This window comes from Psychroserpens sp. BH13MA-6 (assembly GCF_052983595.1).
The window spans coordinates 1-57,671 of sequence record NZ_JBRJGE010000008.1; the positions used below are offsets into that span (position 1 = coordinate 1).

Here is a 57,671-nt window from a genome sequence, read left to right on the forward strand (position 1 = left end):
TTCCCATTTTTAGTAGATGTTGTAGTGACTGTGAGCAATGACCAAGATGTGAATTGTGTGATTAATAGTAGCCCGATACAACTATTGGCTTGTCCACCTGAAAATGACAATCCGTGTAATGCAACTGTAGCAGGTGTCAATGCCGATGATAGTTGTACAATTACAACGCCAGGTACATTATTGGAAGCTACGGATTCTGGTGTTCCTAGTGGAACTTGCGCAGGAAATCCGGATGATGATATCTGGTATGAATTTACAGCGTTGGATGAATTTGAAATTATTCAATTAACTAATATTTCGGCAGGAGCCTTTAATATCAACCATGCGGTTTATGAAGGTGCTTGTGATGCACTTGTGGAATTGTATTGTTCTGATGCTACGGCAAGTATTACACCTTCATTAACAGTAGGTAACACCTATTATATCAGAGTATTTTCTGAAGGAAGTAATCCGGAAAATTATACATTTGATTTATGTATAAGACCAGGAACAGGTAATGTTTCTGTAGATCAAACAACTTATACGATAGAAGAATTAGTGGTGGATGTCTTAATTGATAGCCCTTGTGCACAGATTACTAATATCGAGTTCTCAACTGGAACTAATTTTGGTGATGTCAATGGTATCGGCTATTTCTCAGCAGACGCGAATAGCTTCCCATTTGATGAAGGTATTTTACTAACATCTGGTGACGCGAGTCTTGCATCTGGTCCAAACTTTAACGCCATGAGTGATGGTGGATTTGGTTGGCCTGGAGATGCTGAATTAGATGCTGCCGTTGGAATTACCTCCAATAACGCATCCATCATTGAGTTTGATTTTGTGCCATTATCGGATGAAATCAGTTTTGATTTCTTAATGGCTTCCGAAGAATATAATGGAAGTACTGGAGGTACTTTTGAGTGTACGTTCTCAGATGCCTTTGCGTTCTTATTAACAGATGAGAATGGCGTAACAACCAATTTGGCCGTTTTACCTGGAACAACAACACCAATTCTTGTCACTAATATACACCCAGAAAACCCTGGATGTCCAGCGATTAATGAGGAATACTTTGGTGGTTATACACCACAGGACCTTCCTCCAATCTCTTTTGATGGTAGAACAACCGTATTTACCGCTTTTTCAAACGTAAATATTGGAGAAACTTATCATATTAAATTGGTTATAGCAGACGCAAGTGATACTGCTTTGGATTCAGGGGTATTCTTGAAAGCAGGTAGTTTTGACATTGGTGAAGTAGAATTAGGTGAAGATATTACTATTGAGGCTGGTACAGCTGCTTGTATAGGAGAGCAAATTGTGTTGTCAACACAAGCGCCTTCAGTCGACCACGTGTGGTTTAAAGATGGATTTGCAATTCCTGGAGAAACTACAAATTCGTTGGTTGTAACTGAAGCAGGTACCTATACGACGCAAATTATTTTCTCGCCATCATGTATCATTTCTGATGAAATTGTGGTTGAGTTTTTACCTTTGCCAAATATTGCGGCCACACCTCCTGATTTAGTAGGTTGTTCCATAGGTAATCAGACTGCTGTATTTGAATTGACAGATAATGATCTTCCAATTTTAGCGGATGTTGATGATGTGTCAAATTATACAGTGACTTATCATTTAACACAAGCCGATGCAGATAATGGCGATAACCCATTATCTAGTCCATACACCAGTATTTCAGATCCACAAACGGTGTATGCGTTGGTAGTTGATAACACCACTGGTTGCTCAGACACAACAAGTTTCCAATTGGTACTTGGTATCGAACCTGAAACCACGTTTACGACCGATTTTGAATATGAAGTTTGTCCGAATGCAACGGTGCCAATTATTATTGAAGCGACACCAGTGAATTATAATACTTCTGAGGTATCCATTAATTGGTACTTGGATGGTGTCTTAATCTCTGGTGAGAACGGATTAACATTACCAGTGTTATTAGCAGGTGATTATGAAATAGAAGTAATTTTCAACGATACTGGTTGTTCAAGTATTACAACGCAGACCGTTATTGAACTTGAAACTTGTGTGATACCTCAAGGTATTTCGCCAAATGGTGATGGTATGAACGATACTTTTGATTTAAGTAGTTACAATGTGAGTAAATTGGAAATATTCAATAGACTAGGAACATTAGTATATTCTAAAAGAAATTATACGGATGAATGGCATGGTCAATCCAACGATGGAGATGAATTACCGGTAGGAACTTATTTCTACACTATGGAATATGAGGATGGCAAGCAGAGAAGTGCTTGGGTATACATCCAAAGATTGCAATAATTAATCAACCATAAATGTAAAAAGCCTCTAACAACTGTTGTTAGAGGCTTTTTTTGTATTTATAGTATCAGTAAATATTCTGTTTATAATCGTATTAAAATGCCAATAGTAAAATGATTGATAGAACAATACAGCTTACTAGCAAGCTCCAAAGTAACCAAATATTGTAGAACGCAGGTTTTACTTTACTATTTCGGGTGGCATTAAGTACCTTTCGTTTCTTACCGCTATATTGGATCCAATTCTTAAAGCAAATAAAAAGAGCTGCTATAATGAAAAGGGCCCAAGCCTTTTCCGAGGACATGGTTACAGAGTTCATTTCATTGAGAAATAAAGCGACCACTATTCCTGAGAGCAATAAAAGACTGCACTGAAGTCCTGAAATATAGAATAAGGCTATATTATTGGCTTTCTTTTTATAGATAGGCTTGTAATACTGAAATACGTTAAAAAATAGCAAATCAAATGTGGTCATAACATGGTGTTTAGAGATAAAAAAACCACATCGTTAAAGATGTGGTTTTTTTATTTTTATTTCAGAAGATTATTGAACAGTAACAAAGACATTATCGACATGAATTGTCGTGTTTAAATTACTGTTATCACTACCTGTATATACAAAAGCGATATAACCTGTACCTGAGTATGATGATAAGTCAATAGCACCAGAATCTGCCCAAGTAAACCACTCTTCAAAATCAACTTCTAAACTCGATGTGAAATCTAATTCCTCCCAAGTAGCATTACCTACGTTAGCTTCAGTTCCATCAAAATCAGTAGAGATATATACCTTTAATGCATCATGACCAGCATCTGGATAAGCGTGTTCAGTTTGGAATGATAACACCTCACCATCTTCAGCATCTAAATCCATTGGAGGTGAAATTAACCAACCAATATTACTAGATTCATTAGTTCCGAAAGCAGAGAATTCAGCGTATCCATTTCCTTGGTATACTTGTTCTGTCCAAAATTCAGAACCTGCTTGTGCAATATTCAACCAACCGTCTACGTCAAAATTTGTATTATCCGTCACATCGTTGAAATTCGCCGAGATTAATGGCTCTGGACATGGGTCTGGGTTATCAAAGTTGATAGCCTCTGGAGTATTTAAATAAATGGTATAAAAGTCATCAAAGAAATCACGAGTCAAAATACCATCAACACTACCTCTATTATCAGGTAATGTAAGCGCTTTAAAGTCGGAGAATGTACTCGTACTTAAAATCACACTAGATCCTAAACAGTTTTCTAAGACACGCTCACCATCAAAGCTATCACCACTTTCTGATGCGAACGTCATACCAACTTGATCTTCTCTGAATTGCATATTAGTAAGTCTGATATATTGACTTTCCAAGGCATTTGAGAATTCACCAATACTCACTTCTTTAGGAACAATGGTTGCAATTTCCTCAGATCTTAAGACATGCTCAGGAACCAAAGAACTCGCAATTCTGTTTAACTCATCACCATCTAAACGACCTAATTGAACAACACCGTTATCTTCAGCTACAGAAAGTCCGTTTAATTTGATAAATACTTTACGTCCAAATTCAAAGCGTGTAAATACAGGGTTGATATCAATCTGTACTACGATAGCCGCTGTTGGATTTTCAGGAGCATCTTGTAACACTAATTGTTTATAGAAGTTACCACCTTCGTCACTAGAAACGACATAGCCCTCCATGTATCTGTCAGAATTGTATTCTAATGTCATTGGTTCACCTTCTTGATAATAAGCTCCTAAAACGGAACTGATACTTACTTTTTGTTCTTCAGGAAAGTCAACAACTGTTGCATTTACTGTATTTGGTGTTTCAAAATCATCATCTTGAACACAAGCACTAAATACTACTAAACTCACCGCAAGTAGCATGATTTTGTTAAATTTAATTGTTTTCATTTTTTCTTTTTTTTGTGACCTTTTAACTTAGGTCGAAATTGTAAAATTTATTTTTTAGCTTTTTTTTAAAACCTAAGATACACATTTAAATAGTAAGTTGTACCATAGCCGAAGAAGTATCTGGAACCAAATACTTCACCATTCGCTCTTGATTTGTCTTCTAAAACTCTATCATAAGTTGCTAATCTTGATTGCTCAAAACCACCAGTTCTGTAAGTTTCATTAAAGACATTATTAATTGTAGCGAAGAAACCGATGAAATAATCGTTAATTTTCCATGATTTTCCACCTACAACATTTACTAACATATAACTGTCAAATTGTTCTTGTTGCAATAATTCTCTAGCAACGGTTTCGTCGTAGTCAGTAATAGGTTGACCATCAAAAGCTGTCGTGAAATTTGAAGAACGTCTTAAACCACTTGCATCAACATAAGCGTTAGAGAAGAAGTTAGATGTAATTCCAATATTCCAATAATCAGGGTCACGATATTCAAAGCCTACTTGATAAGCACGCTCAGGTCCTCCAGCAACATGCAAGTCTTTTAAGTTAGTTGTACCGTCTCCAAATGTCAACTCTCCATCAAAATCATCACTTGTTAAGTACAAATTAGGATTGTTATTAAACGTATACTGACCAACAGACGCAGCGGCTTTCAATTTAATTGTTGGTGTTACTTGTGCTTCGATACCCAATTCTGCTCCAATATGACGTTTTTCAATATTCGTCATGACTTCTTGAACAAAAGCATCACCTGTATCTAACCCTAGACCTGCTAAATCTTCTGTAAAATAAAATCCGATGTCCGTTCCGTTTTCAAACCCTGCATAAAAACCTGTTAATCTAGCTTTGACAATCGGTGATCTAAAAATATAGCTCACATCTACTGATTGGATTTGCTCACTTTCAAGGCCTGTTACAATGTTATTGTTTTGTCTTGCATTGCTAAACGAATTTCTAATGGTAGGCGCTTTAGTAAAGTAACTACCGTTAATGTCAACTAAGTGTCTTCCAGTTATTTTGTAGGTCGCACCAGCTTTAACACCATAATTTGAGAAATCCAATTTTTCACTTTTCCCGAACGATTGCGAACCTAAGAAATTTCCATTTTCATAAAGACCATTTCTTTGATACGTTGTTTGAGAGAGGTTGGCTCCTAAGTAGAAATCGACTTTGTTATAGTTAAACTGAGCTTGAGCGAATCCAGAGATGACGTTCGCATCAATTATATAATTGTATTTATAACGATCACCTTCTTGAACAATTCGGTTAGGATTATTGACATCACTTTGTGCGATGGCTTCTAGTCCAATCGTAGAATCAGGATCTGTTTCTTCTGCAAAGAAGTCAACATCTAGGAAACCTGTACCTCCTAAAAGATCTTTAAGTTCTGCGAAGTTTTCACTTTTTAAATTTCTATAACTTAATGAAGCATTTAATTTAATACGTTCAGTTAATTCGGTATCAAAAATGGTATTCACAGTGATCTGTGTATCATCATTTCTGTCTTCTTGTATCGCATAAATTGAATTACCTCCTTGCGCTCTCACTATGGCGTTACCTAAGTATAGAGCATCCCAGTCTAACTGCCCGTCATTTCTGAAGTTTTGCTCAGCTAAATAAGCTTGCTCATAGTTAAAGGCCGTTGGGTTATCAAATCTTAGTTGGTAACTAGGTAAGTTTTGGTAGTAAGCTGGATCAGGGTTTCTAGCACCACCAATATAGGCTGCACTTCCATTAAAATTAACTAAGCGCGTTCCACCATTATCTATTCTCGTGTTTCCAATTTTACCAAATTGATAAGCCACATTCGTATTTAATCTTGTTTTGGTTGAGATGTCCCAAAAATGGTTTAACATTAAGATAGGTTCTTCTATATCTCTTGTTCTAGAGTTTCTGATTTCACCGTTCTGCTCTCCCCAAAATGGGTTGTATTCTCGTCCTTTAAGTTCAAAAACTTCTTGTGTGATTGCTGTTGAACGACCACGTCGGTTCTGTGCGTATATAGAGGTAAAGTTAATACTGTGCTTTTCGTTGATTTGTTTTTCAACGGCAGCAAAAAATGAATTAGAATCATAGAGTGTTCCATCTACAAAACCTTCATCACCATAACGACGTGAAGCAAGCACAGAATAAGACCAGCCTCCTTTTAATAATCCTGAGTTATAACTTCCCATGATTCTACCAGTGTAGCTTCTGTTGGCGCTCGCGTAAGATACACGGCCTCCTTTTCTATATTTAGAAGCTCTCATGATGATATTATTGGTACCTGCTAAATCACCAAAGGTGTAGTCATTAGCAGACATACCCATTGTAAATTCTTGATTACGCTGTACATCATTTAATCCACCCCAGTTTCCCCATTGTGGTCTTCCATTAAATTGTTTGTTCATTTCTACACCATTGATAAGCACCTTACCATTGGCGTTGTCTAAACCACGAGGTCTAAAAAACGTGCTACTAAAATCAAAAGCAGCAGCATTTAAAAATACATCTCTTGACGATTGCAATAAACCAGATACGTTATCTGTGAGTCCATCGTCTTCACTGTTCAAATTGTCATCAGAGATTGAGATGATAAAGAGATCTTTTTTATCACTAGAGTCATAATCGAGGGTCATTCCGCTGATATCCACAGTTTGACCTTCATTTACAACAATAGGATAACGTTTGGTAACATAACCTACTTTTTCAATTTTTAAGACTTGTTCGCCTAATGGGACAATCGTCTTAAATTGAAACTCACCATTTGCATCCGTCGAGGTGGTCTGCAAGGTTTCTTCAATAGTGATAGTTACATCAGGAATTGGCTCACCCGTAGTGCCATCAAGCACACTACCTTTTACTATGGTCTCTTGAGCATAGCCAGTAAACGCAGAGAAAATTCCGAATAAAATAATCAGTAAACTTTTTTTCATGCCTATTCTTACTTGTTAATAATTGTTCTGCATTAAATAATAGTTATTTAAGGCGTGCAAATTTACATTATTTATAATAAATACATACTTTTGGCTCGACATTTGTAAACATAATAACGATAACATAATATACATACTATGAAACCATTACATTTTTCTTTAGTTGTTGCTTGTTTCTTGTTGACAATCAGTGGATTTTCTCAAGATAGTGAAAAGGAAAAACGCTTTAAAGTCCACACAGTGGCATTCTACAACTTAGAAAATTTATTTGACCCAGTAGATGATACTACTAAGTTTGATGAAAGAAGTCCTATCATGGAGATGCAAGGCGGTCGCGAAGAAGTTTATGCAAAAAAAGTACACAATATGGCACGAGTTATTGCTGATATTGGTACCGATGTCACAGGCAATTCTCCGGCAGTTATTGGTGTTTGCGAGGTAGAAAATAGAGAGGTGCTTGTCGATGTTGTCAATGATCCATTATTGTTGGCTAGAAACTATGGAATTATTCATTATGAGTCTCCAGATGTAAGGGGTATTGACGTAGCTTTACTCTATCAAAAGGAGTTGTTTAGACCCATCAGCCATAGTTCACATGAGGTAAAAATTTATGATGATAACACTAGAAAGCGACAACACACGAGAGATCAGCTTCTAGTGTCTGGTGAGTTAGATGGTGAATTAATTCATTTAATAGTTAATCACTGGCCGTCTAGAAGCGGTGGAGAGGCACGTAGCAGACCTAAACGTGTTGCAGCCGCCAAAGTGAATAAGCAATTAATTGATTCACTACAATCAAAAGACCCGTATGCGAAGATCTTAGTCATGGGAGATTTAAATGATGATCCTACGAATGACAGTGTTAAGGAGGTTTTAAAAGCAAAGGCTGATAAGGAAGATGTAGAATTGAAAGGTATTTATAACCCTTATGAAGATATGTTTGTAAAGAAAGGTTATGGAACTACCGCCTATCGTGATGCATGGAGTTTATTTGATCAAATTATGGTCACACAACCACTGATAGAGAAAGACGATTACTCCTCATTTAGGTTTTATAAAGCTGGAATCTATAACAAGGTGTATTTAACAACGCCAAGAGGTCGATGGAAAGGTTATCCTTTTAGAAGTTTTTCCGCTGGATTTACTGGTGGATTTAGTGATCACTTCCCAGTGTATGTTTACCTTATTAGAGAGGTAGAATAGTCATTTAAAAACTGAAGAATATAAAAAAAGCGTCATTCATTGAATGACGCTTTTTTAGTTTTGTTTTTTTACAACCAATTACTCCAGGGAATTCTCGATAATACGAGAATTAAGCCTAGCGTATAAAAAATGGCTAACATTTTGAATTTTGGTTTTGATGTTAATTTCTTTTTATGTTTTGAATAACCAATAGTGATAGCTGCTACGGCTAAAATCCCTACAAAAGGGTGTTCTACCGCTAATAATCTTGAAAAAGAGTCCAATCCTCCCATACCGTTATTACTAATGTTTTGTAATCCAAAAGGTGACGTAAAATATAAGACGAGACCAATTAACAATTGAATATGGGTGACAATTAAAGTAAATAATGAAATTCTAAAGTCAATAGCGTGAAACTCCTTTCCGCTGAAAAACTTTACAAGTGCGTTAACAGATGCTATAACAAGCATTAATAATACAAGATATGCCCAATAAGAATGTAGCATTTTTACGACTTCGTACATCATAAATATTTTTAAGATTAGTGAAACAAAGGTAATGATTAAACTGGTTTACCTTGTCATCATTTCAGCAACAATTTCATCTAAGAATAATACACGTAAACGCCAATCACGATGATCACAATTACTAAACCTGCTATCTTAGCATGCTTCCATGGTGTAATATCCACTTCTTCCGTGAAATGTTGTTCATAAGCGACTTCTCTCGGTTTGAAATAACCAATGATGAGCATAATTACAACATTCAGGAGAAATAAAATGGCCATGATGTGCAAGAAATGTGGGTACGCATCAACTTCTATAATCTTTAGTGCTTCAGGAGAGGTAATGCCAGCAGCCTCGGCTTCTGCAAGGGCATTGTCTATTCGAGAAGGTCTTACGAAGAACTCACTCAAAATATACAAAATAGAGCCAGATACCAGTCCAATTTTGGCAGCAATAGCTGGGACCTTTTTTGTCACAAATCCGACAAAAATAATCGTCAATATTGGAATGCTATAAATACCATTCACCTGTTGTAAATAACTAAAAATACTATCCAAGTCAGATAAGAACGGAGCAATGAGCATCGCGCCAATGGCTAGTATGATCCCAAATAACTTACCGTATTTTACCGTCGTTTTTTCATCAGCGTCCTGATTAATGTGTTGCTTATAAATGTCTATCCCAAAAAGGGTTACAGAACTATTAAGAACACTGTTAAATGAACTTAGAATTGCACCAAAGAGTACCGCTGCGAAGAACCCTATGAGTTCAGGAGGAAGTACTTTTTTTACTAATTCACCGTAAGCCTGATCTGGGGCAGAAACATCTAACATGCCCTTTTGATGCATATAATAGGCGATGATTCCTGGGAGCACAACAATTAACGGACCTAATATTTTGATGAAAGAACCCAGTAAAAGTCCTTTTTGTCCTTCCTGAAGGTTTTTAGCTCCTAAAGCACGTTGGATGATTTGTTGATTTGTTCCCCAATAAAATAATTGCACCAACATCATACCTGTGAAAATTGTAGCAAACGGAACCGATGCTGTTTTGTCTCCAATAGAATTAAATTTTTCTGGTATTTCAGTTTGAAGAGCAGCCATTCCATCAAAAATACTGCCGTCACCTATAATCATCAATCCAAAAACTGGAATTAATACACCGCCAATTAACAGGCCGATGGCGTTAATTGAATCTGAAACTGCAACGGCTTTTAATCCACCAAAAACAGCATAAATTGATCCTATGATTCCTATGCCCCAAATACAAATCCATAATGCGACATTATCAGATACACCTAATAATTCAGGAACATTAAACATACCGCTAATAGCCAAAGATCCAGAATAGAGTATTGTTGGTAATAGTACGACAACATATCCTGTTAAAAATAAGGCAGAAGTCAATGTTTTTGTGGTAACGTCAAATCGATTTGCTAAAAACTGAGGGATGGTAGTTAAACCACTTTTTAAGTATCGCGGTAATAAGTAGAGCGCTGTTACAACCATGGCGATGGCTGCTAAAGTTTCCCAAGCCATCACCAAAATTCCTTCAGTAAAGGAAGATCCATTGAGGCCGACTAACTGTTCTGTCGATAGATTTGTTAATAATAGCGATCCTGCAATCACACCAGCAGTGAGACTTCTTCCACCAAGAAAATAGCCATCAGAAGACGACTCATCCGTTTTTCGTGTTGCGTAATATGAAATTATAGCTACAAGTGCCGTGAATCCGACAAAAGAAATTAATCCAATCATAATATTAGTTAGTTTAGACGTGTAAATTAATATAATTTGTAGTTAAATTCACAAAAAAACAGTTAATTTAAGTTGATTGTATGGTTTTTGTAGCGGAGATTTCCCCCATTATTACGCAATATTTAGCAAATTCATAAAACCACTAGTTAAAGTGATATTGATATGCGTCGCTGAGATTCGTTGCCATACTCATCAACAACGGTAATGATATGTTCTCCAACCGTTGGTGTAATGGCCCACTCATGAATATCCTTTGTTTCCCCTAAATAAGTGTTATCTAAATACCAAAACACTTTAGATTCTGGTTTTGAATGGGCGATTTTGAGTACCATATCGTTTGTCTTTCCATTAAAGTCTCTGGGAAGATAATGGATGTTATCTTTTTTAGGATATATAAAGGCCATGGATGACTGCGTATTACCTTGACAATCCAAACGTAATTTTGGTAGTGGTTTGTAAAAAGGATTTTTGTTTTTATAATAATGCGCTTCAATCGGATCTAATACGAACCAAGGCTGATGTTTGATGTCATTTATGGACTCACATGATGAATTCACTTGATAAGTTTCGGTTGGATCAACATGGGCTAAAACATGATAGGGACAAGGTGCCGTTTTTAATCCGCTATTCTGAATATAAGTTAATTCAGTTTCGTCACAAATTATTGAAGCACGATGACCACTTTTTGAGCAGATACTAACTTCTTGCATTTCATCAAAAGGTTTTGAAAACCATTCACTATGAGGTAAAACGTCAAAAACATCGAATAATATAGGAGCTGCGGTTTGAACACCCACCAAACCAGGTCTGCCTTCACCATCAGCATTTCCTACCCAAACTCCAACAACAAAATCTTTAGTGGTTCCAATAGCCCATGCATCCCTGAACCCAAAACTGGTTCCTGTTTTCCAAGCAATTTGTTTGGCGCTATCATAGAACTCCCAACTTTCATCCCCTTGTGGGCGATTTACTTTTTTTAAGCTCTCATAGGTCAGATATATTGAAGCAGCATCATAGAGTGTTTTATGAGTTGTTTTTTCACCAAAGTCTATCGTCGTATTAGCCATTAATACGGGTTCTAAAAATTCATTGCTGTAATATTCACTTGAGGTTTCAGAAAAATGATTAAGCGTTGAAGAAAGAGCCGCGTAACTTTTACACAAATCCCATAGATTACTTTCGGCACCACCTAGAATTAAAGATAAGCCATAGTGATTTGCATGATATTTTAGATCCTTTAATTGCAATTGACTCAAATATTCATGAAAACGATCTAAACCGAAATCTTGAAGCATTCTAACGGCAGGAACATTTAAAGATCGTGACAAGGCATGACTTGCAGGAACCACGCCATCATAGGTTTGATTAAAGTTTTCCGGATGGTAACTTCCAAATTGCGTTGGGATATCTTTTACCAAAGTATTGGGTAATAGGTCACCAGAATCTAGCATGGCAGCGTAAAGAAATGGTTTTAATATACTACCTGTGCTTCGAGGTTTATCGATGATGTCTACATCTTTCTGATGTGCTCTATCTGAAGGGGTATTGCCAACGTAAGCAAGTACTTTTCTCGAATGAACATCCAATACCAATACCGCTGCATTGTGAATTTCATTTTGCTTAAGAAGATTGTAATGTTTTTGGACGATAGTGTTAGCGCGTTCTTGAAGTGTTAAGTCAATGGTCGTTTGAATGCGTTCTCCTCTATGGATTTGCGCAACTTTTTGTAGTAAATGAGGCGCAATTTGAGGTAAAGCATATGGTTTAGTTGGTAAATGTTCAGCAATGGATAACTCATATGTCAACGAGTCAATGATTTGGTTATTCAAAAGTTTCAGAAGTAAGCGATTGCGTTTCTTTAGTAAACGTTCTTGATTTTTACCAGGATAAATAAGGCTAGGGGCATTAGGCAATACAGCTAAAGTCGCATTTTCTGCCCAAGATAGTTGATGCGCATCTCTATTGAAATATCGCCATGCTGCCGCATCTAATCCAATAACATTGCCACCAAAAGGGGCATTACTGCAATAGTAGGCCAAGATGTCTTTCTTGGATTCCCGCAGTTCCAATCGCGTTGCTAAAATAATTTCTTTTGCTTTTTCTAAGTAAGTTCTGGAAGTTCCTTTTCGCGAGAGCCTTATAACTTGTTGTGTTAAGGTACTTCCTCCGCGTTGAACTTCTCCTGAGCTTAAATTCTGCTTGAGCGCTTTAAAAATAGAGATAGGGTTGAAACCTGGATGGTCATAAAAATAAGCATCTTCAAACTGCACAATGCAGGTTTCAAATTTTTCTGGAATGCTATCATTATAAGGAAATCGCCATTGGCCATCGCTAGCAATCTGTGCACCTAAAAGTTGATTGTTTTCACTCGTTATGACGGTTGATGTAGGGTCTTCAAAGAGTTGCTTAGGTAAGCAAAATGCGTAAGCAATGAGCAACACGATGATAACGATTGTTCGCTTTTTATGACCTTTTATGTAATTGACAAATGTCATTCTCTTTCAAAATTATAGAAGCGCTCCACACGACAAATGCGTACTTTATACCATGCATACCAGTCCTTAATGCCTTTTTGTTGTGCCACCAAATGATCCGTTTGTTGCTTCCATTGTTTAATAGCTTCCAAAGATTCCCAATAGCTTACCGTAATTCCAATAGCATCTCTGGCACTTTCCATGCCTAAATACCCTTTTTGTCGTTGTGCTAGTGCTTCCATTTGAGTGGCCATTTCATCGTAACCATCAATTTGACTCGTGTGTTTTGATGTAAATATGACGGCGTAATAAGGCTTTGTTGTTTTCATAATTTATTTTTCAATCGTAACCCATCGACCTTTATTTCTCACAAAGAAATCGTTGTCATACATAGCTTCCACTTGAGTTCCAGGTAAGTAATAAGTACCTAAATAAGCAGCATTTAACATGACTGTGAATACTTTAGTGTCATGATTCCCTCGCTGAGGTAAATCAAAATAAAAATTCACACGATCATCTCTTATATCTGTATATCTGGCTGTACTAGTCGTAGTATCACCAAAATCAGTAAATCTAGTATTGACAATCTCCCAACCAGATGGAAATATTTGTGTAAGTGCGACGTCTCTAACCGATTCATTTTTTAAATTGCTCACGCTAATTCTGGCGACAATATCCTGTCCTTGTTTTAGTTCCGATGGATTGAGACGATTGCCTTTCATATCTTGGTAAATGACTGAAACACTTAAACCGCGTTGTTCTGCCAATTCTTCGCCAAGAGGGAGTTTTCCTGAATTCAATACACGTACATAAATAAGGTTATCTGCATTGTTTTGCATACGTATCGTGTTGGAACCGTCTTGTACCGGTAACTCACGCTGTGCAATTGTACTTTTAGTGGTGATGGTTTCAGTTTTGCCGTTGAAGGTATAATTAAAATTCATATCCTTTCCACCATTGGCTTCCACGAGTTTTGCCATCGCTAGAAGGCTGTACGCTGTTGTTTGAGTGCTCATCCAGTCGTCGCTCGATAATGATTTTGCAATGGATGCAGCAACAGATTGCGCTTGAGGATTTTTTGTAATAATCATGGTTTCTAATGCCATAGCTCGGTTGCGATCTACAGAACCATAGGTATAATAATTAGACGCTCTTGGTTCAAAATTGATGTTAGCCGATTGTGAAATCTGTGTACTCGCTTCTTTTTGTCCCGCTAAGGCATAGGCTGCCGCTAAGCGCCATTTAGCTTCATTAGAGAGTTCACTAAATTCTCTTAATCTATTCATAGAAGCGAGATCTGGGCTACCAGCTAAAGCCAGAGTATACAAGCGGTAAGCTTGTGCTAAATCCGAATTATAACGGCTATAAGTAGGTCTCCAATCTCTAGCCGCTTGTTTTTGATAACTTATCCAATTGCTTTTAAATGTTAGTGGCAGTACAAATCCTTTCTTTTCTGCTTCTATCATAAAATGACCTGCATAGCTAGTGCCCCAATCGTTTGCTGTATTTTCACCCATCCAATAGCTTAAGCCACCATTTGGTCTTTGGAAATTTCCGAGGCGACGAATACCGTTTTCGATATGAGACTGAATCTCTTTTTTCTTTTCATATTTTAAGTCGAAAATATCTGCTAAATATAATTGAGGGAATACGCCTGAAGTTGTTTGCTCCACACAACCATGAGGATATCTAATCAGATACTGTAAACGACGTGTAAAATCCATTGGTGGCAAGGTTGAAAACTCCACTGTAGCACTATTACTGCCAGTGACACCAAAGGTGTTGAATGTTAAACTTTGCTCACCATTTCCCTCTAGTTTTGTAGTCTCATATATGGATGTGAAAGGATTCGGATTTACAACATCTAATGCTACTTTGTAGGTTGATTTTTCACCGTTTCCACTAGCAATGACTTCCACGGTTTGAATGCCTTTCGCTTTACTGACATCCAATTCGAAATACGCCATTTGCTCGTCTGGTCTCTCAAAAGTTAATTGCTGCGATTTGTTCCCAACTACTGAAATACCGTCACTTAATTTTAAGTTTAAGCTCACATTTTTAACCTTTGGTTCCATTGCAAAGACTGTAACTGGTAAGGTCACTTTTTCTCCAGGGCTCAATTTCCGTGGTAAAGTGGCTAAGACCATTAATGGTTTTTTAACTTCCACAGATTTATCTGTGCTGCCATAAGCTTCTGATGTATGATTACCTGCGATAATCATAGTTCGTACGGCACCAATATAGTTGGGCATTTTTATCACATGCGATTGCCGTTTTCCAGCTTCCAACTGAAAAGGTCCCAAATAGGTAACAACCGGTTTGAAGCGATTGGCTTTTTTGTTTTTTCCTTTGGCAGCGCTACCGTCACCACCAATCGCGAATACCTGATCAATACTGCCTGAATAAGCGCCAATCACATCATCAAAAATGTCCCATGTTTTAACACCAAGAGCTTCACGCGCATAAAACGCATCCCAAGCGTTGGGCGTTTTAAATCGGGTAAGATCCAAAAGTCCTTCTTCCACTACAGCCACGGTATAGGTCATTGGTTTCTTGTTTTTTTCAGAGACAAAAATTTCAAATTCTTGTTCTGGTCTTAAAACACTTGCCATGCGTAATTCGGGCTCCAAAATGGTTTTTGGATCCTCTACCATTATTGGAATCACACCGTATAATCGAATCGGTAAATCGTTACTTGTTATCGCATGTGGTTGCAGCAAGGAAATATTTATAAACACATTAGGCGCCATTTCCGAGGTAATAGGAATGGTCACTTTTGTTTCTCCCTTCATTGTTTTTACCCATTTATGTTCGATCACTTCAGAGCCGTTTTCAATACTAATTAAGGCACGACCTTCCATACCTGATGGAAATTTAATCGTAGCCGTTTCACCAACATCATACTTCTCTTTATCTGAAGCAAAAACGAGCATCTTCGCAGCTTCCTTATCATTACCTGTTGCAATGCCAGACCAGTTTTTATAAAAATACGCCGTACGACCTGTGGCGTGTCCACTCACGGGATCATAAACGCGAATGAGGTAACGACCTCGATCGTTCTCAGGAATTTTTAAAGTGAATGTTGTTTTACCATTCGTGTTTGTAGATACTTTTTGATCCAAAACAGGTCTGTGATAATTACTCGATACATAGCTGGAAAGGTTATCATATGATGAATTCCACCACCAACGCCATTCAATTTTATATACTTTGATCTCCAATCCTTCTCGTTTGAGGCCTTTTCCATTTTTGTCAACCACCACCACATCGAATGTTTGATCCGTATCCGTAAAATAGGAGCCATATTGATTACCTTCTGGTGAGCGCAATCCAACATAGGATGAATAAGGTGAGTAAGTTTTTGTAAACGCATCCAATGAGAAATCACCGCCATTTTCAAATGCGCGAACTAGAAATTGTGCGTTCAGCATTCCAGGGGCATTCTTTCCGATATCCAATTTAGTTGCGATGGTTGCTTTACCCTCGGCATTGAGGTTACCATCGAAAATATTCAGTTCTTCTGTGTTAAAGTTTTTAGATGGATCAGTGAATACGTAATCTTTATAACCATTAAAACTCGTATAAGTTGTGCTGAATTTTGCTTTAACTTCTGCTTTGATATGTTTCGCAGGTGCACCATGAAGCCATTTGACGTCTATGGTTCCATCTATAGGTTCATTGCTTGCGAGAATCTCTTGTTCAAAATCGACTTTAATTTTCAGTCGGTTAGGCTTAACAGTTTCTATTTTCAAGGATTTATAAAATTGAGCGCCACCTACAGAAACTTTAGCATTATAGTTACCTGTTTTCCCTTCAGAAGACGTCGGCACTATAAATTTGTAGAAATTATTGACATGATCTGCCGTCACATTTTTATAAATAAGCTTGCCATTAGGGTCTGTGATTTCCATTTTTACAGGATGACCATTGGGAAGTTTATTCGCCTTATCGTTCAGTATAAAAGTTAAGAAGAGTGAGTCTCCTGGTCGCCAAACACCACGTTCGCCATAGATATAACCTTTAAGACCACGTTGTAGATGATTCCCTGAGACATCAAATTTGCTCAACGATAGTGAGTTACCATCAGTTAACCTCAAATAACTATTATTGTTTCCTTTTGTAGCAATGGCAAATGCCGCGTGTTTATTGGCATTGTAGACCGCTAAGCCTTCACTATTTGTAGTCACAGAACCAATTTCTTGTTGTTGGAAATTGTATAAGGTAATTTTGGTATTGCCTTCAGGGTTGGTTGTTAGAATATTTGTTACCGCAAAATAGTAACGGTTATTAGTGCCTTGTTTGACGATGACCCCTAAATTAGATGCTAGTAAATTTTGAGCGATTATTTTATTTCCGTTATAATAGGCCTCATGACAAGGGTTATCACGCTGTCTCCAATTATAGGTGTAGTTACGATATCTATAAGCCCTGTTATCCCAATACGCTTCCTCTTTTAACTCTTCGTCCTCTGTCATCACATCAGAGAATTCGTCGTTATAATAATCTTCCTCATAGTAGTAATCCTCATACGCATCATTGTCGTTTAGATTTGGATCAGGATTGGCGCTGCAATCGTAGAGAGAGTAGTTTTTATTAAAGCTAAGTTCTACTCTATAAATGGCGCCTATATCGGCTTTGAAGAACTTCGATAAATCCACGCTATAGGCTTTCCATTTCCCGAAGTTTTCTGAGGGGCTTTGTAGTTGAATAGTTTGCTTAGCGATGCGACGACCTACCCGTTTTATTTCACTTTCATTATTACCATTTAAAGGATTGTCTTGAAGAAATTGTAACACATTATCCTCATAAATTTTAATGACTCTTACATCTACCGCACTGAGGTTGACTGCTTCGAAATTGAATTTTAAGTCATTAGAATTTGGAAGAATTGTGCCATTACTGATGAGTCGCACTTGCGGTTTTTGTTCTTCAAAGGAAATGGCTTCGGAAAAAGGGCTTTTCAGTTTGAATCCATCGGTGTTTTTAATGCCTTGGAATACATCTACCTGAATTTGACCCACTAATTTCGTGTCAGGATAGACCTTCAGTACATTTCCAACAACCACAAACTTAGGGTCTTTCACATTTTGAATGGTCACTAATCCGTCGAAATTTTGTTGTGTTTTAATCGGGTCTGAAAAATTTATATAGAGAAATTGTTCAGGGCTTTTATAGGCTTCAACATTTACAATCTTAAAATTGTTGATCCCTGGAATATTAATTGTATTCTTACCTTTATTACTCGCATTTATTGGTGTGCCATCCCATTCTACAATGATATCAGAATCGTCTATCAATCGGTTAATACTATCTATCTTAAATTCAAAATACTTTGCGTGTGTATTGATCCCTTTAAATTCTAATTTTAGAGGTTTGTTATTTTGAGTTACCGAAACCAATTTTTTAGCATCTTCTAATGAAATCACATCAGCAGATTTCACAACGGCTTCTAAATATTGCCACTTTTTGCTATAAGATTGCAATTCGTTAGTGATGATATTGAAATTAGGCGTGATAGTTTTAAAACTGAACACATAATCTTCATAATCTTTTGGCATTTCCTGATATATCTTATCAAGTTTTACAGTTACTGTATATTCTGTCCCAGGATCTAAATGTTCGCTCGGAGTAAAGACTAAGGTGTGTTTGTTTGCTGCTTTTAAAGTTCCTTCCACGTATGGTGACACAGTGATAAGGGCGTCTTCTATTTGTTGTTCCATGTCCCAACCTTCTACATCAGACGCTAAATTAACGGTAATGGGTTCTGCAACTGATTGTAACCCTGAAGACGTGTAGCTAATGTAATCCCTAAATTTGAACAGGCTGTCTGTGTCTTGCTGAGTAGTTGTCTTTTTCTTGCAAGAAAAAATTATGAGTAAGGACAAAAGGGATAAGACTAGATGTTTTAGTTTCATGGTTACGACTGTTTTTGTTATGGTTTGCAAGATGCGTCCAAGCTATCGATTTGATATTTGAATACTATAAAGCTATCGTATCTTAGTGGTTTTAAGTACTGCTTAATGTTATTTGAAGTCACTAATTTAGTATTCGTTGTGAAAGAAAAAGAATTCGTAATAAATCACGTTCAGTTAATAATTACTGTTTATAAATCCCGATTTCTAATTCACCTTGAGCGTTCATAGTAGCGCGATACATGCCAGCCGTATTAAATTCAGCTACCATATGACCATCCTTGTCAACGGCAACTATACCGCCATTTCCTCCTAGTTCTGGAATTTTCTTTTGTATAACTTCTTTTGCGGCTTCTTCGAGTGATATACCTTTATATTGCATGAGTGCGGAAATATCGTGAGCCACCATTCCGCGAATAAAATATTCGCCCCATCCAGTACTTGATACCGCACAGGAATTATTATTAGCGTAAGTCCCAGCTCCGATGATTGGAGCATCACCAACTCTGCCATAGCGCTTGTTTGTCATACCTCCTGTTGAGGTGCCTGCAGCAAGATTCCCATATTTGTCCAAAGCAGCACAGCCTACAGTTCCGAATTTTGAGTTTTTGATTTCCGAGTCGTAGAACGCTGTTTTTAAATCTTCCGAATTTGTTTGAGTTTCTGATGCCTTCACACGCTCTAAAGCCTGAAATCGATTTTCAGTATAAAAATAGCTGGGATCAACGATAGCGAGACCTTGCTCTTTTGCGTAGGTGTCGGCTCCAACACCAGCCATCATGACGTGTGGCGATTTTTCCATGATTACGCGAGCCAAATTGATCGGATTTCTAACGGTGGTGGTGCCTGCTGAAGCGCCTGCATTCAGTGTTTTTCCATCCATGATAGACGCATCTAATTCATTGGTTTCGGCATTCGTGAAAACCGCACCTTTACCTGCATTGAAAAGTGGCGAATCCTCCATCACATTAATGGTTTTTTGAACAGCATCAAGGCTAGTGCCACCTTTTTTTAGAACGTCGTATCCAACTCTAATGGCTTCTTCCAATTTAGCTTTGTAAGCCGCCTCTTTTTCTGTGGTCATGTTTTTCTTTAAAATGGTACCAGCGCCTCCATGAATTATAATGGCAAATTCGGCAGGTTCATTTGCATTTTCGTGTGTCGTCTCTTTTTTAATGTTTTCAATACTATCGTCTGGATTTGGTAGGAGTTCACCGCAATTATAACAGATGAAAAACAAGAAGAGTAAAGGCGTAAATTGTTTCATGATGGAAGAAAATTATTCAGTGGTTTAAAGTTACATGATTAAGAAGGCTTCATCAAGGGAAAACGACTTTTTATTAGTAACTTCGCATGAAAATTTAATAATTCATAAAAATTAAGCAAATATGGAAGCAATTGCTACCGATTTCGGAATAAAAGAAGCCTTAAAGCAATTAGGCGTAAATGATATAAATGAAGGATCTTCTACAGGTTCCAATAATTTTTCAAATGGTGAAATCATTGAATCGTACTCACCTGTTGATGGTCAATTAATTGCCAAGGTAAAATCGACTACAAAAGGAGATTATGATAAAGTCATGTCTGCGGCAACTACAGCTTTTAAAACATGGCGTACCATGCCTGCTCCTCAACGAGGTGAAATAGTACGTCAATTTGGTGATAAGTTGAGAGAAAAGAAAGAAGCCCTTGGAAAATTAGTGTCTTACGAAATGGGAAAATCCTATCAAGAAGGATTAGGTGAGGTTCAAGAAATGATTGACATCTGTGATTTCGCCGTTGGATTATCGCGTCAACTGCATGGTTTAACGATGCATTCTGAACGTCCAGGTCATAGAATGTACGAGCAATACCATCCTTTAGGTGTTGTTGGAATTATTTCAGCCTTTAATTTTCCAGTTGCAGTTTGGGCTTGGAATACCGCTTTAGCTTGGGTATGTGGTGATGTCTGTGTTTGGAAACCTTCAGAAAAAACACCTATCTGTGGTGTGGCATGTCAAAATATTGCAGCGGAAGTATTTGCTGCGAATGATTTACCGGAAGGCATCTCATGTTTGATAAATGGTGACTATCGTGTTGGTGAATTTATGACACAGGATAAACGAGTGCCTTTGGTTTCCGCAACAGGATCTACGAGAATGGGTAAAATTGTTGCACAGGAAGTTGCAGCGCGTTTAGGAAAATCGCTTTTAGAACTTGGTGGAAATAATGCTATTATCGTGACTCCAGATGCCGACATTAAAATGACCGTCATTGGTGCCGTTTTTGGTGCTGTTGGAACTTGTGGACAACGTTGTACTTCAACACGTCGATTAATTATTCATGAAAGTGTGTATGATCAGGTAAAAAATGCCATAGTTGATGCTTATAAGCAATTGCGTATTGGAAATCCTTTAGATGAAAATAATCATGTTGGGCCACTTATTGATAAAGATGCAGTAAAAATGTATCAGAATGCCTTAGACAAAGTCGTTGAAGAAGGTGGTAAGATTGTTGTTGAAGGTGGTGTTGTTGAAGGTGAAGGCTTTGAAAGTGGTTGTTATGTGAAACCTGCAATTGCAGAAGCACAACCACACTATGACATTGTGCAACATGAAACATTTGCACCAATTTTATACCTACTGAAATACTCAGGATCGGTTGAAAACGCTATTGACATTCAAAATGAGGTGGCTCAAGGATTGTCTTCAGCAATTATGACCAATAATCTTCGTGAGGCAGAACGATTCTTATCTGTTCAAGGATCAGATTGTGGAATTGCCAATGTGAACATTGGTACATCAGGTGCTGAAATTGGTGGTGCCTTCGGTGGTGAAAAAGAAACTGGTGGCGGACGAGAGTCTGGATCTGATGCATGGAAAGTTTATATGAGACGTCAGACAAACACTATCAATTACACGACCGAATTGCCATTGGCACAAGGTATTAAATTTGATTTATAAGAAGTAGTTGCAATACTCATATAAAGCCACATCATTTGATGTGGCTTTTTTATTTTAACAAAGCTTTAATGTCATAATTAAAATTTACGGAACTATTTTTGAGTTAGTATTTTAAACCAACTGGTAATTGTTGGGTCTAATCGATATGAATCAACATGATATAAAACATCTTTACTGGCGTGCTGGTTTTGGTCTGACACCTAACCAGCTCCAAAAGTTATCAGCTCATCAAAGGGATTATATTGTATCAAGCTTGTTTGATGATTCCTCCACTGTGACCTATTTGGAGGTCGATACTTCAAAGTTGAATCGTTATAGCGCTAAAGGCTTATTAAAAAACAATAAGTTACGTAAAGAGTTTCGAGATTTAAATAGAGAAATGCTCAAAGAGTACAACGTACAATGGATAAAGCGTTTAGCTCAATCACCGGAAGTTTTAAGGGAACGAATGACGTTATTTTGGACCAATCATTTTGTTTGTAGAGATACAAATATGAGACATGTTCAACAGTATTACAACACCTTACGATCACATGCTCTTGGGCATTTTGGCGATTTTGTTAAAGCCATTTCAAAGGAACCTGCCATGCTCAAATATTTAAATAACAAACAGAACAGGAAGAAAAAGCCCAATGAAAACTTTGCCAGAGAACTTATGGAGTTGTTTACCTTGGGTGAAGGGCATTATTCAGAAGCGGATATCAAGGAGAGCGCCAGAGCATTCACTGGTTATAATAATACTTTTGAAGGTCAGTTCATTCTAAGAGAACGCCAGCATGACCATGACTTTAAAACGTTTATGGGTCATACAGGCCGCTATGAAGGAGATGACATCATAGACATCATATTGAAACAAAAGCAATGCGCCCATTTTATTTGTCGGAAAATTTACAGCTATTTTGTTAACGAAGCTATTGATGAACAACATGTTGAAGAAATGACAGAAGTCTTCTACAAAGATTATGATATTGGTAACTTAATGACTTATGTTTTTATGTCTGATTGGTTTTATCGCAATACTAATAAGGGCACCAAAATTAAGTCACCAGTGGAGTTACTGGTTGGAATTCAAAAGATTGTACCTTTTCGTTTTAATGATTCTAAAGACCTATTTAAAATCCAAAAACTCTTGGGTCAAACGCTTCTCAATCCGCCCAATGTGGCAGGTTGGAAGGGTGGAAAAAGTTGGATAGACAGTAATACCATTATGATTCGATTAAAACTGCCTTCCATTTTATTATCGAATTCTGAAATCTCTATTACTGAGAAAGGCGAGTTTGAGGATGCTTTTGAAGCATATTCCAAAAAAAACAGAAGGCAAAAGTTTGTGAATGTCACCGTAAATTGGGAAACCTTTGACACACAATTTAAAAACTTTAATTATGAGCACCTTAAAGCACATATCATAGTGTCTAAACTCAATTCAGGAACTGAAACCTATTTGGAGTCGCTTAAGCAATCTTCCAAACAAGACTTTTGTGTGCAACTAATGTCATTACCAGAATTTCAAATGTGTTAAAGATGGATAGAAGATCATTTATAAAACAGTCATCATTAGCGAGTAGCTTATTTTTCGTGCCGAATTTTTTAAAAGCATTTGAAAGTTTACCAGCACAATCATTGGGCTATAAGCGATTAGTCGTCATTCAGTTGGCAGGTGGTAACGACGGATTGAATACGATAGTGCCTTTTAATAATGACTATTACTATCGTTTTCGACCAAATATTTCATTAGACAAAGCCTCAATTATTAAAGCGACAGATGAGCTTGGGTTCCACCCTAGTTTGATACCTTTAAAAAAGTTGTATGATAAAGGGTATTTGTCCATCATCAATAATATTGGATACCCAAATCCGAACCGATCTCATTTCAGAGCGACAGATATCTGGCAAACAGCCAGCGGTTCACATCAAAATTGGCATACAGGTTGGATTGGACGTTTTCTGGATGCCTACGGAAATGAGCCTTATAATGCGATTGAGATTGACGACAGTTTGTCTTTGGCTTTAAAAGGAGAAAGGGGAAATGGGATAGCGGTTCAAAACCCTAATGTACTATATAAAACCTCACAAGATCCCTATTTCAAAAATGTCTTAAAGCACTATCAAGATGATCATTTGAGTGAGCACAATTTAGGGTATTTATACAAAAGCATGATTGCGGCTGAATCTTCGGCAAAGTATATTTTTGAAAAGCATAAAGCAGCTTCAAGTTCTGTAGATTATCCTCAAAATGAATTTGGAAAGCAGTTACAGACCATGGCAAAACTTATAAATTCAGGGATTGAGACCAAGGTGTTTTATGCGTCATTGGGAGGTTTTGACACACATGCACGCCAAGTGAATGTTCAATCACGACTTCTAACAATATATGCAGATAGCATCGAGGCATTTGTTAATGATTTAAAGCAAAGCGGTGGTTTTGATGACACTTTAATTGTGACATTCTCTGAATTTGGCCGACGCGTGAAGCAAAATGCTGCTTTTGGAACTGATCATGGAGCCGCAAGTAATTTATTCATTATTGGAAGTCAGTTGAAGACTCCAGGGTTCTACAATGAACTGGGAAGCTTATCAGATTTGGATGACAATGGCGATCTGAAATACAGTGTTGATTTTAGGTCGGTTTATGCAACAATACTGAGTAAATGGATGGATGTAAACGATCACACTATTTTGAAGAATACATTTCCTAAATTAAATTTTATATAAGTCTACAAAAGACAAAAACCTTGTTTCTCAATCGTAAGGACGACATTGAAACAAGGTTATATGTAATTGATTAATAGCACTGCTAAAATCGTAAAAAAATACGCACTCCTAGAAAAAAAACTATGAGCGGTAAAAAAAACTGTATGAATGGTATTTTACTATCACTTGTTGCATCGAATTTAAGAATTATAACAATTTGTTAAGGATGTAGGTATTGAATTTCAACTGAAATCTCGATGTATAAAAAAGACAAAAACCTTAAATCATTTTCGAATAATCGAATTTGAAATAAGGTTCTGTGTAATTGATTAATAGCACTGCTAAATTGCGAATATTTCGATATGAAGCTTTAAAAATTCTACAAATGACAAAAAAACCTATATGAACGGTCCAATAATGAAAATTTCATAGATAATTGACCGTTTTTTTGTGGTATTTATTTTCCGTACGACTTTTCTTTAGGCATGGGTCTAAAACGTTATTTAGTCTTTAATAAGTTGTTTTTCAACGAAATAACGCGAACTAATTTTAAAGATTTATGACTTTTTGTTAGCTTTATGGAGCTTTTAATCAATTTATGATATTATGAAATCTATTCTAAGAATTTTTGTACTGTCTTTGTTAGTAATGTTATTCTCTTGCGAACAAGACACTATTAATGATGACTCAAATTTCGATCGTAAGCCAAAACAGGAAGATGGCTGTGAAACAGCTTATGCTTATGGAAAAGAAGATGAAGCAATATGCTTTTTGAACGACCCAGACTTAACATCCAATAAATGGGGTTGGTCTATTGGCCCATTGACGGCTACGCACACTCAGTCCTACATTATATATCAAGCTGCAGGTCAATGTAACACTGATAATGGACAAGAAATTGGAACATTATATGTTCATTATGAATCTGATTATGTCTTGGTGGATTTTGTGGCTAATGACGGCTATGGTTTCTTTGAAACACATGTCTACGTAGGAAATCAAAAGTTTCCCACAAAGCGAAATGGCCAATTCACAGTTGCTCCAGGACAATATCCATTCAGTCATGATTTGCCAGATGGGGAGTCAGTAGACTCTTATAAAATTGATGATGTAGAAGGACCAATTTATGTCATAGCGCATGCAGTGGTATGTCCTTACAAAAAAGCGGATGATTAAATCTAAATAACAAAATATAATCTGGGTAGCCTTTGAAGAAAGGCTACTTTTTTTTTTAGCTATACTTTACCTTTCTCAAAATTCTCATGACTTCTTGATAGGACGTATAAACCGACTTATTATAATTTTTTAAATAAGGTTTAGCTCCTGTTAGTTTATGAATGGCATCATGAAACAAATTTAAGTAACAAATTAAATACGTCGCAGGAAGGTTTTTAAGATCCTCTTCTTCATTTTTATTTAGCGACAAGCCTTTTTTTAACTTCTCTAAAATGGCATTGTTGGCATTGTAAATATGATGAAGTACTTTTTTATCATACTGAGGCGGTTCAAAGAGAAGTTTCGTTTCTATCGTATAGCTCGCATTGTCTTCAAAACGAATCACCGTTTCTTCTAATTTGTAGTATTTATGATCATTTTGAAGACCCAAACTCACATATTCTACAATGTTAAAATTATCATTGTTATACGATATGGAAACCTCATCCAAGGTGGAAAAAAATAATCGAACTTGCTCATTAATCAATTCAATATCAACACGAGAATAAAAGGTTTCGGACTTCACCTGCTTTTTTTGTCCAGACCAACAGAGCACGAAATACTCCTTAAATACTTTGTATTGTGGATGGTAATCTTTTCGTTTATTCATAAAATCAAAAACGCCATCCAATGTGTACTCAATGTTATTTTGTGCATGCGATTCTATGGCAGTTACTATGGCGGAATTGACATCTTGGATTTCAATATCAAAAACCTTGGGCATACTCATACTGCCATCTCTAAAAAAGACGGAACCACCATAGTATTTCCAGATATTCTTTCTAAGAGAGGTGATTTGATCATTGGGTCTAATGGTGACTAGGCCTACGACCTTATCATCTGGTAAGTGTGGAAAAGGAATATTCTCGTACTGAACAATAGGAGGATTTTTTAAATACGCATTAATGAGGTTTTGAATTTTACTGTCGTCAAAAAAATGAACACCAACAATTTTATTGTCCTCATCTTCAACACCTATAACAATATAAGAGTTGTTTTTAGGATTACTATTGGAGAGCGCACAGATATGTTTTAAGAATTTAGCTTTGCCTTCTTTATAGGAAATATCAACTTTTCTTTTTTTGTCATAAAAACTGTTCTCATCATTGTGAGCGAGTAAATTTTTTATGAGGAGCCGCTTGTTAATCATTGTTCAATCTCAGCAATTATAACTCCAAATTGTCCATCTAATTGTTCCCAGTTTTTTTCTGGCAGAAACATTCGTGAGACATAGCCGTCAAGGTATAGCGCATTATTACAGCCGTGTTTCTGAAAGTATTCGGCAAAATCATAGAGGTTTATGAGGTCTTTTGACATGGCAAACAATAGGTGGCCATTTGGTAAAACACCAACACCATTTCTAATATGAAGATTCTTAGAGCCTTTTACAAATGCTGAGTGAATTTTAGAGTTTATAACCAGCATTGGTCCCGATTGTGTCGCGTATAAAATATCTGGTGTTAATTCAAATTCTGATGTTTTACAAACAACACCTTCATCGTACTTTGTAAGATAGAATATGCCATTAGGTTGGAGATAAAAATTACCATAAGCCTCTTTGGTAGTGTCTAAGTCTTTTAGAATCTCACCATTTTCAATGTATAATCCTTGTGGTGTTCCATCGTTGAGGTACATGCCTCCATTCATGGCAAACCTTAACTTTTGATTTGATGCTTCAAGTGTTTCCCGTAAAGATTGAAAATTACCAAAATTGGTCCCTTGATCATTCTTATGGAAGAATTTGAGTGTTTGTTTTTTTAAATTGACCATGTAAGAAATGATGTTCGGGTCTTCAATGGTTTGAGCTTTGGAATCACTGCTGTAAAAACACATTGGAAGCACCCATAATATTAAAAAACAAGGTCTCAATCGTTGTTTCATGGAAGCACAGATATTAGAACTATTTTAAAATTAAGAGTCATTTTTGTTAACGATAGTGGAATTGGCTTGAGCCGTACAAAACATAAGAACATCTGCGATATTAACATGCGATGGTCGCGAAATGACGAATTGAATCATCTCTGCGATATCCTCTGGTTGTAAGGCTTTATAACCACTGTATACATTATCTGCTTTAGAATCGCCTTTAAAACGTACTTTTGAAAATTCGGTTTCAACAAGACCGGGATTTATAGCGGTTACCTTGATACCAAACGGATTTAAATCAATACGCATGCCTTCCGTGATTGCTAAAACAGCATGTTTGCTCCCACAATAAACATTCCCTTTTGGATAAACTTCCTTTCCTGCGGAAGAGCCAATGTTAATGATATGTCCGCTCCTTCGCTCTGTCATTTGTGGAATAATGGCCTTACTCACATACAAGAGTCCCTTCACGTTGATATCCATCATGGCATCCCAATCATCTAAATCCCCAGATTGAATAGGATCTAAACCGTGAGCGTTACCGGCATTATTAATCAAAATATCAATGTTTTGAAAGGCCTTAGGTAAAGAGGCTATGGCTTCTAATGTTTTTTTTCTATCGCGCACATCAAAATTTAAGGTGTGAACATCTGTTTGCTTACTCAAGGCTTTTTCAATGGTATCCAAACGTTCTTGGCGCCTACCACAAAGAATTAATTGTATGCCATGTTTCGCAAATTCATGAGCGGTCGCTCTTCCAATACCACTTGTTGCGCCAGTAATTAATGCCGTTTGTTTCATCATATGTTTTGTTTTATGGAACTTTATGTCCTTGACATGCTACTAAAATCTGAAACCAATCTTCTAACTCCAGTTGAATCGCGATGGTTTTAGCAGCATTCGTAATCCGTTTTTTGGTGGTTGTACCAATCACTGGGTGTATTTTGGAAGGATGCTGTAATATCCAAGCCAAAAGCAATTGATCTTCTGTTGCATCATATTTCTCCAATAATTCGCCTAGTTGAGCGTGAATGCGTCTCGTTTGCTCTGTGTCTTCTCTGAAGACACTCCCAAGTGGTGACCAAGCCATCGGTAATAAATTGTTGGTGATCATATAATCTAAAGTGCCGTCATGCATGGCCGAATGTTGCGTCAATGAAAATTCTATTTGGTTCACCGAGAGATCCATGTTTTTAGACAATAATTCCATTTGAGATCTCGTGAAATTCGAAACACCAAAAGCTTTAATAAGTCCTCTTTGCTTTAATGTTTCAATGGCTTCTGAAATGTCATCTGGATGCATCAACGGACTCGGTCTATGCAATAGTAACAAGTCAAGATAGTCTGTTTGTAAATGCTTTAGAGATGTTTCAACCGACCATACAATGTAATCTTTCGAGTAGTTATAATGTTTCACTGTATTATCCCGATTCTCACTCATATATTGGATGCCACATTTGCTTATTAATTGAATTGTGTCGCGATGAATCCCACTAGAACTAAAAGCCTTACCAAAATCGGCTTCAGTGGTATAACCACCATATATATCAGCATGGTCGAACGTCGTAATATCATGATCAATGCAATGGTGCATTAAATCAATCATATCTTTTTGTTGTAGTTTTTTGCCCCATGATCCCCAAGTCATGGTGCCTGCAATTAATCGAGAATATCGCACTTTTTTTTCAGTTTATATGGTTTTTTCTGCAATTCATGTATAAAAATAGTCAAAACTAAAAGAAGAAAGTATCATTGCTAAAGAATTATTCAAAGCCCCAAATCATGACAAGCCAAATAACTTTCAAATCTATAGTGTTTTGTGTTTTATCATTTGTTTTTCTGAACAGCTGTTCCAAAGAATACGACACAGAAACTTTCGATAATAGTAGTTTAGTGACCGTAAAACTTCAAGGAACTGAAAGTGTATTCAGTGAAGCAAAAATTGATATTTTGGATGTACAGTTACGCGTAATGGAAGACGTGACCAACCCAAATGCTTGGGTGAGTTTGCATGCAATCAATACAGGGGTTCATGATTTATCCGATATTACAAATGATGACGTGGTGACTTTGGTCGACTTTGAAGAAGTTCCAGTGGGTTTTATTTATGATATCAAACTTGTTTTAGGTGACGATCATACCGTTAAAAAAAATGGTATAGAATACACGCTCCATTGTTCTGAAGCCTATGAAAGTGCATCTATCAATATGGTACAAAAGGAATTAGTAGCCAATATGGTGTACGATTTTTTGATTGAATTTGAAATTGATGATTCAGTGACTTTAAATTCTACAGGGGACGCTCAGTTAAATCCTAAGATGAATACCTTATTAAGGCGTTTCGAGTTATTCTAGTTTTAACAGAACTTTAATATCTGTTGACGTCCTCATTCAATAGTGTCTGCGTATATATAGGTATATTAACTCAAAACACTATTATGAAATTTACAAAAATCAAAACACTTTTATTAGTCACATTTTTTTCATTAGCCTTATTTAACTGTAGTGATGATGATGCATCTACTTCAGTTCAAGGAACATCTAAATTAACTGTTAAGTTAGTAGATGAACCTGGAGATTTTGAACATGTTTATGTGGAGGTAGTAGACGTTATGGTCAAAGTAAATAATGACACAGATGATGATAATTGGCAAAGTCTAGAAGCGATAAATACTGGCGTGTATGATCTATTAGATTTAACAGGTGGTATTAATGTATTGCTTGCAGACAATTACGAAGTACCTTCAGGAATGCTTAATCAAATTCGTCTAGTTTTAGGAGATGATAACACGGTTGTCATCGATGGTGTTTCACAACCATTAACGACTCCTAGCGCACAACAATCTGGCCTAAAAGTTCAAGTTAACGAGGTTTTAGAACCTAATTTTGAATACACCTTTTGGTTAGATTTTGACGTTGACGATTCTGTTGTAACCGCTGGAAATTCAGGAAATATCATATTAAAACCTGTCATCAGAGCTTCAGCAGAAGTTTCTACAGGAACCATTAGTGGTAGTATTCTTCCTATTGATGTACAAACGGAAGTTAGCATCACTGCAGGTTCAGAAGTTATCTCAACCTATGCAGATGTAGATGGTAATTTTTTACTTGTAGGTGTGCCTTCTGGAACTTATGATGTGACCTTTACACCAGACCCAGAATCAGGTTATTTACCTGTCGTTATACAAGATGTAGAAGTGGTCGTTGGTGAGAATACCCTTATTGATGCCGTCGATTTTCAATAAAAATAAATATATACATCATTTTGAGAGCAGTGTCCATGGCACTGCTCTTTTATTTTTAACCAATTCTTAACAGCAACTCAGCAAAAATTTTAACAATTTGCGATACTTAATTAAACAAGGGTAAATATCGTGTTTAAAATATTATAAAGAATGGAAGATACTGGAACAATAGACATTAAAAGCATTAATGAGAAAATAGAAAAAGAAAGTGCTTTTGTGGACTTGTTAATGATGGAAATGAACAAAGTCATTGTGGGTCAAAAACACATGGTTGAACGCCTGCTTATAGGATTACTTGGTCGTGGACATATATTACTAGAAGGTGTGCCTGGTTTGGCAAAAACATTAGCCATTAACACCTTATCACAAGCCGTGCATGGCAGTTTTAGTAGAATTCAGTTTACACCAGATTTATTGCCAGCAGATGTTGTTGGAACGCTCATTTATAATATGAAGGAGAATGACTTTTCTATCAAAAAAGGGCCCATATTTGCCAATTTTGTACTCGCAGATGAGATTAATAGAGCACCTGCCAAAGTCCAGTCGGCCTTGTTAGAAGCTATGCAGGAAAAACAAGTCACCATTGGTGATGAAACGTTCATTCTAGATAAACCGTTCTTAGTAATGGCCACCCAAAACCCTGTGGAACAAGAAGGTACCTATCCTTTACCTGAAGCACAAGTAGATCGATTTATGCTGAAAACAGTTATAGATTATCCAAAACAAACTGAGGAACAACTCATCATGAGAGCCAATTTAAAAGGTGATTGGGATAAAGTGAATCCTGTGGTTTCTACAGATCAAATTATCAAGGCGCAAAGCGTAGTAAGAGAAGTTTACATGGATGAGAAAATAGAGAAATACATTCTAGACATCATCTTCGCAACACGTTATCCAGATCAATATCGCTTACCAGACTTAAAACCACTCATCTCATTTGGAGCTTCTCCTCGTGGAAGTATAAATTTGGCAACTGCCGCAAAATGTTACGCCTTTATAAAACGTCGTGGCTACGTGATTCCTGAGGATGTGAGAGCTGTAGTACATGATGTACTCAGACATAGAATTGGGATAACTTATGAGGCTGAGGCAGAAAACGTGACTTCCGAAGATATTATTAATAAGATTGTTAACGAAATCGAAGTGCCATAATTAGATTGTCATTCCTGAAGAGGTACGAACACAATAATCTTTGTTCAATAGAAATCAGACAGTGATCGCTACATGAGCGACATGACAAACAATAAAATGGATACTAAGGAATTACTTAAAAAAGTTCGAAAAATTGAGATTAAGACACGTCGTTTGTCTGATCACATATTTGGAGGTGAATATCATTCCACCTTTAAGGGACGAGGTATGACTTTTTCCGAAGTAAGACAATATCAATTTGGAGATGATGTTCGGAACATTGATTGGAACGTCACGGCTCGTTATAACGAACCCTTTATAAAAGTCTTTGAAGAAGAACGTGAATTAACCATGATGTTAATGGTTGATATTTCAGGTTCAGAACTCTTCGGGACAGATGAGCAGTTTAAAAACGAGATTGTTACTGAAATTGCAGCGACCCTCGCTTTTTCCGCAACACAAAATAATGACAAGATAGGACTGATTCTCTTTTCTGATGCGATAGAACTTTATATTCCGCCAAAAAAAGGACGTTCTCATGTGTTAAGAATTATTAGAGAACTGATAGAGTTTGAGCCAAAAAGCAAACTTACAGATGTGGCCGAAGCTCTAAAATTCTTGTCCAATGTTATGAAGAAAAAAGCGATTGTATTTATGCTCAGCGATTTTATGGCAGACGATTACAAGCAAAACCTAAAAATTGCTGCAGGACGTCATGATATTACAGGGATTAGAGTTTATGATAAACGTGAAGAAGCGATTCCTAATTTGGGGATGGTACAAATGCAAGATGAAGAGTCTGGCGAATTGGTGCTAGTCAATACAGGTTCCAAGACCATTCGACAAAATTATGCACGCCATTATAAAGAACGCGTTGAATATTTTAAAGATGTTTTTACTAAATCAGGATCTGGAACCATTGATTGTCGCGTCGATGAGAGTTACGTAAAGAAGCTATTGGGTTATTTTAAAAGAAGAGGATAGCATACAAATGAGAACAAATTGTAATTTGAAAGGTTTAGATACATTTACAGGATTTTCAATATTAGGGAGATATCTAACGATCCCTCTTTTCATAACGGTTTTACTTTTTACAACAAGCGCTCAATCGCAGGTGGAATCATCTGTAGATACAACTCAAATCAAAATTGGTGAACAAATCACCTATAAAATTCAAGTTGAGACAGATTCTACAAACTTGGTTGTATTTCCGGAAGGGCAGACCTTTTTGCCTCTAGAAATGATCGATTCCTATAAAATCGACACCACTAAAAATGATGCGACATTCAAACTCATAAAGTCTTATGGCTTAACGCAGTTTGATTCAGGTTCATACATGATACCGAAGCAGAAAATTATCGTTGGTTCCAAAACACTGTATACCGATTCCTTAATGGTGAAGGTGAACACAGTTGCTGTCGATACTACCAAGCAAAAGTTATATGACATCAAGCCCATGATGGAAGTTGAACAAGTGTCTGGAAATGGGTGGAAATACGCGCTCATTGCCTTATTGTTTACGGCGTTATGTGCTTTTTTAATTTATTGGTTTATTTGGAGAAAAAAGCCGTTAACGGAGGAAGAAGAGATAGCCTTATTGCCACCTTACGACAGAGCGAAATTGGCACTGAAAAAGTTAGACGAAAGTAATTATTTGCAACGTGAAGAACTGAAAGATTACTATTCTGAATTAACATTTATTATCAGAAAATACTTAGATGAAAAAGTATACGATCGCGCTCTTGAAAGCACGACTGATGAATTGGTAGATCGGTTGAATATGCTCAAAGATGCCAATCAAATTGAATTAAGTAATGATGATATAAAGAATATAGAAACTATTCTGAAGCGCGCCGACTTAGTAAAATTTGCCAAATCTGCACCAGACATTGAATTGGCTAAACTAGACAGAAACACGATTGATATTGAAATTGACCAGGTAAAAGAAGCGCTACCAGAACCAACAGAAGAGGAGAAATTGTTGGATCAAGAATATCGAGAAGCCCAAGAGAGAAAGAAAAAACGCCGAAAAATTTGGTTAACTGTCATCGCAGGAATTTTACTACTTGTAGCTGTATTTGTTGGTTTCGGACTGAAATATGGGTTTAAATATGTGGTAGATACCATCACGGGAAATGAGAGTAAGCAGCTCTTGGAAAGTGAATGGGTGCAAAGTGATTATGGTGTGCCTCCAATAATGATTTCTACACCAGTGGTATTAGAACGTGTAGAAAATCAGGCAGTCGATACCTTAAAGCAGGTTAAAATGACCATGTTCTCATATGGTGACCTTGAAAGTCCTTTAAATATTGCAGTAAGTACGACAAAACTACCTAAAACTGACAAGGAAAACGAAGTAGACCTGAACTTAGTGGTGGAAGGCAATATCAAAATGTACGAGAATAATGGTGTGCAAGATATTATCGTTAAAAAAGAACAATATATCACACCAAATGCGGCAGAAGGTCTTAAGGCTTATGGGACTGCGCAATTTCCAACAGATAAAGAAGGCGAATATCGTTCTGGGGAATATATCATTTTAGCTTTTACGGCAGAAAATGTGATCCAACAAGTGATCATGGTTTGGAATAATGAGGATGACTATGCCAATCAGATAATTGATCGTGTATTAGCGTCTGTTGAACTCAAAAAAGTAGATAACTAATGTTTGAAGGAATTGAGTTTTTAAATAAAGAATTTTTGTGGCTGTTTTTGCTTTTGCCACTGGCGATTTTATGGTACGTCTTTAAACGTAAGTACCAAACAGCAGAGCTGAAAATATCAAGTGTGAAAGGATTTAAAGTAGCCAATTCTTGGATGGCAAAATTACGTCCGCTTCTTTTTGTTTTTAGGATGTTGGCGTTGTCATTTTTGATTCTCGCTCTAGCACGACCTAGGACTTCAGATGAAACTACTAAAACCAAAACAACCAAAGGGATTGACATCGTGATGGCTATTGATGTCTCAGCCAGTATGTTAGCAAAAGATTTGTTACCAAACCGACTCGAAGCTTTAAAAAATGTGGCAGCCGAGTTTATTAAAGGTCGTCCCAATGATAGAATTGGACTGGTTGAATATGCCGGAGAAAGTTATACGAGAACGCCAATTACAAGTGATAAAGCCATCGTGTTGAGGTCACTTAGAGATATAAAATACAATACCATCATTGAAAGTGGAACAGCCATTGGTATGGGATTAGCAACTGCTGTCAATAGAATCAAGGATAGTAAAGCCAAAAGTAAGGTCATTATATTGTTAACGGATGGTGTTAATAATTCAGGTTTTATAGACCCAAAAATTGCCAGTGAATTGGCGGTTGAATATGGGATTAAAGTGTATACGATAGGCTTGGGCACTAACGGCATGGCATTGTCACCTTACTCAATAAACCTAGATGGTAGCTTCCAATACAGACGCGTTCAAGTAGAAATCGATGAAGACCTACTGAATGAAATAGCCGATGCCACTGGAGGAAAGTACTTCCGAGCTACGAATAATAAAAAATTAAAAGAGATTTACAACGAAATCAATAAGTTGGAAAAAACTGAGATTGAAGAAATCAAGTATACCACTTATGACGAAAAATACCGACCATTGGTGCTTATTGCACTAGGATTAGTGCTGTTGGAGTTCTTACTTAGATTAACCATATTTAGAAGCTTTGTGTAGAGATTATGTTTGATTTTCAATTAGAAGAAAAAGTTTGGTTTTGGATATTGCTGTTAATTCCGGTAATGATTGTTCTGTTTGCGACACTTCAATTTTGGAAATATCGCACTCAGAAACGTTTTGCTAATACGAAACTCTTGAAACGTTTGAGTCCGAATCAATCGTTATTTAAGGGGATCTTAAAATTGATGACGCTTTGTTTGGCATTTGGTTGCTTGGCGATAGCGTTAGTAAACCCTAAAATAGGAACGAAACTCGAAACCGTTAAACGTCAAGGCGTAGATATCGTATTTGCCGTAGATGTATCAAAGAGTATGCTCGCAGAGGATGTCGCACCCAATCGATTGGATAAATCCAAGCAATTGGTAACCCAAATCATCAATAATTTGGCAAGCGACCGTGTTGGTATTATTGCCTATGCAGGAAAGGCATTTCCACAATTGCCAATAACAACAGATTATGCATCGGCCAAAATGTTTTTGCAAAATATGAATACCGATATGTTATCGTCTCAAGGAACGGCGATTAATGAAGCCATTGAGCTTGCGAAAACCTATTTTGATGATGAGGAACAAACCAATCGTGTGCTTATAATTATCTCGGATGGTGAAGATCACAGTAATGTATCCAGTAATGTCGCTGAGGAAGCAAGCGAAGCAGGTATCAGAATATTCACCATTGGTGTTGGAGATGAAAAAGGCGGACCAATCCCAATTAAGAGAAATGGCGTTCTTTTAAATTACAAAAAAGATAGTCAAGGGGAAACGGTCGTAACCAAACTTAATGAGCAAACACTAAAAGACATTGCAAATGAAGCCAATGGTGCCTACATTAAAGGCGACAATACGTCTGATGTTATCGCAGAAATTAAAGACATTCTAAATCGCATGGACAAAACAGAATTTGAAGCCAAGGAATTTGCCGATTATAAAGATCAATTTCAGTGGTTTTTGGGTTTTGGCTTGTTTTTCTTATTCATTGATATCTTCTTTTTGGAACGTAAAACAGGTTGGTTAAAACGACTCAATCTATTCAATGAAGACCTATAATACGTCTGAAGACATATTTTATAAATTATTTAACTATGTCAAGTCCAACTGTTTTATATATTGCTATTTACTAAATATGAACGTGACGTTTAACACATTAATAATGCTCTTAGTTATAAGTCCTTGCCTTGTTAATGGACAACAAGGTCATTTGAGTATGTTTCAAAATTTGGTAAATAAAACATGGGTGGCTGAAGGTCAGTGGGAAAACAACGGACCAAAATTCAAACAGGAAATCACCTTCAGTTTTGATCTAGAAAACACGTTAGTTATTGTTGATTCAAAAGGATTTATTAATCAAGAGCAAACCTTATATGGCCACAGAAATCATGGTGTGCGACAATTTGATGCATCTGCAAATACCATGCGTTTTTGGGAGTTTGATGTCTTTGGAAATGTGACACAAGGAACGGTACTTTCAGAAGGAAAAAATATCCTCTATAATTACACGTATGGAGGTGCAGCACTCACTGATATGTGGGAGTATGTAGATGACAAAACGTATAATTTTAAAGTTGGAACCTATAAGGATGGTAAGTGGGAAAATATGTATCTCGATACCATGTTTAAAGTCAAAGAATAGTATGAAAAATATCATTGCTTTTTGTTGTTCAGTAGTTTTGGTTACCACGTCTTTTGCACAAAACAAAGACAAGGAAAAAACCCAAGAGTTATCCGAAAAAGCTGCCAAAACATATGTATATCAGGCGAACGAACTTATTGAAGGAGATAATTTTATATCCGCTGAAAAGGAATATAGAAAGGCTATTTCAAAAGCGCCATCAGTAGTTGCAGGAACCTATAACTTGGGAAATTCCTATTATGAAAAAGGCAATTTCGACGAGGCATTATACCGTCATATGCAAGCGGCTGAAAGCGCAACGTCTAAATCGGAAAAACATCAATCATACCACAATATGGGCAACATTCTGATGAAGGAAAACTTGTGTAAGGAAGCAGTAGAGGCCTATAAAAATGCCTTGAGAAATGATCCTTCAGATGATGAAACCCGTTATAATTTAGTAGTGGCTCAGGAATGCGCTAAGCAACAAGAAGAGGACAAAAAGCAAGAGCAGGAAGAGGAGAAAAAAGACGAAAATAAGGAAGACGAGAATAAGGACAAGGACAAAAAAGAAGACGAAGAAAAGAAAGACGACCCTAAAGATCAAGGGGACCAAGATAAAAAAGAAGGGGACGATCAGAAAGATGAAGATGGAAAACCTAAGGATGAAAAAGACCAAGGAAAAGGTGATGAAAAGAAAGATGATCAAGAGCAGAAAGGCAAACCAAAGCCTCAGCCTGGTCAGTTATCTCCACAGCAAATAAAAAACCTTTTGGAAGCTATGAATAATCAAGAGCAAAAGGTCCAAGAAAAAATGAATGCTCAAAAACAAAAAGGGCCAAAAGTGAAACCAGAAAAAGACTGGTAATTGTAGTTTAATCAAACCGAACATGATATTGAGATGAAAATCTTAAAGTACATAGGGATATTAATGATCATGCTAATGTCAAGTGCTGCTTTTTCGCAAGTATCATTTGAAGCTAAGGTCAGCAAGAAAAAGTTGGGCGTCAACGAACGTTTACGTATTGATTTTATCATGAACAAGGATGGTGATAACTTTAATCCTCCAGACTTTTCCAACTTTGATGTTGTAGGAGGACCTAATACTTCCGTAAGTAACTCTTGGTTAAACGGTTCACATTCCTACACCAAAACCTATAGCTATTTCTTAGCGCCTAAAAGAAAAGGAACCTTTAAAATAGGTGAAGCTACTATTGAAATTCAAGGACAACAATATAAATCGGAATCTTTGAGTGTTGTTGTGACCAACGCAGTGAAGCGTCCTAATGATCCTTACAATGTTGAAGGCATCGCGACAGAAAATATACATTTGGTGGCAGAGGTCTCCAAATCAGACCCTTACCTCAATGAGGCGATTACAGTTGTTTATAAATTATACGTCTCTACAGCCGCTGGTGTGAGTAATTGGAGAGAAGTGAATAATCCAAGGTATAACGACTTCTGGAGCCAGAAAATAGATGTCAACGGACTAAGAATTCAAAATGGCACTTACAAAGGGGAAGAATATAGATATGTGGTACTGCGAAAAACGGTACTTTATCCTCAGAAAACAGGGAAGTTGGAAATTGAGCCTTTAACCTTAGATATCACGGTTGAAGTGCCTACCAATAGAAGAGATATATTCGGTGGTCGTCATATGGCTCAAGTGAATAGAACGGTTTCTGCTGGCAGTCGTACCATCAATGTGAAGCCACTTCCTGAACAAGGAAAGCCTGATGATTTTACAGGAGCAGTTGGGAATTTTGAATTTAATGTAAAGACGTCTAAATCTGAACTGAATGCTTCGGAATCCTTACAAGCTATGGTAGAGGTTACAGGAAACGGGAACTTAAGTTTATTTCAGTTGCCTAAATTAACCCTACCTAGTTCTTTGGAAGTTTATGAACCCGAGCACAATGAAAACATCAGAACAAACCTTTCAGGAATGAATGGGTCTATTTCTGATAATTACACCATAGTTCCGCAATACAAAGGGAAATACCCAATTCCAAGTATTTCATTTTCATACTTTGATTTAGAAACGGAAAGCTACAAACGTGTATCCTCAGGAGAAATTGTGATTGATGTGATTGAAGGTCCAGTAAATAATTCTTCTGGCGATGATAATATTGCAGCGGCTGATGCCAATAAAAATGCGATAACACTTAGCAGTGAGCCATTTGCGTTTATCAAAACTAAGGCGAATTTGAAACCTCAGATGCAAACGCCATTTTTTAAATCAACAGGATTTTGGAGCTCTTTGTTATTACCATTATTAGCCATACCATTAGCCATTGTTTACCGCAAGAAGAAAGAAGAGCGTGATGCAGATGTCTTCGGAAACCGTATTAGAAAAGCTGATAGGTTGGCGAAGCGCTATTTGAGTGAAGCTAAAAAAGCACTTGGACAAAAGGAGGCTTTTTATATTGCCTTAGAAAAAGCGCTACATAATTATCTAAAAGCAAAAATTCATCTGGAGACCTCCGATTTCAGTAAAGAGAAGATAGAGGACTTGTTACTGAAAGGTCAAGTCAATACAGAAACAGTGAACGAGTTTATTAGCATTTTGGAGCACTGTGAGTTGGCTAGGTACACGCCTATAACTAACGTTGAAATGCAACAGGATTATGAGAAGTCGGCATCTGCTATTGCTACTATAGATAAGGAAATTAAGTAAGATGAAACGAGTCATTTACATAGTAATTTGTTTAGTACATTTGACGGTTTTAGGTCAAAATGAATCGCTTTTTGAAAAGGCCAATGCCTTGTACAATGATGGAAAATATACCGNTACATTTGACGGTTTTAGGTCAAAATGAATCGCTTTTTGAAAAGGCCAATGCCTTGTACAATGATGGAAAATATACCGAAGCCATTGATCAATATGAAGCCATTTTAGAATCGGGAGAACACTCGGCTGCTTTGTACTTTAATATGGCAAATGCACATTACAAACTCAATCATATTGCGCCAAGCATCTATTATTACGAGAAGGCATTGCTCTTAGATCCTAATGATAAAGACATCAATAAGAATATCGCGTTTGCACGAAATATGACTATAGATGATATTGAGACGGTTCCAGAAGTTGGCTTCTCAAGACTCTTAAATCGAATGACCAATACAATGGGATTTGAAAGTTGGGGTAAATTATCTGTAGGTTTAGTCGTCCTTTTTGTCGTTCTATTTTTACTGTATTATTTTACCACAAGTACCGCTAAAAAACGTTTGGCATTTGTATCTAGTTTGTCATTTTTATTGCTAGGAATGATCGCGTTGGCTTTTGCCTTTCATAAGTATCATATGGAGGAGCAGTACCAACCAGCGATTGTGTTTGCTCAAGAAGCACAGATAAAATCGGAGCCTAATTTGAGAAGTTCTGAATCTTTTAAACTCCATGAAGGAACCAAAGTACAGGTTTTGGACACTGTAAACAGTTGGAAAAAAATTGAGCTGTCTGATGGAAAAACCGGATGGGTTTTGAACGAGGATATTAAAATGTTAAAGAATTTTTAACACTGTATCCTAAACAATCACTATCTTTAACAATTATACAGTGAACTATGACACAGAAGCTAACCGCTATCTTTTTTTTGATGCTATTTGCTGCGCTTATTACAGCGCCTTCTGTTGTTATGGCAATTGATGATACAATTGATATTTCATGCTTCTATACCATTAATGAAGAAGAAGAAGAAAAGGGTCATGAAATTACTAAAGAAGGAAAAATCTTTTATTCGGAATCTATGCACCTTTTAGAGTACATCAAGGGTTTCGATAAGAGAAAACAACATGTTTATTTCTTTAAAAACTACCCTAAACCACATCTTAATTTAATATCTCCACCTCCAGAATTCATTTCATAATTTTTTGAACTAGGACAATGTTGTCCTAAAGATTGTATTAAAAATTAGCTGATGGCTAGCCCTATTGGCACAAATGAATTTATTTATGTTTAAAACTATTAAGAATGACTTGCCAGCGAGTATAGTCGTATTTTTTGTCGCTTTACCTTTATGTTTAGGTATTGCATTGGCCAGTGGAGCTCCATTATTTTCTGGACTTATAGCTGGTATTGTTGGAGGAATTGTTGTTGGTGCATTAAGTGGCTCTAAAATAGGCGTTAGTGGACCAGCAGCCGGATTAGCAGCTATTGTCTTTTTAGCTATTCAAGATTTTACAGAGACCTATGGAAGTCCGGTAGAGGGCTTTAAGGTCTTTCTTGTTACTGTGGTTATCGCTGGAGTGATACAACTATTGTTTGGGGTTTTGCGTTTTGGAATTATTGGATACTTTTTCCCATCTTCAGTCATTAGAGGCATGTTAACTGGTATTGGTATCATAATTATACTTAAACAAATTCCGCATTTCTTTGGTTACGATTCGGATCCTGAAGGGGATTTGTCATTTCAACAAGTTGATGGAGGAAATACGTTTAGCGGCATCATCGATGCATTTGGTAATATCAGTTTAGGAGCTACCCTTATTGGTCTTGTCTCTTTAGGGATTTTATTACTTTGGAGTAATGTTTTGTCAAAAAAAGGGAAATTCTTTCAGCTGGTACAAGGTCCACTTGTAGCAGTTGTTATAGGAATTATTTATTATGTTTTAACAGCTTCAAATGATAAGTTTGGCATTAGCCCTGAGCATCTTGTTAGTGTCCCTGTTCCTGATGATTTTGAGTCCTTCCGTGGTCAGTTTAGTTTTCCCAAGTTTACAGCCATTAACAATCCAGCAGTTTGGATTACGGCATTTACAATAGCATTGGTGGCAAGTTTAGAGACCTTACTTTGTGTAGAAGCTACAGATAAGTTAGATCCAAATAAAAATGTAACACCAACCAACAGAGAGTTGTTTGCACAAGGTACGGGAAACATCCTTTCAGGGTTAATAGGCGGATTACCAATCACTCAGGTAATTGTTCGTAGTTCGGCAAATATCCAGTCAGGAGGTAAGTCAAAAATGTCTGCGATTATTCACGGGTTTTTCTTATTAATTTCTGTGATTTTAATTCCTACGTTACTAAACAAAATTCCTTTATCTGTGTTAGCAGCAGTACTTTTTATTGTTGGTTGGAAATTGGCTAATCCGAGTTTATTTAAGAAAATGTATGAAATGGGGTGGAAACAGTTCTTACCGTTCATCGTTACCGTGATAGGAATCGTTTTTACAGATTTACTAGTTGGTATTGGTTTAGGACTTGCGGTTGGCATCTTTATTATTTTAGTCAAAAGTTTCCAAAATTCTCACTTTTTGCATAAAGAAGGTGAAGATGTCGATGACGGAAAGATAAAAATGACGCTAGCGGAAGAAGTCACATTTTTTAATAAAGCTGCGATTTTAAAAGAATTAGACGGTTTGCCTGAAAATAGTTTTCTAGAATTAGACGTAAGAAAAACGCGATATTTAGATAATGATATTATCGAGATTTTGGAAGATTTTGCATTTAAGGCTAAAGAACGAAATATTGATATAAAACTCGTTTCAGATCGTGGAATTGTCGAGAACCCTGAAAGTTTTATTGAGTTTTTTAAATTGAGAATTAAAGAGTCCAAAAGGGACCGTTATTGAATGGCATAAAGAAAAGTTAAACGTATAAGTCAATCGTCATTTGCAAAATTTGTAAATCGCATGTGTAGCTGTTATTCTTATAGCATGTTTTAAAACAACGTGCATCTTTGATTTAATGAAATCTAATATTCATAATGCTTATAATTTATTAATGGCTCTTTTTACAACGAAAAAAGCAGTAATTTACTAAATGGAATTATAATAAATATGAAATCATTTTTTGCTCATATAAAAGGAGATGCTTTTGGTGGGATCACAGCTGGTATCGTGGCTTTACCTTTGGCGCTAGCATTTGGTGTTTCCTCAGGACTCGGACCAAGTGCTGGCTTATATGGTGCCATTTTCATTAGTTTTGTGGCTTCAATTTTTGGTGGTACACCTACTCAAATATCTGGTCCAACAGCACCAATGACAGCGGTGTCCATGATTGTGATTGCTGGAATTATCGCTTCAAATGATGGCGACATTAACAAGGCGCTACCCATAATTTTGACTGTTTTCTTATTAGCAGGTCTCATGCAAATAGGATTAGGAGCCTTAGGCTTAGGTATGTATATTAAATACATCCCCTACCCAGTTGTTTCTGGATTTATGACAGCCATAGGTGTCATTATTTTGCTAACACAAATTCTACCATCTTTAGGATATTATCCAAAAGAAGACATGGCATATGTAGCGCAATTTAAATCACAAGCGAAAGAAGTTATTTTAGAAAATATCCTTAAGGAGGAAGCTGGTGAAGGGGTTTTGAAACTTGAACATTTTGAAAACACCATCGTTAAAGCTGATCAGATTTCACAAGAGGCAATTTTAAAAGAATCACAAACCTTAGCTGGAAAGAGAACTTCTGGAGCATTAGGTGCAATTAAAGCCTTTCCTAGAGCCATACAGAATATAAATTGGTTAGAGTTGTTTTTAGCCCTAGGTACCATTTTCATTATATATGGATTTAAACGGATAACCAAAACGGTACCGAGTACCTTAGTTGCCCTTATTGTTATATCAGGTATAGCTGTGGGCTTTGGATTAGATTACAGAGCCATACAAGAAATACCTAGTGGTTTACCTTTACCTAATCTCGAAATTTTTACAAGCTTTCAGCTCAGCAGTATAACCCCTTATATTTTTACCGCACTTACATTAGCGTTTTTAGGTGCCATTGATTCATTACTAACAAGTATTGTTGCCGATAATATGACTAAAACAAAGCACCAACCCAATAAAGAATTGGTAGGTCAAGGTATTGGTAATAGTATAGCAGCCGTATTTGGCGGAATTCCAGGAGCAGGTGCCACTATTAGAACCGTTGTAAATATTAATTCTGGTGGGAAGACTAAGCTTTCAGGTATGATTGCAGGGTTATTACTTTTTAGTATTTTAATGATTCCTGGATTACCACATCTCGCTTCTCAAATTCCAGCAGCCGTTTTAGCAGGTATTTTAATTACGGTAGGTATTGGAGTGATGGACTATAAAGGTTTAAAAGCCATATCAAGTTTACCTAAGGATTTAAAACTGGGGCCTGTAAAGTTGAGTTCCGAGGTTATTATAATGTTGGTTGTTTTAATTCTATCAACGTTTTGGAATTTAGTCTATGCAGTAGGGATTGGTTTAGTGATAGCAGCCCTACTCTTTATGAAAAAAATAGGTGATTTAACTGCGGAACGATCAGATGTGAAATCATTAAAAGAAGAAGTATGGCAAGACGAAATTAATTTTCCGGAAATTCTTAAAGAAGAAGTGTTTATAAAACATCTCAAAGGACCTTTGTTTTTTGGATCTACTAGTGATTTTCAAGCCTTATCAGAACAAATACCAATAACTGCTAAAACCGTAATTTTAAGATTGGATAGAATGGAGTATATGGATCAGTCAGGATTATATGCCATGGAAGATATGCTGCTCAATTTTAAAATGAAAGGGATCAAAGTGCTTTTTGTTAGTTTATTAAAGCAGCCGAAATACATGATGGAACGTATTGATATTATACCTGACCTCATTCCTCTAGAACATATATTTGAAGACTTTAATTCCTGTATGCAGTGGGTTAAGTCTCATGTAAAAGATAAATATTAATTTAAAACAACATAAAAAATGAAAAATATAGCATTATCAAAAGAAGTACAAAGCACCCTAACACCTAATAGTGTGTTACAGGATTTATTAGAAGGTAATAAACGTTTTACAAATGGAAATTCTCAAGCTACAGATAATTCAGCATTGGTGAATCAAACCATTAGTGGGCAATTTCCAAAGGCTGTAGTGCTGTCATGTATAGATTCCAGAGTACCTGTAGAAACAGTATTAGACCAAGCCATCGGAGATATTTTTGTTGCTAGGGTGGCAGGAAATTTTGAAAACACAGATATTTTAGGAAGTTTAGAATATTCTTGTAAAGTTGCAGGAAGTAAGCTCATCCTTGTTCTTGGTCACGAAAGCTGTGGCGCCGTAAAAGCGGCATGTGATGGCGTAGAATTGGGAAACATCACTGCAATGTTAGAAAATATTATGCCAGCTGTTAGAAAATCGGCCGATGAGGTTGAGGGTGAAGCCAACTCTTCAAATCCAACATTTGTGGCAAAAACCGTAGAGAATAATGTGACGTTAACCATGGATCGTATTCGAGAAAAAAGCCAAATTTTAAGAGAAATGGAAGACAATGGTGAAATCCAAATTGTAGGAGGTGTATACAGTTTACAGACCGGTAAAGTAGATATGATTTAAAAGCCAGCGGTTTTTAATCTTGAAACTGCCTAAGCAATTAGGCGGTTTTTTTATGCTTGAGAATCAGATTCAAGTGCCTTGTCTTCATCCAGACCCTCTTTGCCTTTGTTAAGAATACTTGGAAAAATCATAGGAGCGAGACCTTTTACGGGTTCGTACAGAATAGAAGTTTCTAAATCCTCCTCATCTGCAAAGGGAATGGCATTATTCATATTATCGAAAACAATGAGTACTACACTTAATATGAGTCCGATTTTCAAAGCGCCAAAAACACCACCAAGTAATTTATTTAAGATGCCAAGTGCCGCAAAATCGGCGAGTTTGGTCAAGGCTTTTCCAGCCAAGGCAATGACCAGAACAATAATAACAAAAGTGATAGCAAAGGCTACAATATTGATGTATTTCTCATCCCAATCCAGTTTACTATCTAAAAAGCTCGCAGCAAAATTACTGAAATGAATAGCACCATAGACACCTGCCACTAGAGCCACAAGTGAGGCTATTTCCACAAAGAGCCCTTTCATAAACCCTCTTATTAGCCCGAAAAGCAATAAGGCAGCAAGTATAATATCAATTAACGCCATAGTTTAGTCAGTTTTAACAAACGTACATATTTTTTTCATTTTAAAATAATAACGCAGAACGAGAACGTATAGTTTACTAACTTTGCAAATTATTGACCTGTTAATAAAACCTATGTCAAGAGACGAACAATTAAAACAGCGCTGGGAACTAGTTGTCGAAAAACTATCTGCACGATTTTCAGATGGTGATCCATTAGATTTGGACGCTATCATTTATCTTATTGGTGTACAGGAATTAGGGCAATTGGATCGAAAGTTTAAAAAAGACCATAAACTAGATTTGATGCACATTGCCATTTGCAAGTTATTAATGCCTTATGGTTATTACGAGTTCGATTTTGTTGATGAAGATGGGTGGCCTCACTACAAGGTTAAAGAAGCATTACCCCATTTAAAGGCTGGAGAACAGAGTGTTCTTATGAAAGATGCCATCGTTAATTATTTTTTAGAAACCGAATTGATTGATTAGCATTCGGGCGTTACCCGAAGGGTCGCGCTCTCGGCAGTCGCTTTTAATTGCTCATCTTGAGCAACAAAAGAGCTTCAACAAATGCCTCCATCGCTAACGCATATCTCGATAAAATTCATAAATTTGCGGTTCATTTTAAGGTATTATGATTGATAAGATTAAAGAACTCATAGAAGAAGCCGAAGCTTTCTCAACCCAATCAAAAGAAGAGGTTGAAGCTTTTCGTATCAAGTATTTAGGGTCTAAAGGACTTCTTAAGCAGTATTTCGCAGAGTTTAAAAATGTGGCTAACGAACAAAAAAAAGAGTTTGGGCAAACCATTAATCAACTCAAAAAAACGGCGGAAGAAAAAGTCAATGCCTTAAAAGAAGAACTAGAAAACAAAGAAGACACTAAAGGTGTGTATGGTGACTTATCGCGTCCTGGTGAGCCCATAGAGATTGGCGCGCGTCATCCTATTTCAATTGTAAAAAATCAAATTATAGATATTTTCTCACGTATTGGATTTAACGTGAGTGAAGGACCAGAAATTGAAGATGACTGGCATAATTTTACGGCCTTAAATTTACCAGAGTACCATCCTGCACGTGATATGCAGGATACGTTTTTCATTCAGACCAATCCTGATATTTTATTACGAACACATACCAGCTCTGTGCAGGTGCGCTACATGGAAAACAATAAACCACCTATCAGAACGATTTCTCCTGGTCGTGTTTTTAGGAATGAAGCGATTTCTGCGCGTTCCCATTGTTTCTTTCACCAAGTTGAAGGCCTGTACATCGATAAGGATGTGAGTTTTGCCGATTTGAAACAAACCTTGCAATATTTTACCACCGAAATGTTCGGTAAAAGTAAAATACGTTTACGCCCATCCTATTTCCCATTTACAGAACCAAGTGCTGAAGTTGATGTGTATTGGGGATTGGAGACAGAAACCGATTATAAGATGACCAAAGGAACCGGTTGGTTAGAAATTATGGGTTGTGGTATGGTAGATCCTAATGTATTAGAAAACTGTGGGATTGATTCAAAAGAATATTCTGGATTTGCATTCGGAATGGGAATCGATCGTATTGCCTTACTTCTGCATCAAATCAGTGATATTCGTTTGTTAAGCGAAAATGATGTGAGATTCTTGGAACAATTCAAGAGTGCGCTTTAAGCCATGAAAAAAGACATTGAAATCCCTAAGGTTGAAGATGTGTTCGTGGCTGTTGTTCAGGAAGTACACCCTGAATATAAAACCCAAGACTGGAATGCCTATATTATCAATAATAAGGATGTCGATTTAGAGACGGTACTCATCGTGTCTAGAGGTTATTCCAAAGATAAAATGACGCCTGTCATGCGTCACACCATAAAACTATTGCCAGCAAGAAGTTATGCTAAAATAGAATTTATGCAAAATGACGTACTTCAGTTGAATAATGAATTTAAGGTGACATTTTTTGAAGGCACACAAATGTGTGACAAAACCTACCTATTTAGAAAAAATACCATTAACGCCAATGCCTTGCAAACGCTCCCATTAATGCAATTAAAGGGCGTGTTGGTTAAATAGCATTAGTCTAATTTATCTGTCAATTTTTTAAAGACTTTTTTTGGGTTTTTATTCTCGTAGAGAATTTCATAGACCGCATTGATAATTGGTAATTGTGTTTTTTTCTTATTCTTTTTATTCAGTTCATGGGCGCTTTTGGTAGCGTAATAACCTTCAGCCACCATGCTCATTTCCATTTGTGCGGATTTTACCGTGTAACCTTTCCCAATCATATTCCCGAACATACGGTTTCGCGAAAATGTTGAATATCCCGTCACAAGTAAATCACCAAGATATGCAGAGTTATTAATGTTGCGCTTCATTTTGTGCATCTTCTTAATAAAACGCTTCATTTCACGAATGGCATTGCTCATCAACACACTTTGAAAATTATCACCGTAGCCTAAACCATGTGCGATACCTGCAGCGATTGCATAAATATTTTTCAACATTACGGCGTACTCTGTCCCTATAATGTCATCACTAATTTTAGTTTTGATATAATCACTTGAAAGCGCATCAGCAATCATCTGCGCTCTGTCGGCATCTGCACAAGAAATAGTTAAATAAGATAAACGCTCTAAAGCCACTTCTTCAGCATGGCATGGACCGGCAATAACTGCAATATGCTCAAAAGGAATTTTGTAAATATCATGAAAATGCTCACCAACAAGCAAACCTGATTCTGGCATGATACCTTTAACGGCAGACACGATGGTTTTTTCAGAAATATCAACCGTTAATTTTTCTAATTCTGAATGCATGAATGCTGATGGAATCACAAAAATGAGTACATCGGCCCACTCGGCAATGTCATTAATATCATTACTGAGTTTAAGTTGTTCTGTTTTAAATTCTACAGAACTTAAATAACTAGGGTTGTGCTGCTCTTTGAGGAGGTGCTCTTTGGTATAGACACTTCGCATATACCAACCAATGTGATCTAAATTTTCACTGAGCATCTTTACAATAGCTGTGGCCCAGCTTCCTGCACCAAAAACAGCATATTTTAATGGTTGACTCATAGATGGATTAAAAATTTTGGTCTATCAAAAATACATAAAATATAGGGTTTATAGGGTATGCTTTTACACAGACTTTCATTTTTGGCACGCGTTTTGAATCTTATTAAATGGAAATCAGAAAAACGGACGATTATGAAAACGACAAAACTACTTTTAGGATTTGCTTTAATAGCAACACTATTCACTTCTTGTTACAGAGAAGAAGTAATAGTTCATGATTATAACAATCAGCCTAACATGACTTTAAATCAATTGTTGAATTCTTACGATTTGTGGTATGTAGATATCAACCAAACCCTAGGGAATGGTGAAACGCCGTTTTTACAAATTGCGTTTACAATTTCTTTTAGAAACGGTGTCCTTTATGCCAATAATAATTTAGTAGGTTTTGGAAGTCAGGGCAACGGATTTGGAATTGATGTTGGGACCTATGATGCTTATAATATGATTTTAGATGTGTATCATGATATTGATGGTTATGAAACGTTTGATGTCTATCAAATTGATAACAATACCATCGAATTGTATAATCCATTTAACGACACCTCTTATTTCTTGAACGGCTATCAGAGAAACACCTTTGATTATGATTTTGTCTTCTATGATAACATCCATTATTTCCTGCAAGAATATGAAGCTTGGGAAAAAACCTATACAAGTGAAATGGGAGCGATTAACGAATTTGATAACGAAAACTACTTACAGTTTTTAGCTGGTGGTAATGATTCAGAATTTAGAAGTTCTCAAGATGTGAATATTGGGAATCCAGATAATATTTACTGGGATTATACAGGGGTGTATGGCGTTGGAGATATTAGTAACAACATGTATCTAAAAACATTAACACTAGATTATGATTTCTTTGACAATGAATACTTTGAATTGAGCGTTATTAATGATCAAAGGATTGAATTGTTCCACCCGTCCTCAGAAACCGTATACGAGTTTACAGGCCGTGGTTACATTCAGTTCTTACGAGAGACTGACGCTTCAGGGAAGCGTATTGAAGGCTCTAAACAGCTAAAGAAACGTAAACAAAAAACCCCTAAGAAAGATAATCCAAGGGTAAACACAAGGAGCTAGATTTTGGTTGGTTATTTAGTTTCCAGAAACGTCCACCTCATGTATTTGAGTTGGGCGTTTTCTTTTATGATATGTTTTTTATAGATGCGTCCGTCAAACATGTGACCTCACAAAGACATCTGTGTCCTAAGAATAGAACTTGGTGATATAATTGGAATTGACAAAGATTTTCGCCAACTTTACAAGACGATATTAACAATAAAAACATTTAACAATCATGGGACTATTTTCATTTATTAAAAACGCAGGCGCTAAGGTCTTCGGAATAGGAAAAACAACAGAAGAAGAAGCTGCTGAGGCAAGAGCAAAAGCCAAAAGAGCTGAAGATGCGGAAGAACTAAGAATAGAAGAGGCTGCGGCTAGAAATCTAGAAGAGACCATTCGCGATTTACAATTACAGGTCGAGAACTTAACTGTTTTTGTAGACGATGAAATGGCTAGAGTGTCTGGTATGGCTTACGATCAAGCAACTCGTGAAAAAGTCGTGCTTGTGGTTGGAAATACAGCAGGAATTGCGACTGTAGATGATCAAATGACAGTTGAGAATCCAGAACCAGAAGCACAATTCCATACGGTTGTGAGTGGTGATACCTTAGGTAAAATTGCAAAACATTACTATGGTAACGCTATGAAATACCCAGAGATTTTTGAAGCCAATAAACCGATGTTATCAGATCCAGATAAAATTTATCCAGGGCAAGTGCTCCGTATTCCAAATTTGGATTAAAAGCGAGACGAGATATAAAAAAAGCGCCCAAATAGGAGGCGCTTTTTTTTATTCCAATAGTGTTTTTAAGTCCTCAAAATCATTAGGTTTGGCAGTAATGGTTTTGTCTTTATCTAATAAAAAGTAGGTTGGTGTAGACCCTATACCATACGCATCAGCAGTAGCGTTATTCCATTTTTCTAAACCTAATACATGAATAAAATCTGGAAACTCCTTAATCTTTTGTCGCCAGTTGCTGTCATCGTCTTCCATACCAAATGCGATGACTTTAATATCAGTTTTATCAGATAAAAAATCTTTTAGCTTAGGCAATTCATCAAGACAATGTATGCAAGTACTACTCCAAAAAACTAGCACGTACTGTTTTGCTACATCTAGGTCGTGTAAACTCGTTGTAACGAGTTGGCCATTTGCTTTGTAAGAAATGTCAAAATTTATGGCTTTACTACCTAAGGTCACATTTTTATAAGCCATTAATTGGGTGGTCAAATCGGTATAATTGGTTTGTTGAGCGAGTTCCAATAAGTAGTTGTCAGCGACATAATTGGCCATTTCAGGATTATCCATAGCTGTAAAGCGTCTCCAAACCATTTCAAACAATATTGTTTTCAGTTGAATCTGTCCTTCGCCAATTTGAGTCATTAATTCATCAACATCTTTTTTGTAAACCTCATTGTTTGAATTTGTGTTCATACCAAAAATATAGGCCATCACACGTTCCACTAAAAAATCTGAACTCTGCAGCAAGGTATTACTGAAGTCTACATGCTCTAGATAATGGCTTTTTAAGTTTTTAGAATAGGTTGATAGATCTTCAAAATCTTCTGGGATATAAGGTTTATTTCCTTTAATAAAGGCATTAGCGAGTAAGTCTTGAGACGATTCCTCATAAGCCTTTTGCGTATCATTTAAGGTTTTTATAATGTCAAGAAAGGCCTTTTTATCAGTACTTTCCTGTGTATAAAAATTACTAAGCGTTCTATTCACCATCTCCATACTTTTAATGTAGGAAGCCCATAATTTGTTTTCTTGACTCTCCGTAAATTCTAGACCATTTTTCAAGCTAAAATCAAACGCGACAGCTTCTTTGCCGTTGTAAATAAAATCGAAGTTATTGTCTTCAGGAGGAAGTGCATAAATGATTTTATAGATCCCAGGATTCATTGTACTGTCCAAAGGAATCGAAAAGTGGCCATTATCATCTAATTCTGCACGATCTACATATTCAGCACCTGTAGGAGTTGCATGGTAAAGAAATGCATAGGTAAATTCTTCTGCGGGTGTGAATGTACCGCTTATTTGCTTTTGAGCTATCAGTAGTGAAGGGAGCAGTGCAAGAATCAAAAGATACTTTTTCATAAGAGTTGTATTGAAGTATGAGTCATTCTGAGTTCAAATATCAAGCCAAATATCTGAATTTTATTCTTTAATAGATCGTTTTGATCGTACACTTTCTATGATTACTGTGGATATGATCAAGCTTCCACCAATTAATGTATGTAATGTTGGGATTTCATTCAAGAAAAAATAGGCCATGATAATGCCAAACACGGGTTGTGTACTCCCTATGATGCTTGCAGTACTTACCTTAAAATATTTGAGACTGTTCACAAACATGGTATGTCCGATAGCTGTAGTGACCAATGCCAGTGTCAACACAAATGGAAGTTGTCCTGTAATTCCTGAGGTGTCTAAAAAGAATAAAACGGGTAACAATACAAAGGTTAGAATGAGTACCTGATAGAACATCAGCAAGCTTCCGTTGTAATTCGATACCTTTTTTTTCAACAGGATATTTCTAAGGGCATAACAAATCGAAGATAGCAGTCCGAAAAGTATGCCTTGCAATTGACTGCTTTCTAAATCAAAATCTGGCGCTAAAATGTATATGCCAATTAATACGACCACTCCAAGCAATAGATGGATAGGATCAAATCTCACTTTAGTAAATAAAGGTTCCAAAATAGCTGTTATCACTGGGAATGTAAACAATGAGAGCATCCCAATAGCAACATTTGATAACTTTAAGGCATAGAAATAGGTGATCCAATGTGCTCCTATAAAGAGCGCTGCAATGATAAACGTCAAGCGGTCTTGATTCGAGAATACGGTAAACTTCAGTTTTTGAAACCTACAATACAAAAACAAAAAGACCATTGCAAAAGCACAGCGCCACCAAATGATGACTGGTGTAGGCATATCAATATATTTCCCTAATGGTCCAGAGGTGCTAATCATGATGGTAGCGACCGTCAACCAAATGAGGTGTTTGATATGTGTATCTTTCATATGTCTTTTAAGCGATTCAGTGCTTGTTTTACTGAAGTTATTTGCTCAAATGTAAGTAATAAACGAAGTCCATTTCGTGTTTGTTTTTCCTTCATTTTGCAATCTTTTGGACGCGTTTGCACAAACTGAAGCACCTTCGTGAACTGATCACTCTGATAAAACGGACTTTGTTGATCATTAATAAAATAGCCTATGAAACGGCCTTTCTTCATAATAATTTTCTCTAAACCAATTTTGGTAGCCATCCATTTTAGTCGGACACTATCAAATAAATCGGATACTGAAGTTGGGAGTTCACCAAATCGATCGATGATTTCTGACTCAAAACTTTGTAATTCGTCTTCGGTTTTTAACGTATTTAGCTTGGTATAGAGGTTAAGACGTTCTGTGATATTATTGACATAATCATCTGGAAAAAGCAATTCAAAATCGGTATCGATTGTGATGTCTTTTACATATGCTTTTTCTTTACCATCATCCTTATAAAGGTCTTTAAACTCATTTTCTTTCAATTCTTCAATGGCTTCATTTAGAATCTTCTGATAGGTATCAAAACCTATATCATTGATAAAACCACTTTGTTCTCCTCCCAACAAATCGCCGGCACCTCTAATTTCCAAATCTTTCATGGCAATATTGAAGCCACTGCCCAATTCTGTAAATTGCTCAAGTGCTGTGATACGTTTTCTAGCATCAGCAGTCATTGCTGAATATTCAGGAGTGATAAAATAGCAGAAAGCCTTTTTGTTACTTCTCCCAACACGACCACGCATTTGATGTAAATCACTCAAACCAAAATTATTGGCGTTATTGATGAAAATAGTATTAGCGTTAGGCACGTCTAAGCCACTTTCTACAATCGTTGTACTCACTAAAACATCAAATTCACCATTCATGAAAGCTAACATGAGTTGTTCTAGCTTTTTGCCTTCCATTTGTCCGTGTCCAATCCCAATTTTTGCATCGGGTACCAAGCGCTGAATTAAACCAGCAACTTCTTTAATGTTTTCAATGCGATTATGGATGAAAAATATCTGACCACCACGTTGAATTTCATAGGATATAGCATCCCTTATGGACTCCTCATTAAAACGAATCACATGACTTTCTATCGGATAGCGGTTAGGTGGAGGCGTAGTTATTACCGATAAGTCTCTTGCCGCCATCAAGCTGAATTGTAATGTTCTTGGAATCGGTGTTGCCGTAAGTGTGAGCACATCGACATTATCCTTAAGCGTTTTTAATTTTTCCTTAACCGCAACGCCAAATTTCTGTTCTTCATCTACAATAAGCAATCCTAAATCTTTGAATTTGACATTTTTATTGACAAGCTGATGGGTGCCAATAATGATATCTACATGTCCTTTTTCTAGTGATTCTAAAGTGTCACGTTTTTCTTTTGCTGTTCTGAATCGATTGAGGTAATCTACTGTGACAGGAAAATCCTTGAGTCGTTCCGTAAATGTTTTATGATGTTGATACGCTAGAATCGTGGTTGGAACCAAAACAGCAACTTGTTTACCATTATCTACCGCTTTAAATGCTGCTCTTATGGCTACTTCCGTTTTACCAAAACCAACATCGCCACATACAAGGCGATCCATTGGTCGTTCACTTTCCATATCAGCTTTGATATCGGCTGTAGAACTAATCTGATCTGGCGTGTCCTCATAAATAAAAGAGGCTTCTAATTCATGTTGTAAATAACTATCAGGTCGGTATTGAAATCCTTTTTCCAATTTACGTTTAGCATATACTTTTATAAGATTGAAAGCTATTTCCTTGACACGAGATTTTGTTTTCTGCTTTAAGGTTTTCCAGGCTTTACTACCTAGCTTGTAGACTTTTGGAGGTTTCCCATCCTTCCCATTGAACTTAGTGATTTTATGTAAGGAATGGATACTTAGATATAACACATCACGTTCACCGTAGACTAATTTTATGGCTTCTTGCTTTTTGCCTTCCACGTCAATTTTTTGAAGGCCACCAAACTTTCCAATACCATGATCAATATGTGTCACATAATCACCGATATCCAAATTGGTCAATTCTTTTAAGGTAATGGCTTGTTTTTTCGCATAACCATTTTTTAGATGGAACTTGTGATAGCGTTCAAAAAGTTGGTGATCGGTATAGCAAGTGATCTTTTGATCGTGGTCTATAAACCCTTGATAGAGTGATAGAACAATAGTTTGGTAATGGACATCTTCGTCTACATCTTCAAAGATATCATGGAAACGTTTTGCTTGCTGTTCGCTTGAGCAAACAATATAGTTTTTATACCCTTTTTTATGATGCCTATTCAAATCTTCAATAATTAAATCAAACTGCTTATTGAAAGAAGGTTGAGGTGTGGTATTAAACGTGATACTCTTACCTGAAAAATAACTAGTGGTTCCAAATTCTATTAATCGAAATTCTTGTAATTGTCGTTTTAGAACTTCGGAATTACAGAATAGTTCTTCTGGTTTGGAATGCTTTAATTCTGAAGATAAATTATGAAAAGCCTCTACCGCTTTTTCGAAGAATTCATCAATTCTAGAAAATAGGAAATCGGAATTTTTAGAAAAAACAACGGTTTTATGTGCAATGTACTTCAAGAAGCTTTGCCGACTTTCTTCCAAAAATTTATTCGCGACATTGGGAATAATCCCGATCTTTTTTATCTGCTCTGTTGAGAGCTGTGTTTCCACATCGAAGGTACGAATGCTATCCACTTCATCCCCAAAAAACTCGATACGATAAGGTTCGTCATGAGAAAAAGAAAACACATCTACGATGCCACCTCTTACTGAAAATTCACCAGGTTCCGTCACAAAATCGACGCGTTTAAATTGGTATTCAAATAAGACCTCATTTACAAAATCAATTGATAATTCATCGTTAACGGCAATTTTTAAGGTGTTTTTTTCAAGTTCGCGACGCGTAACAACCTTCTCAAACAGCGCATCTGGATACGTCACGATAATGGCCGGTTTTTTCCTAGAATTGATTCTGTTTAAAACCTCTGCCCTTAGAAGGACATTTGCGTTATCCGTCTCCTCAATTTGATAAGGTCTACGATAGCTGCCTGGATAAAATAAGACATCTTTGTCGTTGAGTAGTACCTCAAGATCGTTTAAATAAAAAGCGGCTTCTTCTTTGTCATCAAACACCAACAGAAATGGTAATTCCGTGGCTTTGAAAGCTTCGCTAATCACTAGAGACAATGAAGATCCAACAAGGCCTTTTACATGTAATTTTGCTTCCGTTTGGGCAATAGCAGTTGGCAGATTTTGCGCTTGCAAAGCCTGTGCATACGTTTGCGAGAGAAGGGGTTTACTCAAGACATTTTATTTTGTGCAAATATAAAATTTTTGTGCCATTGCTTATTGTTAAAATGTATTAATAAAACTATCTTTGTGCCACTAAAAAAAAAACAATATGTCATTTTCATTTTCAGATTTATTTGATAGCGGATTTAAAAAACGTAACGAAGACCATTTTGCGGCTATCGTTAGGGTTGCTATGGACGACGGAATTATAACAGAGGAAGAGCAAGCGTTTTTAGATCGTTTAGCTCGAAATTTGGATATTAGTGAGTCTGATTACAAGTTAATATTAAAAGATTACAAATCACATCCAATTAACCCACCAACATCTTATGACTTAAGATTAGAGCGCTTATTTGATTTGGCACGTATGGTTTATGTTGATCATATCAAAGGCGATCACGAAGAAATTGTCTTACGTAAAATTGCCGTAGGTTTAGGATTTTCTACTGAAAACGTGAAATATGTGGTAGACAAAGCCTTAACTTTAGTGAGTAACGGTGTGGATTTAGATACCTTTACCGAGGAGATTAAAACAATGAATAGATAATCAATTTCGATTGCAACAAATAACAAAGCCACTATCTAGTGGCTTTTTTTATGCATTGCGCATAAACTCTTCTGCTTTTTCTACCATGTTTTTACTGCCGCAAATAAATGGGACACGCTCATGAAGTTCTGTCGGCTGAATGTCCATAATCCTATTAAAACCATCACTAGCCTTTCCGTTAGCTTGTTCTGCGATAAAAGCCATTGGGTTGCACTCGTACAGTAAACGGAGTTTTCCTTTGGCATTTTGAGAGCTTTTAGGGTAGAGATAGATACCACCTTTAATCATATTTCGGTGAAAATCTGATACTAAAGACCCAATATATCGACTGGTATACGGACGATCACCTTCTTCCATTTGACAATACTTGATATAGTTTTTAATGCCTTGTGGAAAGTGGATGTAATTCCCTTCATTCACTGAATATATTTTACCATCTTCTGGAAATTGCATATCGGGATGCGATAAATAAAAAGTCCCTATGGCA

At 36.6% G+C, this 57,671-nt stretch carries 46 protein-coding genes (1 of these 46 running past the window's edge); 27 read left to right on the plus strand and 19 right to left on the minus strand.

Features of this window, described 5'->3' with window-relative positions; translation table 11 throughout:
• Positions 1 to 2,283: choice-of-anchor L domain-containing protein (locus ACU8DI_RS14015; RefSeq protein ID WP_447113417.1), on the plus strand; the 2,283-nt coding region annotated here is incomplete at its 5' end.
• A 94-nt stretch (positions 2,284 to 2,377) separates the two neighbouring features.
• Here the strand turns inward: ACU8DI_RS14015 and ACU8DI_RS14020 are convergent.
• From ACU8DI_RS14020 to ACU8DI_RS14030, 3 genes are all read right to left on the minus strand, one after another.
• Positions 2,378 to 2,758, minus strand: a complete 381-nt coding sequence (locus ACU8DI_RS14020; RefSeq protein ID WP_447113418.1) for a hypothetical protein — start codon at positions 2,756 to 2,758, stop codon at positions 2,378 to 2,380.
• A 69-nt stretch (positions 2,759 to 2,827) separates the two neighbouring features.
• Positions 2,828 to 4,189 carry a DUF5689 domain-containing protein gene (locus ACU8DI_RS14025; RefSeq protein WP_447113419.1) on the minus strand — a complete coding sequence of 454 codons (1,362 nt, stop codon included), beginning with the start codon at positions 4,187 to 4,189 and terminating at the stop codon, positions 2,828 to 2,830.
• A 65-nt stretch (positions 4,190 to 4,254) separates the two neighbouring features.
• Positions 4,255 to 7,107: a carboxypeptidase regulatory-like domain-containing protein gene (locus tag ACU8DI_RS14030; protein ID WP_447113420.1), complete on the minus strand. Its 2,853-nt coding sequence runs from the start codon at positions 7,105 to 7,107 to the stop codon at positions 4,255 to 4,257.
• A 138-nt stretch (positions 7,108 to 7,245) separates the two neighbouring features.
• On the opposite strand from ACU8DI_RS14030, the gene ACU8DI_RS14035 reads away from it, so the two are divergent.
• Positions 7,246 to 8,310 carry an endonuclease/exonuclease/phosphatase family protein gene (locus ACU8DI_RS14035; protein ID WP_447113421.1) on the plus strand — a complete coding sequence of 355 codons (1,065 nt, stop codon included), beginning with the start codon at positions 7,246 to 7,248 and terminating at the stop codon, positions 8,308 to 8,310.
• A gap of 68 nt (positions 8,311 to 8,378) precedes the next feature.
• Here the strand turns inward: ACU8DI_RS14035 and ACU8DI_RS14040 are convergent, their stop codons facing one another.
• The 6 genes from ACU8DI_RS14040 to ACU8DI_RS14065 all read right to left on the minus strand — a co-directional run bounded on the left by ACU8DI_RS14040 (position 8,379) and on the right by ACU8DI_RS14065 (position 20,205).
• Entirely contained in the window at positions 8,379 to 8,813 is a 435-nt protein-coding gene (locus tag ACU8DI_RS14040; RefSeq protein ID WP_447113481.1) for a hypothetical protein, read from the minus strand.
• Between the two features lie 80 nt (positions 8,814 to 8,893).
• The gene (locus ACU8DI_RS14045; protein ID WP_447113422.1) at positions 8,894 to 10,552 is read right to left on the minus strand and encodes a solute:sodium symporter family transporter; all 1,659 of its coding nucleotides are present in this window, start codon (positions 10,550 to 10,552) and stop codon (positions 8,894 to 8,896) included.
• 146 nt (positions 10,553 to 10,698) lie between these two features.
• Positions 10,699 to 13,047 (minus strand): penicillin-binding protein 1C, encoded by a 2,349-nt coding sequence (pbpC, locus tag ACU8DI_RS14050; RefSeq protein ID WP_447113423.1) that lies wholly within the window; start codon positions 13,045 to 13,047, stop codon positions 10,699 to 10,701.
• Positions 13,044 to 13,355: an antibiotic biosynthesis monooxygenase family protein gene (locus ACU8DI_RS14055; RefSeq protein ID WP_447113424.1), complete on the minus strand. Its 312-nt coding sequence runs from the start codon at positions 13,353 to 13,355 to the stop codon at positions 13,044 to 13,046. The genes pbpC and ACU8DI_RS14055 overlap by 4 nt, the downstream gene beginning before the upstream one ends.
• Positions 13,356 to 13,358: 3 nt before the next feature.
• Entirely contained in the window at positions 13,359 to 18,941 is a 5,583-nt protein-coding gene (locus tag ACU8DI_RS14060; protein ID WP_447113425.1) for an alpha-2-macroglobulin family protein, read from the minus strand.
• A gap of 181 nt (positions 18,942 to 19,122) precedes the next feature.
• Entirely contained in the window at positions 19,123 to 20,205 is a 1,083-nt protein-coding gene (locus ACU8DI_RS14065; protein WP_447113426.1) for an isoaspartyl peptidase/L-asparaginase family protein, read from the minus strand.
• 121 nt (positions 20,206 to 20,326) lie between these two features.
• On the opposite strand from ACU8DI_RS14065, the gene amaB reads away from it, so the two are divergent.
• The 4 genes from amaB to ACU8DI_RS14085 all read left to right on the plus strand — a co-directional run bounded on the left by amaB (position 20,327) and on the right by ACU8DI_RS14085 (position 25,747).
• The gene (amaB, locus tag ACU8DI_RS14070; protein ID WP_447113427.1) at positions 20,327 to 21,880 is read left to right on the plus strand and encodes an L-piperidine-6-carboxylate dehydrogenase; all 1,554 of its coding nucleotides are present in this window, start codon (positions 20,327 to 20,329) and stop codon (positions 21,878 to 21,880) included.
• 127 nt (positions 21,881 to 22,007) lie between these two features.
• Positions 22,008 to 23,399: a DUF1800 domain-containing protein gene (locus ACU8DI_RS14075; RefSeq protein WP_447113428.1), complete on the plus strand. Its 1,392-nt coding sequence runs from the start codon at positions 22,008 to 22,010 to the stop codon at positions 23,397 to 23,399.
• A gap of 2 nt (positions 23,400 to 23,401) precedes the next feature.
• Positions 23,402 to 24,592, plus strand: coding sequence for a DUF1501 domain-containing protein (locus ACU8DI_RS14080; protein ID WP_447113429.1), 1,191 nt, complete (start codon positions 23,402 to 23,404; stop codon positions 24,590 to 24,592).
• A gap of 585 nt (positions 24,593 to 25,177) precedes the next feature.
• Positions 25,178 to 25,747, plus strand: coding sequence for a hypothetical protein (locus ACU8DI_RS14085; protein WP_447113430.1), 570 nt, complete (start codon positions 25,178 to 25,180; stop codon positions 25,745 to 25,747).
• A 55-nt stretch (positions 25,748 to 25,802) separates the two neighbouring features.
• On the opposite strand, the gene ACU8DI_RS14090 is transcribed toward ACU8DI_RS14085, so the two are convergent.
• From ACU8DI_RS14090 to ACU8DI_RS14105, 4 genes are read right to left on the minus strand one after another with little or no spacing between them, the layout of a single operon-like run.
• Entirely contained in the window at positions 25,803 to 26,936 is a 1,134-nt protein-coding gene (locus ACU8DI_RS14090; protein WP_447113431.1) for a DUF5929 domain-containing protein, read from the minus strand.
• On the minus strand, positions 26,933 to 27,667 hold the full coding sequence (locus tag ACU8DI_RS14095) for a phosphodiester glycosidase family protein (RefSeq protein ID WP_447113432.1): 735 nt from the start codon (positions 27,665 to 27,667) through the stop codon (positions 26,933 to 26,935). Before ACU8DI_RS14095 ends, ACU8DI_RS14090 begins: the two co-directional genes overlap by 4 nt.
• A gap of 30 nt (positions 27,668 to 27,697) precedes the next feature.
• On the minus strand, positions 27,698 to 28,453 hold the full coding sequence (locus ACU8DI_RS14100) for an SDR family NAD(P)-dependent oxidoreductase (RefSeq protein ID WP_447113482.1): 756 nt from the start codon (positions 28,451 to 28,453) through the stop codon (positions 27,698 to 27,700).
• Between the two features lie 13 nt (positions 28,454 to 28,466).
• Entirely contained in the window at positions 28,467 to 29,330 is an 864-nt protein-coding gene (locus ACU8DI_RS14105) for an aldo/keto reductase (protein WP_447113433.1), read from the minus strand.
• Between the two features lie 104 nt (positions 29,331 to 29,434).
• Here ACU8DI_RS14105 and ACU8DI_RS14110 point away from each other — a divergent pair, with 104 nt between their 5' ends.
• The 15 genes from ACU8DI_RS14110 (at position 29,435) to ACU8DI_RS14180 (ending at position 45,603) form a co-directional block, all read left to right on the plus strand.
• Complete coding sequence (locus ACU8DI_RS14110) at positions 29,435 to 30,007, plus strand: DUF4382 domain-containing protein (protein ID WP_447113434.1); 573 nt, start codon at positions 29,435 to 29,437, stop codon at positions 30,005 to 30,007.
• A gap of 83 nt (positions 30,008 to 30,090) precedes the next feature.
• Positions 30,091 to 30,897, plus strand: coding sequence for a DUF4382 domain-containing protein (locus ACU8DI_RS14115; RefSeq protein ID WP_447113435.1), 807 nt, complete (start codon positions 30,091 to 30,093; stop codon positions 30,895 to 30,897).
• A gap of 150 nt (positions 30,898 to 31,047) precedes the next feature.
• On the plus strand, positions 31,048 to 32,049 hold the full coding sequence (locus tag ACU8DI_RS14120) for an AAA family ATPase (RefSeq protein WP_447113436.1): 1,002 nt from the start codon (positions 31,048 to 31,050) through the stop codon (positions 32,047 to 32,049).
• 96 nt (positions 32,050 to 32,145) lie between these two features.
• Complete coding sequence (locus ACU8DI_RS14125) at positions 32,146 to 33,012, plus strand: DUF58 domain-containing protein (RefSeq protein WP_447113483.1); 867 nt, start codon at positions 32,146 to 32,148, stop codon at positions 33,010 to 33,012.
• Positions 33,013 to 33,019: 7 nt separating this feature from the next.
• Entirely contained in the window at positions 33,020 to 34,693 is a 1,674-nt protein-coding gene (locus ACU8DI_RS14130; protein WP_447113437.1) for a hypothetical protein, read from the plus strand.
• Positions 34,693 to 35,697 (plus strand): vWA domain-containing protein, encoded by a 1,005-nt coding sequence (locus ACU8DI_RS14135; protein ID WP_447113438.1) that lies wholly within the window; start codon positions 34,693 to 34,695, stop codon positions 35,695 to 35,697. Before ACU8DI_RS14130 ends, ACU8DI_RS14135 begins: the two co-directional genes overlap by 1 nt.
• Before the next feature lie 5 nt (positions 35,698 to 35,702).
• Complete coding sequence (locus ACU8DI_RS14140; RefSeq protein WP_447113439.1) at positions 35,703 to 36,746, plus strand: vWA domain-containing protein; 1,044 nt, start codon at positions 35,703 to 35,705, stop codon at positions 36,744 to 36,746.
• A gap of 103 nt (positions 36,747 to 36,849) precedes the next feature.
• Positions 36,850 to 37,329 carry a hypothetical protein gene (locus ACU8DI_RS14145; RefSeq protein WP_447113440.1) on the plus strand — a complete coding sequence of 160 codons (480 nt, stop codon included), beginning with the start codon at positions 36,850 to 36,852 and terminating at the stop codon, positions 37,327 to 37,329.
• A gap of 1 nt (position 37,330) precedes the next feature.
• Positions 37,331 to 38,176: a tetratricopeptide repeat protein gene (locus tag ACU8DI_RS14150; RefSeq protein ID WP_447113441.1), complete on the plus strand. Its 846-nt coding sequence runs from the start codon at positions 37,331 to 37,333 to the stop codon at positions 38,174 to 38,176.
• Between the two features lie 33 nt (positions 38,177 to 38,209).
• Positions 38,210 to 39,985: a BatD family protein gene (locus ACU8DI_RS14155; RefSeq protein WP_447113442.1), complete on the plus strand. Its 1,776-nt coding sequence runs from the start codon at positions 38,210 to 38,212 to the stop codon at positions 39,983 to 39,985.
• A gap of 98 nt (positions 39,986 to 40,083) precedes the next feature.
• Positions 40,084 to 40,824 carry a tetratricopeptide repeat protein gene (locus ACU8DI_RS14160; protein ID WP_447113484.1) on the plus strand — a complete coding sequence of 247 codons (741 nt, stop codon included), beginning with the start codon at positions 40,084 to 40,086 and terminating at the stop codon, positions 40,822 to 40,824.
• 47 nt (positions 40,825 to 40,871) lie between these two features.
• The gene (locus tag ACU8DI_RS14165; RefSeq protein WP_447113443.1) at positions 40,872 to 41,174 is read left to right on the plus strand and encodes a hypothetical protein; all 303 of its coding nucleotides are present in this window, start codon (positions 40,872 to 40,874) and stop codon (positions 41,172 to 41,174) included.
• A gap of 85 nt (positions 41,175 to 41,259) precedes the next feature.
• Positions 41,260 to 42,879, plus strand: a complete 1,620-nt coding sequence (locus ACU8DI_RS14170) for a SulP family inorganic anion transporter (protein ID WP_447113444.1) — start codon at positions 41,260 to 41,262, stop codon at positions 42,877 to 42,879.
• A gap of 207 nt (positions 42,880 to 43,086) precedes the next feature.
• On the plus strand, positions 43,087 to 44,955 hold the full coding sequence (locus ACU8DI_RS14175; protein ID WP_447113445.1) for a SulP family inorganic anion transporter: 1,869 nt from the start codon (positions 43,087 to 43,089) through the stop codon (positions 44,953 to 44,955).
• A gap of 18 nt (positions 44,956 to 44,973) precedes the next feature.
• On the plus strand, positions 44,974 to 45,603 hold the full coding sequence (locus tag ACU8DI_RS14180) for a carbonic anhydrase family protein (RefSeq protein WP_447113446.1): 630 nt from the start codon (positions 44,974 to 44,976) through the stop codon (positions 45,601 to 45,603).
• Positions 45,604 to 45,653: 50 nt separating this feature from the next.
• Here ACU8DI_RS14180 and ACU8DI_RS14185 read toward each other — a convergent pair whose 3' ends face one another.
• On the minus strand, positions 45,654 to 46,187 hold the full coding sequence (locus ACU8DI_RS14185; RefSeq protein ID WP_447113447.1) for a CvpA family protein: 534 nt from the start codon (positions 46,185 to 46,187) through the stop codon (positions 45,654 to 45,656).
• Between the two features lie 112 nt (positions 46,188 to 46,299).
• On the opposite strand from ACU8DI_RS14185, the gene ACU8DI_RS14190 reads away from it, so the two are divergent.
• The 3 genes from ACU8DI_RS14190 to ACU8DI_RS14200 all read left to right on the plus strand — a co-directional run bounded on the left by ACU8DI_RS14190 (position 46,300) and on the right by ACU8DI_RS14200 (position 48,220).
• Complete coding sequence (locus tag ACU8DI_RS14190) at positions 46,300 to 46,656, plus strand: hypothetical protein (RefSeq protein ID WP_447113448.1); 357 nt, start codon at positions 46,300 to 46,302, stop codon at positions 46,654 to 46,656.
• A gap of 145 nt (positions 46,657 to 46,801) precedes the next feature.
• Positions 46,802 to 47,821, plus strand: coding sequence for a phenylalanine--tRNA ligase subunit alpha (pheS, locus tag ACU8DI_RS14195; protein WP_447113449.1), 1,020 nt, complete (start codon positions 46,802 to 46,804; stop codon positions 47,819 to 47,821).
• Positions 47,822 to 47,824: 3 nt separating this feature from the next.
• Complete coding sequence (locus ACU8DI_RS14200; protein WP_447113450.1) at positions 47,825 to 48,220, plus strand: hypothetical protein; 396 nt, start codon at positions 47,825 to 47,827, stop codon at positions 48,218 to 48,220.
• 2 nt (positions 48,221 to 48,222) lie between these two features.
• Here the strand turns inward: ACU8DI_RS14200 and ACU8DI_RS14205 are convergent, their stop codons facing one another.
• Positions 48,223 to 49,224, minus strand: coding sequence for an NAD(P)H-dependent glycerol-3-phosphate dehydrogenase (locus tag ACU8DI_RS14205; RefSeq protein ID WP_447113451.1), 1,002 nt, complete (start codon positions 49,222 to 49,224; stop codon positions 48,223 to 48,225).
• Between the two features lie 132 nt (positions 49,225 to 49,356).
• Between ACU8DI_RS14205 and ACU8DI_RS14210 the strand changes: the two genes are divergently transcribed.
• A complete protein-coding gene (locus ACU8DI_RS14210) occupies positions 49,357 to 50,307 on the plus strand; it encodes a nicotinic acid mononucleotide adenyltransferase (RefSeq protein WP_447113452.1) in 951 nt (316 codons plus the stop codon).
• A 217-nt stretch (positions 50,308 to 50,524) separates the two neighbouring features.
• Positions 50,525 to 51,034, plus strand: coding sequence for a peptidoglycan-binding protein LysM (lysM, locus tag ACU8DI_RS14215; RefSeq protein WP_447113453.1), 510 nt, complete (start codon positions 50,525 to 50,527; stop codon positions 51,032 to 51,034).
• A gap of 48 nt (positions 51,035 to 51,082) precedes the next feature.
• On the opposite strand, the gene ACU8DI_RS14220 is transcribed toward lysM, so the two are convergent.
• The 3 genes from ACU8DI_RS14220 to mfd are packed head-to-tail and all read right to left on the minus strand — an operon-like array spanning position 51,083 to position 56,649.
• Complete coding sequence (locus tag ACU8DI_RS14220) at positions 51,083 to 52,393, minus strand: TlpA family protein disulfide reductase (protein ID WP_447113454.1); 1,311 nt, start codon at positions 52,391 to 52,393, stop codon at positions 51,083 to 51,085.
• 60 nt (positions 52,394 to 52,453) lie between these two features.
• Positions 52,454 to 53,323 (minus strand): DMT family transporter, encoded by an 870-nt coding sequence (locus ACU8DI_RS14225; protein WP_447113455.1) that lies wholly within the window; start codon positions 53,321 to 53,323, stop codon positions 52,454 to 52,456.
• Positions 53,320 to 56,649: a transcription-repair coupling factor gene (gene mfd, locus ACU8DI_RS14230; RefSeq protein WP_447113456.1), complete on the minus strand. Its 3,330-nt coding sequence runs from the start codon at positions 56,647 to 56,649 to the stop codon at positions 53,320 to 53,322. Before mfd ends, ACU8DI_RS14225 begins: the two co-directional genes overlap by 4 nt.
• Positions 56,650 to 56,746: 97 nt before the next feature.
• Here mfd and ACU8DI_RS14235 point away from each other — a divergent pair, with 97 nt between their 5' ends.
• Positions 56,747 to 57,184, plus strand: a complete 438-nt coding sequence (locus tag ACU8DI_RS14235) for a tellurite resistance TerB family protein (RefSeq protein ID WP_447113457.1) — start codon at positions 56,747 to 56,749, stop codon at positions 57,182 to 57,184.
• Positions 57,185 to 57,232: 48 nt separating this feature from the next.
• Here the strand turns inward: ACU8DI_RS14235 and fbp are convergent, their stop codons facing one another.
• Positions 57,233 to 57,671, minus strand: the end of a protein-coding gene (gene fbp / locus ACU8DI_RS14240) for a class 1 fructose-bisphosphatase (protein WP_447113458.1). It continues 566 nt past the right edge of the window; 439 of the gene's 1,005 nt are visible here — the last part of the coding sequence; its start codon lies off the right edge, out of view; it ends in the stop codon at positions 57,233 to 57,235.

Excerpts from the sequence above, each read along its gene's own strand:
- ACU8DI_RS14020 (WP_447113418.1), bottom strand. The coding sequence starts at position 2,758 with ATGACCACATTTGATTTGCTATTTTTTAACGTATTTCAGTATTACAAG.
- ACU8DI_RS14025 (WP_447113419.1), bottom strand. The coding sequence starts at position 4,189 with ATGAAAACAATTAAATTTAACAAAATCATGCTACTTGCGGTGAGTTTA.
- ACU8DI_RS14030 (WP_447113420.1), bottom strand. The coding sequence starts at position 7,107 with ATGAAAAAAAGTTTACTGATTATTTTATTCGGAATTTTCTCTGCGTTT.
- ACU8DI_RS14035 (WP_447113421.1), top strand. The coding sequence starts at position 7,246 with ATGAAACCATTACATTTTTCTTTAGTTGTTGCTTGTTTCTTGTTGACA.
- ACU8DI_RS14040 (WP_447113481.1), bottom strand. The coding sequence starts at position 8,813 with ATGTACGAAGTCGTAAAAATGCTACATTCTTATTGGGCATATCTTGTA.
- ACU8DI_RS14045 (WP_447113422.1), bottom strand. The coding sequence starts at position 10,552 with ATGATTGGATTAATTTCTTTTGTCGGATTCACGGCACTTGTAGCTATA.
- pbpC (WP_447113423.1), bottom strand. The coding sequence starts at position 13,047 with ATGACATTTGTCAATTACATAAAAGGTCATAAAAAGCGAACAATCGTT.
- ACU8DI_RS14055 (WP_447113424.1), bottom strand. The coding sequence starts at position 13,355 with ATGAAAACAACAAAGCCTTATTACGCCGTCATATTTACATCAAAACAC.
- ACU8DI_RS14060 (WP_447113425.1), bottom strand. The coding sequence starts at position 18,941 with ATGAAACTAAAACATCTAGTCTTATCCCTTTTGTCCTTACTCATAATT.
- ACU8DI_RS14065 (WP_447113426.1), bottom strand. The coding sequence starts at position 20,205 with ATGAAACAATTTACGCCTTTACTCTTCTTGTTTTTCATCTGTTATAAT.
- amaB (WP_447113427.1), top strand. The coding sequence starts at position 20,327 with ATGGAAGCAATTGCTACCGATTTCGGAATAAAAGAAGCCTTAAAGCAA.
- ACU8DI_RS14080 (WP_447113429.1), top strand. The coding sequence starts at position 23,402 with ATGGATAGAAGATCATTTATAAAACAGTCATCATTAGCGAGTAGCTTA.
- ACU8DI_RS14085 (WP_447113430.1), top strand. The coding sequence starts at position 25,178 with ATGAAATCTATTCTAAGAATTTTTGTACTGTCTTTGTTAGTAATGTTA.
- ACU8DI_RS14090 (WP_447113431.1), bottom strand. The coding sequence starts at position 26,936 with ATGATTAACAAGCGGCTCCTCATAAAAAATTTACTCGCTCACAATGAT.
- ACU8DI_RS14095 (WP_447113432.1), bottom strand. The coding sequence starts at position 27,667 with ATGAAACAACGATTGAGACCTTGTTTTTTAATATTATGGGTGCTTCCA.
- ACU8DI_RS14100 (WP_447113482.1), bottom strand. The coding sequence starts at position 28,453 with ATGAAACAAACGGCATTAATTACTGGCGCAACAAGTGGTATTGGAAGA.
- ACU8DI_RS14110 (WP_447113434.1), top strand. The coding sequence starts at position 29,435 with ATGACAAGCCAAATAACTTTCAAATCTATAGTGTTTTGTGTTTTATCA.
- ACU8DI_RS14115 (WP_447113435.1), top strand. The coding sequence starts at position 30,091 with ATGAAATTTACAAAAATCAAAACACTTTTATTAGTCACATTTTTTTCA.
- ACU8DI_RS14120 (WP_447113436.1), top strand. The coding sequence starts at position 31,048 with ATGGAAGATACTGGAACAATAGACATTAAAAGCATTAATGAGAAAATA.
- ACU8DI_RS14125 (WP_447113483.1), top strand. The coding sequence starts at position 32,146 with ATGGATACTAAGGAATTACTTAAAAAAGTTCGAAAAATTGAGATTAAG.
- ACU8DI_RS14130 (WP_447113437.1), top strand. The coding sequence starts at position 33,020 with ATGAGAACAAATTGTAATTTGAAAGGTTTAGATACATTTACAGGATTT.
- ACU8DI_RS14135 (WP_447113438.1), top strand. The coding sequence starts at position 34,693 with ATGTTTGAAGGAATTGAGTTTTTAAATAAAGAATTTTTGTGGCTGTTT.
- ACU8DI_RS14140 (WP_447113439.1), top strand. The coding sequence starts at position 35,703 with ATGTTTGATTTTCAATTAGAAGAAAAAGTTTGGTTTTGGATATTGCTG.
- ACU8DI_RS14145 (WP_447113440.1), top strand. The coding sequence starts at position 36,850 with ATGCTCTTAGTTATAAGTCCTTGCCTTGTTAATGGACAACAAGGTCAT.
- ACU8DI_RS14150 (WP_447113441.1), top strand. The coding sequence starts at position 37,331 with ATGAAAAATATCATTGCTTTTTGTTGTTCAGTAGTTTTGGTTACCACG.
- ACU8DI_RS14155 (WP_447113442.1), top strand. The coding sequence starts at position 38,210 with ATGAAAATCTTAAAGTACATAGGGATATTAATGATCATGCTAATGTCA.
- ACU8DI_RS14165 (WP_447113443.1), top strand. The coding sequence starts at position 40,872 with ATGACACAGAAGCTAACCGCTATCTTTTTTTTGATGCTATTTGCTGCG.
- ACU8DI_RS14170 (WP_447113444.1), top strand. The coding sequence starts at position 41,260 with ATGTTTAAAACTATTAAGAATGACTTGCCAGCGAGTATAGTCGTATTT.
- ACU8DI_RS14175 (WP_447113445.1), top strand. The coding sequence starts at position 43,087 with ATGAAATCATTTTTTGCTCATATAAAAGGAGATGCTTTTGGTGGGATC.
- ACU8DI_RS14180 (WP_447113446.1), top strand. The coding sequence starts at position 44,974 with ATGAAAAATATAGCATTATCAAAAGAAGTACAAAGCACCCTAACACCT.
- ACU8DI_RS14185 (WP_447113447.1), bottom strand. The coding sequence starts at position 46,187 with ATGGCGTTAATTGATATTATACTTGCTGCCTTATTGCTTTTCGGGCTA.
- ACU8DI_RS14190 (WP_447113448.1), top strand. The coding sequence starts at position 46,300 with ATGTCAAGAGACGAACAATTAAAACAGCGCTGGGAACTAGTTGTCGAA.
- pheS (WP_447113449.1), top strand. The coding sequence starts at position 46,802 with ATGATTGATAAGATTAAAGAACTCATAGAAGAAGCCGAAGCTTTCTCA.
- ACU8DI_RS14200 (WP_447113450.1), top strand. The coding sequence starts at position 47,825 with ATGAAAAAAGACATTGAAATCCCTAAGGTTGAAGATGTGTTCGTGGCT.
- ACU8DI_RS14205 (WP_447113451.1), bottom strand. The coding sequence starts at position 49,224 with ATGAGTCAACCATTAAAATATGCTGTTTTTGGTGCAGGAAGCTGGGCC.
- ACU8DI_RS14210 (WP_447113452.1), top strand. The coding sequence starts at position 49,357 with ATGAAAACGACAAAACTACTTTTAGGATTTGCTTTAATAGCAACACTA.
- lysM (WP_447113453.1), top strand. The coding sequence starts at position 50,525 with ATGGGACTATTTTCATTTATTAAAAACGCAGGCGCTAAGGTCTTCGGA.
- ACU8DI_RS14220 (WP_447113454.1), bottom strand. The coding sequence starts at position 52,393 with ATGAAAAAGTATCTTTTGATTCTTGCACTGCTCCCTTCACTACTGATA.
- ACU8DI_RS14225 (WP_447113455.1), bottom strand. The coding sequence starts at position 53,323 with ATGAAAGATACACATATCAAACACCTCATTTGGTTGACGGTCGCTACC.
- ACU8DI_RS14235 (WP_447113457.1), top strand. The coding sequence starts at position 56,747 with ATGTCATTTTCATTTTCAGATTTATTTGATAGCGGATTTAAAAAACGT.